General features: G+C 69.3%; 51 protein-coding genes (1 of these 51 running past the window's edge). 32 read left to right on the plus strand and 19 right to left on the minus strand.

The genetic code is table 11. The annotated features are described in order from the left end of the window. Positions 1–37 precede the first annotated feature (37 nt). Complete coding sequence (locus AB0J78_RS25390; RefSeq protein ID WP_363793117.1) at positions 38–1213, minus strand: acyl-CoA dehydrogenase family protein; 1176 nt, start codon at positions 1211–1213, stop codon at positions 38–40. Positions 1214–1626: 413 nt separating this feature from the next. On the opposite strand from AB0J78_RS25390, the gene AB0J78_RS25395 reads away from it, so the two are divergent. The 14 genes from AB0J78_RS25395 (at position 1627) to bla (ending at position 16796) form a co-directional block, all read left to right on the plus strand. Continuing rightward, positions 1627–2721: a zinc-binding dehydrogenase gene (locus AB0J78_RS25395; protein ID WP_363793119.1), complete on the plus strand. Its 1095-nt coding sequence runs from the start codon at positions 1627–1629 to the stop codon at positions 2719–2721. A gap of 7 nt (positions 2722–2728) precedes the next feature. After that, on the plus strand, positions 2729–3613 hold the full coding sequence (locus tag AB0J78_RS25400) for a 3-oxoacyl-ACP reductase (protein ID WP_363793121.1): 885 nt from the start codon (positions 2729–2731) through the stop codon (positions 3611–3613). Between the two features lie 102 nt (positions 3614–3715). Then, positions 3716–4498, plus strand: coding sequence for an ABC transporter permease (locus tag AB0J78_RS25405; RefSeq protein ID WP_363793123.1), 783 nt, complete (start codon positions 3716–3718; stop codon positions 4496–4498). 1 nt (position 4499) lies between these two features. Then, positions 4500–5372 (plus strand): ABC transporter permease, encoded by an 873-nt coding sequence (locus tag AB0J78_RS25410; RefSeq protein ID WP_363793125.1) that lies wholly within the window; start codon positions 4500–4502, stop codon positions 5370–5372. Continuing rightward, complete coding sequence (locus AB0J78_RS25415) at positions 5369–6715, plus strand: MCE family protein (protein WP_363793127.1); 1347 nt, start codon at positions 5369–5371, stop codon at positions 6713–6715. Before AB0J78_RS25410 ends, AB0J78_RS25415 begins: the two co-directional genes overlap by 4 nt. Continuing rightward, on the plus strand, positions 6712–7743 hold the full coding sequence (locus AB0J78_RS25420) for an MCE family protein (RefSeq protein ID WP_363793129.1): 1032 nt from the start codon (positions 6712–6714) through the stop codon (positions 7741–7743). The genes AB0J78_RS25415 and AB0J78_RS25420 overlap by 4 nt, the downstream gene beginning before the upstream one ends. Next, positions 7740–8753 (plus strand): MCE family protein, encoded by a 1014-nt coding sequence (locus AB0J78_RS25425; protein WP_363793131.1) that lies wholly within the window; start codon positions 7740–7742, stop codon positions 8751–8753. The genes AB0J78_RS25420 and AB0J78_RS25425 overlap by 4 nt, the downstream gene beginning before the upstream one ends. Further along, positions 8750–9955, plus strand: a complete 1206-nt coding sequence (locus AB0J78_RS25430) for an MCE family protein (RefSeq protein WP_363793134.1) — start codon at positions 8750–8752, stop codon at positions 9953–9955. Before AB0J78_RS25425 ends, AB0J78_RS25430 begins: the two co-directional genes overlap by 4 nt. Then, positions 9952–11121, plus strand: a complete 1170-nt coding sequence (locus AB0J78_RS25435) for an MCE family protein (RefSeq protein WP_363793136.1) — start codon at positions 9952–9954, stop codon at positions 11119–11121. Before AB0J78_RS25430 ends, AB0J78_RS25435 begins: the two co-directional genes overlap by 4 nt. Further along, positions 11121–12257: an MlaD family protein gene (locus AB0J78_RS25440; RefSeq protein WP_363793138.1), complete on the plus strand. Its 1137-nt coding sequence runs from the start codon at positions 11121–11123 to the stop codon at positions 12255–12257. Before AB0J78_RS25435 ends, AB0J78_RS25440 begins: the two co-directional genes overlap by 1 nt. A 376-nt stretch (positions 12258–12633) precedes the next feature. After that, positions 12634–13785, plus strand: a complete 1152-nt coding sequence (locus tag AB0J78_RS25445; protein WP_363793140.1) for an Ig-like domain-containing protein — start codon at positions 12634–12636, stop codon at positions 13783–13785. 95 nt (positions 13786–13880) lie between these two features. Continuing rightward, positions 13881–14753: a LysR family transcriptional regulator gene (locus AB0J78_RS25450; RefSeq protein WP_363793142.1), complete on the plus strand. Its 873-nt coding sequence runs from the start codon at positions 13881–13883 to the stop codon at positions 14751–14753. Continuing rightward, positions 14750–15640: a serine hydrolase gene (locus AB0J78_RS25455; RefSeq protein WP_363793144.1), complete on the plus strand. Its 891-nt coding sequence runs from the start codon at positions 14750–14752 to the stop codon at positions 15638–15640. The genes AB0J78_RS25450 and AB0J78_RS25455 overlap by 4 nt, the downstream gene beginning before the upstream one ends. A 250-nt stretch (positions 15641–15890) precedes the next feature. Further along, the gene (bla, locus tag AB0J78_RS25460) at positions 15891–16796 is read left to right on the plus strand and encodes a class A beta-lactamase (RefSeq protein WP_363793146.1); all 906 of its coding nucleotides are present in this window, start codon (positions 15891–15893) and stop codon (positions 16794–16796) included. 85 nt (positions 16797–16881) lie between these two features. On the opposite strand, the gene AB0J78_RS25465 is transcribed toward bla, so the two are convergent. Continuing rightward, on the minus strand, positions 16882–17076 hold the full coding sequence (locus AB0J78_RS25465) for a DUF397 domain-containing protein (protein ID WP_363793236.1): 195 nt from the start codon (positions 17074–17076) through the stop codon (positions 16882–16884). A gap of 2 nt (positions 17077–17078) precedes the next feature. Continuing rightward, a complete protein-coding gene (locus tag AB0J78_RS25470) occupies positions 17079–17936 on the minus strand; it encodes a helix-turn-helix transcriptional regulator (RefSeq protein WP_363793148.1) in 858 nt (285 codons plus the stop codon). Positions 17937–18190: 254 nt separating this feature from the next. Here AB0J78_RS25470 and AB0J78_RS25475 point away from each other — a divergent pair, with 254 nt between their 5' ends. Further along, entirely contained in the window at positions 18191–18421 is a 231-nt protein-coding gene (locus AB0J78_RS25475; RefSeq protein WP_363793150.1) for a zinc finger protein, read from the plus strand. Between the two features lie 30 nt (positions 18422–18451). Here the strand turns inward: AB0J78_RS25475 and ligD are convergent, their stop codons facing one another. From ligD to AB0J78_RS25490, 3 genes are all read right to left on the minus strand, one after another. Then, a complete protein-coding gene (ligD, locus tag AB0J78_RS25480) occupies positions 18452–19450 on the minus strand; it encodes a non-homologous end-joining DNA ligase (protein WP_363793152.1) in 999 nt (332 codons plus the stop codon). Between the two features lie 123 nt (positions 19451–19573). After that, a complete protein-coding gene (locus tag AB0J78_RS25485) occupies positions 19574–20251 on the minus strand; it encodes an MBL fold metallo-hydrolase (RefSeq protein WP_363793154.1) in 678 nt (225 codons plus the stop codon). A gap of 48 nt (positions 20252–20299) precedes the next feature. Continuing rightward, positions 20300–21061, minus strand: coding sequence for a maleylpyruvate isomerase family mycothiol-dependent enzyme (locus AB0J78_RS25490; RefSeq protein ID WP_363793156.1), 762 nt, complete (start codon positions 21059–21061; stop codon positions 20300–20302). Between the two features lie 353 nt (positions 21062–21414). Between AB0J78_RS25490 and uvrA the strand changes: the two genes are divergently transcribed. Together uvrA and AB0J78_RS25500 are read left to right on the plus strand one after the other, a co-directional pair. Further along, the gene (gene uvrA / locus AB0J78_RS25495; protein WP_363793158.1) at positions 21415–24267 is read left to right on the plus strand and encodes an excinuclease ABC subunit UvrA; all 2853 of its coding nucleotides are present in this window, start codon (positions 21415–21417) and stop codon (positions 24265–24267) included. 183 nt (positions 24268–24450) lie between these two features. Next, positions 24451–25899: an alanine/glycine:cation symporter family protein gene (locus AB0J78_RS25500; protein ID WP_363793160.1), complete on the plus strand. Its 1449-nt coding sequence runs from the start codon at positions 24451–24453 to the stop codon at positions 25897–25899. A gap of 69 nt (positions 25900–25968) precedes the next feature. On the opposite strand, the gene AB0J78_RS25505 is transcribed toward AB0J78_RS25500, so the two are convergent. The 7 genes from AB0J78_RS25505 to AB0J78_RS25535 all read right to left on the minus strand — a co-directional run bounded on the left by AB0J78_RS25505 (position 25969) and on the right by AB0J78_RS25535 (position 35022). Further along, positions 25969–27435, minus strand: a complete 1467-nt coding sequence (locus AB0J78_RS25505) for a beta-N-acetylhexosaminidase (RefSeq protein ID WP_363793162.1) — start codon at positions 27433–27435, stop codon at positions 25969–25971. Further along, positions 27432–28271, minus strand: a complete 840-nt coding sequence (locus tag AB0J78_RS25510; protein ID WP_363793164.1) for a carbohydrate ABC transporter permease — start codon at positions 28269–28271, stop codon at positions 27432–27434. Before AB0J78_RS25510 ends, AB0J78_RS25505 begins: the two co-directional genes overlap by 4 nt. Further along, positions 28268–29146, minus strand: coding sequence for a sugar ABC transporter permease (locus AB0J78_RS25515; RefSeq protein WP_363793166.1), 879 nt, complete (start codon positions 29144–29146; stop codon positions 28268–28270). The genes AB0J78_RS25510 and AB0J78_RS25515 overlap by 4 nt, the downstream gene beginning before the upstream one ends. After that, positions 29146–30429: an extracellular solute-binding protein gene (locus tag AB0J78_RS25520; protein WP_363793168.1), complete on the minus strand. Its 1284-nt coding sequence runs from the start codon at positions 30427–30429 to the stop codon at positions 29146–29148. The genes AB0J78_RS25515 and AB0J78_RS25520 overlap by 1 nt, the downstream gene beginning before the upstream one ends. A 230-nt stretch (positions 30430–30659) precedes the next feature. Further along, positions 30660–31766, minus strand: a complete 1107-nt coding sequence (locus AB0J78_RS25525) for a lactonase family protein (RefSeq protein WP_363793170.1) — start codon at positions 31764–31766, stop codon at positions 30660–30662. Positions 31767–31973: 207 nt separating this feature from the next. Next, on the minus strand, positions 31974–33377 hold the full coding sequence (locus tag AB0J78_RS25530) for a gluconate:H+ symporter (RefSeq protein WP_363793173.1): 1404 nt from the start codon (positions 33375–33377) through the stop codon (positions 31974–31976). Between the two features lie 58 nt (positions 33378–33435). Then, positions 33436–35022 (minus strand): D-aminoacylase, encoded by a 1587-nt coding sequence (locus tag AB0J78_RS25535; protein WP_363793175.1) that lies wholly within the window; start codon positions 35020–35022, stop codon positions 33436–33438. Positions 35023–35170: 148 nt separating this feature from the next. On the opposite strand from AB0J78_RS25535, the gene AB0J78_RS25540 reads away from it, so the two are divergent. Next, positions 35171–35557 carry a Rid family detoxifying hydrolase gene (locus AB0J78_RS25540; protein WP_363793177.1) on the plus strand — a complete coding sequence of 129 codons (387 nt, stop codon included), beginning with the start codon at positions 35171–35173 and terminating at the stop codon, positions 35555–35557. 46 nt (positions 35558–35603) lie between these two features. Here the strand turns inward: AB0J78_RS25540 and AB0J78_RS25545 are convergent, their stop codons facing one another. Then, the gene (locus tag AB0J78_RS25545) at positions 35604–36914 is read right to left on the minus strand and encodes an amino acid deaminase (RefSeq protein ID WP_363793179.1); all 1311 of its coding nucleotides are present in this window, start codon (positions 36912–36914) and stop codon (positions 35604–35606) included. Between the two features lie 103 nt (positions 36915–37017). Here AB0J78_RS25545 and AB0J78_RS25550 point away from each other — a divergent pair, with 103 nt between their 5' ends. Continuing rightward, a complete protein-coding gene (locus AB0J78_RS25550) occupies positions 37018–37761 on the plus strand; it encodes an IclR family transcriptional regulator (RefSeq protein WP_363793181.1) in 744 nt (247 codons plus the stop codon). Here the strand turns inward: AB0J78_RS25550 and AB0J78_RS25555 are convergent. Then, positions 37755–38084 carry a DUF1844 domain-containing protein gene (locus AB0J78_RS25555; RefSeq protein WP_363793183.1) on the minus strand — a complete coding sequence of 110 codons (330 nt, stop codon included), beginning with the start codon at positions 38082–38084 and terminating at the stop codon, positions 37755–37757. The two genes, AB0J78_RS25550 and AB0J78_RS25555, sit on opposite strands and share 7 nt — an antisense overlap. A 321-nt stretch (positions 38085–38405) precedes the next feature. Between AB0J78_RS25555 and infC the strand changes: the two genes are divergently transcribed. The 6 genes from infC (at position 38406) to pheT (ending at position 44401) form a co-directional block, all read left to right on the plus strand. Beyond that, the gene (gene infC / locus AB0J78_RS25560; RefSeq protein ID WP_132625053.1) at positions 38406–38981 is read left to right on the plus strand and encodes a translation initiation factor IF-3; all 576 of its coding nucleotides are present in this window, start codon (positions 38406–38408) and stop codon (positions 38979–38981) included. Between the two features lie 91 nt (positions 38982–39072). Continuing rightward, complete coding sequence (gene rpmI / locus AB0J78_RS25565) at positions 39073–39267, plus strand: 50S ribosomal protein L35 (protein WP_093415814.1); 195 nt, start codon at positions 39073–39075, stop codon at positions 39265–39267. 115 nt (positions 39268–39382) lie between these two features. Next, a complete protein-coding gene (rplT, locus tag AB0J78_RS25570; protein WP_093415812.1) occupies positions 39383–39751 on the plus strand; it encodes a 50S ribosomal protein L20 in 369 nt (122 codons plus the stop codon). Further along, a complete protein-coding gene (locus AB0J78_RS25575) occupies positions 39751–40590 on the plus strand; it encodes an RNA methyltransferase (protein WP_363793238.1) in 840 nt (279 codons plus the stop codon). The genes rplT and AB0J78_RS25575 overlap by 1 nt, the downstream gene beginning before the upstream one ends. 184 nt (positions 40591–40774) lie before the next feature. Continuing rightward, positions 40775–41836 (plus strand): phenylalanine--tRNA ligase subunit alpha, encoded by a 1062-nt coding sequence (pheS, locus tag AB0J78_RS25580; RefSeq protein WP_363793185.1) that lies wholly within the window; start codon positions 40775–40777, stop codon positions 41834–41836. A gap of 57 nt (positions 41837–41893) precedes the next feature. Beyond that, positions 41894–44401, plus strand: a complete 2508-nt coding sequence (pheT, locus tag AB0J78_RS25585) for a phenylalanine--tRNA ligase subunit beta (RefSeq protein ID WP_363793187.1) — start codon at positions 41894–41896, stop codon at positions 44399–44401. Positions 44402–44463: 62 nt separating this feature from the next. On the opposite strand, the gene AB0J78_RS25590 is transcribed toward pheT, so the two are convergent. The 4 genes from AB0J78_RS25590 to AB0J78_RS25605 all read right to left on the minus strand — a co-directional run bounded on the left by AB0J78_RS25590 (position 44464) and on the right by AB0J78_RS25605 (position 51431). Then, on the minus strand, positions 44464–45315 hold the full coding sequence (locus AB0J78_RS25590) for a hypothetical protein (RefSeq protein ID WP_363793189.1): 852 nt from the start codon (positions 45313–45315) through the stop codon (positions 44464–44466). Continuing rightward, the gene (locus AB0J78_RS25595; RefSeq protein ID WP_363793191.1) at positions 45312–49817 is read right to left on the minus strand and encodes an AAA domain-containing protein; all 4506 of its coding nucleotides are present in this window, start codon (positions 49815–49817) and stop codon (positions 45312–45314) included. The genes AB0J78_RS25590 and AB0J78_RS25595 overlap by 4 nt, the downstream gene beginning before the upstream one ends. Before the next feature lie 146 nt (positions 49818–49963). Then, positions 49964–50560 (minus strand): GNAT family N-acetyltransferase, encoded by a 597-nt coding sequence (locus AB0J78_RS25600; protein ID WP_363793193.1) that lies wholly within the window; start codon positions 50558–50560, stop codon positions 49964–49966. A gap of 181 nt (positions 50561–50741) precedes the next feature. Further along, the gene (locus AB0J78_RS25605; RefSeq protein WP_363793195.1) at positions 50742–51431 is read right to left on the minus strand and encodes a DNA alkylation repair protein; all 690 of its coding nucleotides are present in this window, start codon (positions 51429–51431) and stop codon (positions 50742–50744) included. A 250-nt stretch (positions 51432–51681) separates the two neighbouring features. Here AB0J78_RS25605 and argC point away from each other — a divergent pair, with 250 nt between their 5' ends. The 7 genes from argC to argH form a co-directional block, all read left to right on the plus strand. Then, complete coding sequence (argC, locus tag AB0J78_RS25610) at positions 51682–52710, plus strand: N-acetyl-gamma-glutamyl-phosphate reductase (RefSeq protein WP_363793197.1); 1029 nt, start codon at positions 51682–51684, stop codon at positions 52708–52710. A gap of 28 nt (positions 52711–52738) precedes the next feature. Next, positions 52739–53899 (plus strand): bifunctional glutamate N-acetyltransferase/amino-acid acetyltransferase ArgJ, encoded by a 1161-nt coding sequence (gene argJ / locus AB0J78_RS25615; protein WP_363793199.1) that lies wholly within the window; start codon positions 52739–52741, stop codon positions 53897–53899. Next, a complete protein-coding gene (gene argB / locus AB0J78_RS25620; RefSeq protein WP_363793201.1) occupies positions 53896–54804 on the plus strand; it encodes an acetylglutamate kinase in 909 nt (302 codons plus the stop codon). The genes argJ and argB overlap by 4 nt, the downstream gene beginning before the upstream one ends. Before the next feature lie 71 nt (positions 54805–54875). After that, positions 54876–56063: an acetylornithine transaminase gene (locus tag AB0J78_RS25625; RefSeq protein ID WP_363793203.1), complete on the plus strand. Its 1188-nt coding sequence runs from the start codon at positions 54876–54878 to the stop codon at positions 56061–56063. Further along, a complete protein-coding gene (argF, locus tag AB0J78_RS25630; protein ID WP_363793205.1) occupies positions 56063–56986 on the plus strand; it encodes an ornithine carbamoyltransferase in 924 nt (307 codons plus the stop codon). The genes AB0J78_RS25625 and argF overlap by 1 nt, the downstream gene beginning before the upstream one ends. Beyond that, on the plus strand, positions 56983–57486 hold the full coding sequence (locus AB0J78_RS25635; RefSeq protein WP_132675190.1) for an arginine repressor: 504 nt from the start codon (positions 56983–56985) through the stop codon (positions 57484–57486). The genes argF and AB0J78_RS25635 overlap by 4 nt, the downstream gene beginning before the upstream one ends. A 103-nt stretch (positions 57487–57589) precedes the next feature. Next, a protein-coding gene (gene argH, locus AB0J78_RS25640; protein WP_363793207.1) for an argininosuccinate lyase crosses the window boundary here: on the plus strand, positions 57590–57671 show its beginning. 1340 nt of this gene lie beyond the right edge of the window; only the first 82 of its 1422 coding nucleotides appear in the window; it begins with the start codon at positions 57590–57592; its stop codon lies off the right edge, out of view.

Consider the following 57671-nt stretch of genomic DNA (forward strand, 5'->3'; position numbering starts at 1 on the left):
TTCGATCATGGACAGTTCGGACCAGAACCGCCCCTGGTCAACGCTTCGCTGGAGGGAGGCCGAGGCCGACGGCGGCGATGATGTCGCGCTGCACCTCGTTCGTCCCGCCGCCGAAGGTGAGGATCAGCGCCGAGCGGTGCATCCGCTCGATCCGCCCGGCCAACGCGGCGCCCTTCGAACCCGAGCGCACGTACGCGGCGCTGCCCAGCACCTCCATGAGCAGTCGGTACGCCTCGGTGGCGAACTCGGTGCCGAAAACCTTCGTCGCCGAGGCCGCCGCCGGGGCAGGGTGCTTCTCGGCGGTGGTGGCGATCTTCCAGTTCACCAGCTTCAGGAACTCCGCGCCCGCGTGCACCCGCGCGAGGTGCTGCTGCACCCACTCCTGGTCGATGACCCGCCGCCCGTCGGACAGCCGGGTCTGGGCCGCCCAGTCCCGCACCTCCGACAGCGCCAGCTGCAGCGGGGCGGCGGAGGTGAGCGCGACGCGCTCGTGGTTGAGCTGGTTGGTCACCAGCGGCCAGCCCTCGTTCTCGGTCCCCACCAGCGACGACGTCGGAACCCGCACGTCGGAGTAGTAGGTGGCGCTGGTCGTCGGTCCGGACACGGTGTGCACCGGGGTCCAGGAGAAGCCGGGGGAGGAGGTGGGCACGACGAGCACGCTCAGCCCGCGGTGCTTGCGCGCGTCGGGATCGGTGCGGCAGGCCAGCCAGACGTAGTCGGCGTACTGGATGAGGCTGGTCCACATCTTCTGGCCGTTGATCACGTAGTCCTCGCCGTCGCGCACGGCGGTGGTGCGCAGCGAGGCCAGGTCGGTGCCCGCTTCGGGCTCGGAGTAGCCGATGGCGAAGTGGATCTCACCGCCCGCGATCTTGGGTAGGAAGTGGGCTTTCTGCTCGTCGGTGCCGAACCGCATGACGGTTGGCGCGATGCTGTTGAGCGTCAGGAACGGGACCGGGGCGCCCGCGATGGCCGCCTCGTCGGTGAAGATCAGCTGCTCCAGCATGCTGCGGTTCTGCCCGCCGTACTCCTCGGGCCAGCCCAGTGCCAGCCAGCCGTCGGCCCCCATCTGCCGCACCAGCTGCTTGTAGGCGCCGCCGTCGCCGTAATCGCCCTGCGACAGCTCCTGGCGAAGCTCGGGCGTCATCAGATCGGCGAAGTAGGCGCGCAACTCCTCCCGCAGCTTCTCGTGCTCGGGCGTGTAGGCGATGCGCATGCATCCTCCCGGGGTGGTACGCGCTTGTGAAACACGTTTCTAAAATCATAGACCGACAGTCGCGATCTGGTCGAGACCAGGCGGTCACCGTCTCGCCATCAAAGGTGTAACGTGTTCTAAAAGTAAGGATCGCAATCCGGGGTCGCGTCCGAATGGAGCAGTGACCGGCTCTGCCTTCGCTCGTTGAAGGCCCGAGGGGTGCCGCGCTCGCGATCCCGTGACTCGAACGTGACCGAAAGGTCCCGTTCGCTAGAACGAGTTTTCATTTCTTGGTCCTGACTTCGTGGCTGAATGTCCTGCGGAATACGCACATCTGGACGCGGCACTTGATACTTTGCGAGAACACATTCTAGTGTGTGTTGGCTAACACCTCCCCGCGCCGTGGCGGGGTCGATCCGGTGAGGAGCGTGCCGATGAGGGCAGCCGTGCTGAAGCAGATCGGCGACCCCGAGCTCGACGTGCGCTCGGACGTGGCCACCACCGAGGTGGGCCCCGACGAGGTGCGCGTGCGGGTCCGGGCGTCGGGCATCTGCCACAGCGACCTGTCGGCCATGAGCGGCGGACTGCCCGCGCTCGCCCCCGGGATCATGGGACATGAGGGTGCCGGTGACGTGATCGCCGCAGGTGAGCGGGTTTCGCATCTGCGTGAGGGCGACCGCGTGGTGCTCTCCTTCGTGCCGCCGTGCAGCCGCTGCGCGGTCTGCCTGAACGGACAGCCGCACCTGTGCGAGGTGCACACGGTCAACGCCTTCGTCTCGCCCCGCTTCGAGGTCGGCGGCGAGTCCGCCTTCGGCTTCGCCGGGTGCGGGACCTTCGCCGAAGAGCTCGTGATCCCGGCCGACGCCGCGGTCAAGGTCGACGACGACGTGCCCTACGAGGCCGCCGCGCTGATCGGCTGCGGCGTGCTGACCGGTGTCGGTGCGGTGCTCAACACCGCGCGCGTCGAGCCCGGGTCGACCGTCGTCGTCATCGGCTGCGGGGGCGTGGGGATCTCGGTCATCCAGGGCGCTCGGATCGCGGGTGCCGCGCGCATCGTCGCGGTCGACCCCGCGGTCGCCAAGCACGAGGCGGCGCTGCGCTTCGGCGCCACGCACGCCACCACGCCCGATGGGCTGGCCGAGGTTCGCCAAGAGGCCACCGGTGGACGCGGTTTCGACTACGCCTTCGAGGTCGTGGGCCTGGCCGCGACCATCCGCGCGGCCTACGACGCCGCCCGTCGCGGTGGCACCGCGGTGATCGTCGGGGCGGGAGGCGAGGAGCAGAAGGTCGAGTTCTCCGCCCAGGAGCTGTTCATCAACGAGAAGAACATCGTCCCCTCCTTCTACGGCTCGGCCGACCCGCGCCGGGACACCGGCCGGATGGTCGAGCTGTGGCGAGCGGGATTGCTGGACCTGGAAGGCATGATCAGCCGGCGGCTTCCGCTGGCGGACATCAACGACGGGCTGGCCGCACTGCGCAGCGGGGACAACGCGGTGGTGCGCCAGATCGTCACTTTCGACCCGAGGTGAGGCGCACGTGTCGAGTGTGGACGGAAAGGTAGCGATCGTCACCGGAGCCGGTGCGGGACTGGGACGGGCCGAAGCGCTCGCCCTCGCGCGGGCCGGGGCGAACGTCGTGGTCAACGACGTCACCGACGCGGCGCACGCCGTGGTCTCCGAGATCGAGGAGATCGGCACCAAGGCGGTCGCCGTCGTCGGCGACGTCTCCGACTCCGACGTCTCCGCCGAGATGATGGCCGCCGCGACCGAACGCCTCGGCGGGCTGCACGTGGTGGTCAACAACGCCGGACTGCTGCGCGACCGGATGCTGTTCAAGATGAGCGACCAGGAGTGGGACGACGTGCTGCGAGTGCACCTGCGCGGCCACTTCCTGCTCTCCCGCAACGCGACCGCGCACTGGCGCCAGGAGTACAAGGACACCGGCGCGACCTGCGGCAGCATCATCAACACCGCCTCCGAGGCGTTCCTGCTCGGCTCCGCAGGCCAGCCCAACTACGCCGCGGCCAAGGGCGGCATCGCCGCGCTGACCGTCTCCACCGCGCGCGCGATGTCGCGAATGGGCGTGCGCGCCAACGCGATCTGCCCGCGCGCCCGCACCGCGATGACCGAGCAGACCTTCGGCGACGCCCCCGGCGAGGGCGTGGACCCGATGTCGGTCGAGCACGTCGCCCCGCTGGTGGCCTACCTCGCCGGACCGTCCGCGAAGGACATCAGCGGCCAGGTCTTCGTGGTGCACAGCGGCACCGTCGCCCTGCTCGCACCGCCCACCATCGAGCAGAAGTTCGCCGCGCCCGGCGAGCTCTGGACCCAGCAGGACCTGGAGAACGGCCTCGGCGCCTACTTCGCCGATCGCGATCCCGAGCGCTCGTTCGCCGCCAACGACGTCCTCTCGATTCCATAACGCGGATCGCGCATCGCCACACCGCCGGGCTCAACGGCGGTACGCAGAACGTTTCTCGTCAACGAGGCCGGGAGGAAGCATGGGTATCCAGGAGCGGCGGCCATGAGCGCGCCGGTCGCCGGAGTCTCGACGGCCCTCGGCCACGTGGGCAAGATCGCCACGCTGGCCTGGGACGTCGTGCGCCTCACCCCGCGCCGGCCGTTCGCCGTGCGCGAGTGGATCCAGCAGGCGTGGTTCTTCGCCAGCGTCACGATCCTGCCGACCGCCATGGTGGCCATCCCGTTCGGCGCGGTGATCGCGATGCAGCTGGGGTCGCTGACCCAGCAGATCGGTGCCCAGTCGTTCACCGGCGCGGCCAGCGCGCTGGCGATCCTGCAGCAGGCCAGCCCGCTGATCACCGCACTGCTGGTGGCCGGTGCGGGCGGTTCGGCGGTGTGCGCCGACATCGGCGCCCGGTCCATCCGCGAGGAGATCGCCGCCATGGAGGTGCTGGGGATCTCGCCGATCCACCGGCTGATCGTGCCCAGGGTGCTCGGCGCGGTGCTGGTGTCGCTGCTGCTCAACGGCCTGGTCAGCGTCGTCGGCGTGCTCGGCGGCTACTTCTTCAACGTGATCCTGCAGGGCGGCACGCCAGGTGCCTACCTGGCCAGCTTCAACGCGCTGGCCTCGCTCCCCGACATCTGGGTCAGCGAGATCAAGGCCGCCATCTACGGGTTCGTCGCCGGGGTCGTCGCCGCCTACCGCGGGCTCAACCCCACCGGCGGGCCGAAGGGCGTCGGGGACGCGGTCAACCAGGCCGTGGTCATCACGTTCCTGCTGCTGTTCATGATCAACCTGCTGGTCACGGGCATCTACCTGCAACTCGTGCCGCCGAAGGGCTTGTGAGATGGCAGTCCTGGAAACGACACCCCCGCCGACACCGGCCCCGGCGCGGCGCCGCATCGCCAAAGCCGCCTCCCGGCCCGGTGATGTGCTGGCCAACCTCGGCTGGCAGCTCTCGTTCTACGTGCGCGCCCTGGCGCTGGTACCGGTCACGCTGACCAAGTACCGCAAGGAGACGATGCGGCTGCTCACCGAGGTCGTCTTCGGCAGCGGTGCGCTGGCCATCATCGGCGGCACGCTCGGCGTGATGGTCGGCATGACCATGGCCACCGGTGCGGTCGTCGGCCTCCAGGGCTACTCCTCGCTGAACCAGCTCGGGACCGCCGCGCTCACCGGGTTCATCGCCGCCTACTTCGACACCCGCGAGGTGGCGCCGCTGTCGGCCGGTCTGGCGCTGTCGGCCACCGTCGGCTGCGGGTTCACCGCGCAGCTGGGGGCGATGCGCATCTCCGACGAGATCGACGCGCTGGAAGTCATGGGTGTGCGCAGCGTTCCGTACCTGGTGACCAGCCGGGTGCTGGCCGGTGTCGCCGCCGTCATCCCGCTCTACGTGGTCGGGCTGCTGGGTTCCTACCTGGCGTCGCGGCAGATCACGGTGTGGGTCTACGGGCAGTCGGCGGGCACCTACGACCACTACTTCCACCTGTTCCTACCGCCGGAGGACGTGCTGTGGTCCTTCGGCAAGGTCATGGTCTTCAGCGTCGCGGTGATCCTGACCCACTGCTACTACGGCTACACCGCCAGCGGCGGCCCGGCCGGGGTGGGCGTCGCCGTCGGCCGCGCGGTGCGGACCTCGATCGTGCTCGTGACCGTGCTCGACTTCTTCTGCAGCCTGGCGATCTGGGGATCGACCACGACGGTTCGGATCGCCGGATGATCGAAGTGCGCAGCAGACGCCGCTACCAGGCGATGGGCATCGCGTTCCTGGTCGTCGCCGGGTTGTTCCTGGCGGGCACGATCGGGATGTACAACAAGGCGTTCACCCGGTTCGTCGCGGTGACCGTGCGCGCCGACACCGCAGGCAACCAGATGATGCCGGGTGCCGACGTCAAGGTGCGCGGTGTCGTGGTCGGCGAGGTGCGCGCCATCGACGCGGGCAACGGCCACGCCGACCTGAGGCTGGCGCTGCAACCTGAGAAGGCGGGCATGATCCCGGCCAACGCCTCCGCGCGGCTGCTGCCGAAAACCCTGTTCGGCGAGCGCTACGTGGCACTGGACATCCCGAAGGAAGCGGCGTCGGCGACGTTGAGCGCGGGGGACGTCATCCCGCAGGACCGCAGCGCCTCGGCGATGGAGATCGAGAAGGTGTTCGGCGACCTGATGCCGGTGCTGCAGGCGGTGCAGCCGCAGCAGGTCGCCACCACCCTCAACGCCGTCTCCCAGGCGCTGGAGGGACGCGGGGAACTGCTCGGCGACACGCTGGTGCAGCTCGACCGCTACCTCCAGGATTTCGACCCGTCGCTGCCGAAGCTGGAATCGGTGATCAGCCGGGTCGACGACGTCGCCGAGAACTACGCCGACGCGGCACCCGACCTGATGCAGGCGGTCAACGACCTGACCACCACCAGCCGCACCGTCGTCGAGCAGCGCGGTCAGCTCCAGCAGATGACGGGCGCGCTGACCAGCGCCAGCGGTGAGATGGACCGGTTCCTGTCGGCCAACGGCAACAACTTCATCCGGCTGGCGGGCACCTCGCGGTCCACTTTGGAGCTGCTGGCGAAGTACTCGCCGCAATATCCCTGCATGCTCCAGCAGTTCCAGGCGGGTAGCAAGAACGCCGATCTCACCTTCGGCAAGGGAACCGACACCCCGAACATGGCGCGGATGACCCTGGAGATCACCGGCAGCCGTGGCAAGTACCTGCCCGGTGTGGACGATCCGAAGAACCTGGAGCACCGCGGTCCGCGCTGCTACCCGTTCGTCGAGGCACCGGAGACGTTCCCGCAGTACCCGCCGGGCGGACCGCTCGACGACGGCTCCACCAAGCCGGAGCCGCCGCGGGACCGCGACGCGGTGTTCCCGTGGAAGAAGCCCGGCGGGGCGCCGGCGTCGAGCTCGCCGCAGTCGGCGAGCTCGTCGGTGGCCAACTCCCAGCCCGAGCGCGACCTGCTCGCCGCCCTGATGGCCCCGCGCCTGCAGGTCCAGCCCACGGCCGTGCCGGACTGGACGAGCCTGCTGGTCGGGCCGCTGTTCCGGAACGCGGAGGTGACCGTGCGATGAGGTCGATCACCGCACCGCTGATCAAGCTGATCGCCTTCGTGGCGGTCACGCTGACCCTGACCGGGATCCTGGTGTCCACCATCGCCGCCAACTCCTCCGGCGACGCCCACGAGTACACCGCGCGCTTCGCCGACGCCTCCGGTCTCGGCGAGGGCGACGACGTGCGCATCGCCGGGGTCAAGGTCGGCAGGGTCACCGAGCTCGAAGTCGACGACGCGGACCACGCGCTGGTGCTCTTCGACGTCGACAGCGCCCGGAAGCTGCCGCGCGACGCCCAGGCCACCGTGAAGTTCCGCAACATCGCGGGTCAGCGCTACCTCGCGCTGGACGCGCCGCTGCGCGATCCGGCCGACGTGCTGCGGCCGGGCGGCGAGATCCCGTTGGAGCGCACCCACCCGGCGCTGAACCTCACCGCGCTGTTCAACGGCTTCAAACCGCTGTTCCAGGCGCTCAACCCGGAGGACGTTAACCAGCTCTCCGGCGAACTGGTGAAGGTGCTGCAGGGCGAAGGCGGAACCGTCGACAGCCTGCTGGCGCACACCGCCTCGCTGACCGGGACGCTGGCGAAGAAGGACGAGGTCATCGGTCAGGTCATCGACAACCTCAACGCCGTGCTGGGCAACGTCAACGAACGCGGGCCGCAACTGGCCGAGCTCATCGACGCGCTGCAGCGGCTGACCACCGGGCTCTCCGAGCAGCGCAAGCCGGTCGGCGAAGCCATCGGCGCTCTCGACGAGCTGACCAACACCACCGCCGGGCTCGTCGAACAGGCCAGACCGCCGCTGCAGCAGGACATCGCGGCGCTGCGCGACGTCACCGGGCTGCTCAACAAGGACCTGCCGCTGCTGGACCACACGCTGCAGACCATGCCGGGGCGGCTGGACCGGCTCACCCGCACCGTCAGCTACGGCGGCTGGTTCAACTACTACTCGTGCCAGGTCAGCGGCAACATCCGCATCGACCAGCTCAACATCAACCTCCCGCTCCTGCCCGTGCCGACGACCCAGTTGCCGGAGAGATGCCGATGAAACCACTACGGGCCCGCAACCAGGTCACCGTCGGCCTCGTCACGATCGCGCTGCTGGTGGTCGGGACGTTGACGGCGTTCTCCGCCAAGGACCTGCCGCTGATCGGCTCCGGCAACTCCTACTCGGCCTACTTCGCCGAATCCGCCGGGCTGGAGCCGGGAAACGAGGTGCAGATCGCCGGGGTGAAGGTCGGCGAGGTCGACGACGTGTCGCTGGACGGCAACCGGGTGCTGGTGTCGTTCACAGTGGACGGACGCGAGATCGGTGACCGCACCAGCGCCGACATCCAGATCAAGACGCTGCTCGGCGAGAAGTTCGTCGGCCTGCGACCGGCAGGCGACGAGGAGCTGTCCGAACCGATCCCGGTGCGCAACACCAGTTCTCCGTTCGACATCCCCGACGCCATCGACCAGCTGACGCAGACCACCGGGCAGCTCGACAGCGGCAAGCTCGCCGAGAGCTTCCGGGTCATGTCCGACACCATGCGCGGCGCGCCGCAGCACATGGATCAGGCCGTCAACGGCCTGTCCCAGCTCTCGCAGACCATCGCCTCCCGGGACCAGCAGCTCGCCGACCTGATGCACAACGCCAGCAACGTCTCCGGGATCGTCGCCGACCGCGACCAACAGGTCAGCAAGCTCGTCTCCGACGGCAACCTGCTGCTGTCGGAGGTGCAGGCCCGCAAGCAGGCGATCAGCGGACTGCTGGTGGGCACCGAGAACCTCTCGCGGCAGCTGCGCGGCCTGGTCGCCGACAACCAGGAGCAGATGAAGCCCGCCCTCGACCAGCTCGACCAGCTCACCGCGATGCTCAAGCGCAACCAGGACAACCTGAACAGGGCCGTCGGCGCGCTCCAGCCCTACGTGCGCGGCTTCAACAACACCATCAGCAACGGCCGCTGGTTCGAGGGCTACTTCTGCGGCCTGCTGCCGCCGCCGATCCACGCCGGCCCGATCCAGACCAACACCCCCGAGTGCGAGCTCCCGGTTCCCGAGGGAGGCGGCCGATGAGCAGGCTCACCCGCACGATCGCCGTGCTCTGCGCGCTGGCCCTGGTCACCGCCGGCGCGCTGTGGTGGACGCTGTCGGCAAGCGGCACCACCATCACCGCCTACTTCGACAAGGCCGTCGGCCTCTACGCCGGTTCCAGCGTGCGGGTGCTCGGCGTCAAGGTCGGCCAGATCGACACCGTGACGCCCGAAGGGCCGGTGGTGCGGGTCGACATGCACGTCGACGACGGGGTGAACATCCCCGCCGACGCCAACGCCGTGGTCGTCGCGCCCAGCCTGGTCAGCGACCGCTACGTGCAGCTCACCCCCGCGTACACGCAGGGCGAGGTGATGGCCTCCGGTGCGGTCCTCGACCGCAAGCGCACCGCGACCCCCGCCGAACTCGACGAGCTCTACAAGAGCGTCAACGCCCTGTCCACCGCGCTCGGCCCGGACGGGGCCAACCGCGAAGGCGCGCTCAACGACGTCCTCAACACCACAGCGGCCACGGTGGACGGGAACGGCCAGGACCTCAACACCACCATCAAACGGCTCGGCGAGCTCTCCACGACCCTGTCGGAGAACCAGGACGACCTGTTCGCCACGGTGGACAACCTCAACCAGTTCACCGGCACGCTCGCCCAGAGCGACAAGCAGATCCGCGAGCTCTACGGCCGGATGGCCGACACCACCGGCTACCTCGCCTCCGAGCGCGAGCAGCTGGGCACCTCACTGCACTCGCTGGCGATCGCGCTCGACGACGTCCAGCGCTTCGTCCACGACAACCGCGACCACATGTCCTCCAACGTCCGCAACCTCACCGGCGTCACCCAGGCGCTGGTCGACCAGCGGGAAGCGCTGGCCGAGGTGCTGGACCTGATGCCGCTGGCCACCACCAACTTCATCAACGCCTACGACTCGGCGTCCGGCAGCGTGGCCTCCCGATGGAACCCGCAGGAGCTCGCGCAGCCGCCGATCCTGCTGGTGTGCAGGCTGATCGCCAACGTCACGCCGCTTCCCGAGCCCGTTCCGCAGTCGCTGCGCGACACCTGCGAGAAGCTCAACCCCGTCGTCGAGGGCCTGGCGCCGCTGCCGTCGGTCGCCGACGTGCTCGGCAAGATCCAGACCGGCGCGGGCGACGTCCCGGACCAGCTCGGCAAGGGCGAGAACCCGGTGCCGCTGCCGCTGGTGGACGCGATGAAGCGAGGGGCGGGGACGCCATGACGGCCAGACGGTGCGCGCTGCTGGCAGGCTCCCTGTCGCTGCTGCTGGTGTCCGGTTGCGGCCCAGCCGGTTTCACCGGTCTCTACAACACGCCGCTGCCCGGTGGCGCCGAGCTCGGCGACCGCCCCTACTCGGTGACCGCGCACTTCCACGACGTGCTGGACCTGGTGCCGCAGGCCAGCGTGAAGGTCAACGACGTGGCGGTCGGGCGCATCGACCGCATCGACCTCAGCGCCGACAACACGACCGCGATGGTGACCTTGCGGGTCAACGGCGACGTGCGGTTGCCCGCCAACGCCTACGCGCGGCTGCGCCAGTCGAGCCTGCTGGGGGAGAAGTTCGTCGAACTCGCACCACCGCCCGACCGCGCCACCGGCGAGCTCGCCGACGGCGCGGTGATCCCGCTGGACCGCACCAACCGCAACCCGCAGATCGAAGAGGTGCTCGGCGCGGTGTCGCTGCTGCTCAACGGCGGCGGGATCGAGCAGTTGCAGACCATCGTGCAGGAGCTCAACAAGGCGTTCACCGGCAACGAGGAGGAGATCCGCTCGCTGCTGGGCAACGTCAACGACGTGGTCACCCGGCTCGACGGTCAGCGCGGCGAGATCACCAAGGCCCTCGACGGTCTCAACCGGCTCTCGGCGAACCTGCGCGAGCAGACCGGCAACATCAACACCGCCCTCGACGGGCTCTCCCCGGGCCTGCGCGAGATCGAGGCCCAGCGGGGTCAGCTGGTCGGGATGCTGCAGTCGCTGGACAAGCTCTCCGGCACGGCCACCGGGACCATCGAGGCCAGCCGCGAGGACCTGGTGGCCGACCTGCACGCGCTCGCCCCGACGCTGCAGCAGCTCGCCAAGACCGGCACCGACCTGCCCAAGGCGATGGCGTTCCTGTCGACCTACCCGTTCCCGGAGTACGCGATGGTTCCGCTCAAGGGCGACTTCGTGAACACCGACGTGCTCATCGACCTGGACCTGTCCGCGCTCTACGAGAACTTCGCGCGGTCCTCCGGGCCGCCCATCCCGATCCCGGGCCTCACCGATTCCGGCCAGTCCGGTGCCAACATCCCGCTGCCGCCCGGCGCGCCGGCGCTGCCGCCGCTGCCGATCCCCGGAACGCAGCCGGACGGCGGGTTGCTGCCGGGACCGTCCGGAGGAGGTTCCTGATGATGGCGCGCAAGGTGAAGGTGCAGCTGGCGCTGTTCCTGGTCATCGCGGTGGTCGGCGTGGGTTTCGTCGGCGGTCGCTACGCCGGGCTGGACCGGCTGTTCGGCTCCAACGGCTACCCGGTGTCGGTGCAGCTGCCCGAATCCGGCGGGCTGTTCACCAACTCCGAGGTCAGTTACCGCGGCGTGGCCGTCGGCCGGGTCACCGCGCTGCGGCTGACCCACGAGGGCGTGGCCGCCGACCTGCACATCAACGACGGCGCACCGCAGATCCCCGCCGACGCCCGCGCCGTGGTCGCCAATCGCTCGGCGGTCGGGGAGCAGTACATCGACCTGCAGCCGCAGCACCGCGGCGGGCCCTTCCTGGATGAGGGGTCGGTCATCCCCATCGAGCGCACCTCCATCCCACCCGCGCCCGAGTCGTTGCTGGTCAACGTCGACCGGCTGGTTGCGGGAGTGCCGACCGACAAGCTGCGGACGGTGGTCACCGAGGTCGGGACCGCCTTCGACGGAACCGGCTCCCACCTCCAGAAGCTGCTCGACACCACCAGCTCGTTCACCACCGCCGCGCAGCAGAACCTGCCGCAGACCACGGGATTGCTGGACAACAGCGACGTCGTCCTGCGCACCCAGCAGGAGCAGGCGCAGAACCTCACCGAGTTCAGCACCGGGCTGCGGCAGATCTCCGGGCAGCTCAAGCAGTCCGACCCCGATCTGCGCAAGACCATCCAGGAGGCGCCGGGCGCGGCCACCGAGGTGCAGGAGCTCACGCGCTCGATCGGGACCGACTTCGGCATCGTGGCCGCCAACCTGCTCACCACCACGCAGCTGACCAGCGTGCGCGGTCCCGCGCTGGAGCAGACGCTGGTCGCGCTGCCGATGATCTCGGCGTTCACCCACACGCTCTCGCCGGACGGAACCGGGCACCTCGGTCTGGTGCTCAACATGTTCAACCCGCCGGCGTGCACCGCGGGGTACGAGGGCACGCCGCGCAAGCACGGGTCCGACACCACCGACGGCCCGACCAACTACGACCTCGCGTGCACCGAGCCCAAGGGCAGCCCCACCGGGGTGCGCGGCTCGCAGCACGCGATCCGCTACCCGGTCCCGGCGCCCGTCTCGCCGCCCGGCCCCTGAGCACCGGCGGGCCCGGACCGGCCGTGATCGAAGCCCGTTCAACCCGGTCATACCGGGCAAAACAGACCGGAGGTCTCACCCCAATGCGTGCCACCGGTTCTGACGACGAAATATGATGTCCACCGATCGGATTACCTGATCTTGGTGTGTCATGCTTGCGATCGACTGCGGGTAGCCGATATAGAATCGCCGCTGCGCTCAATCCACTCGATGGAGCGTTCATCGGCGCCGAATGACCCTGCGCTGGTCAACAACGCCGCTCGACGAACCGTGAATCGCCCACTCCGCGCTGCTTGATCGTGTTGAGAACCCCGCTCGCCGCACGGACAGTTACTGATTACCAACAAGACGGTGCAGGGTTCTTGGGGAGGCCGGTATGCGGGGGGCAGTTGCGTGCCAACTAGTCATCGCGAGCCTGGTCGCGTGCGCGCTGACGGCGTGCGGGCCGGACGTTTCCGAGGCGTCGGTGACGACCTCGGTTCCAGACAGGACGACATCGCTGTCACCGAGTGAACCGCTGGAGCTCAACGCGCAGCGCGGCGTGCTGACCTCGGTCAACGTGACGGCCAACGGCGCACCGGTTCCGGGCAAGATCGACCGCAGCGGTCACAAGTGGACGATCGACTCGCCGCTGGCCTTCGGCACCACCTACCAGGTGCACGCCGTCGCCCACGACCAGGAAGGCGTGCCGTCGATCCCGCTGAACTCGACGTTCACCACCGCCACCCCCACCGACATCGTCAACGTCGAGCGCACCCGGCCCACCGACGGAGACACCGTCGGCATCGCGATGCCGGTCTCGATCTACTTCGACAAGCCCGTCAAGGACCGCGCCGCCGTCGAACGCCGCCTGAAGGTCGAGACCTCGGTGCCCACCGAGGGTTCGTTCAACTGGTACTCCGACAACCAGGTCAACTGGCGGCCCAAGGACTACTGGAAGGCGGGCACCCAGGTGAAGGTGCGCGCCGACCTCTACGGCATCGACACCGGCGCCGGCGTGATGGGCGACAAGAACTTCGAATCGAACTTCACCGTCGGCCGCGACCAGCGCTCCGTCGGCGACGTCAACGCCCACACCTTCACCGTCTACCAGGACGGCCAGGAGATCAGGAAGATGGACGCCTCCTACGGCCGGTCGGCGTACCCGACCCAGCACGGCATCCACGTCGCCACCGAGCGGCACGACTCCGTGCGGATGAACTCCTGGAGCTGGGGCGGTCCCGCCCAGGGAAGCGCGGGCGCCTACGACGAGGTGCTGCCCAACGCGGTCCGGATCTCCAACAACGGCGAGTACGTGCACACCAACACGGCGAGCACGGGCGCGCAGGGGTCGAGCAACGTCACCCACGGCTGCGTCAACCTCTCCAGCACCGACGGCAGGTGGTTCCTGGAGTTCACGCAGATCGGAGACCCGGTGGAGATCGTCGGGTCGACCAAACCGCTCACCCCGGCCGACGGCGACATCTGGGACTGGACCGTCCCGTGGGAGGAGTACGTCAAGGGCAGCGCCCTGTACCACTCACCCTGAGTCCTCCTGCCGCTGCGGTCCGTTCCGCGGGGAGAAGGCGGGGCAAGGGCCCGGAGCGCGCATCGCGTTCCGGGCCCTGTGCTTGGATCGGTGGTGTGGACCTCCTGCGTCATCTCCGGTTCTTCGTCGCGGTCGCCGAGGAAGGCCACTTCGGGCACGCGGCCGACCGCCTCGGCATGACCCAGCCGCCGCTGTCCCAGGGCGTGCAGCGGCTGGAGAACCGGCTCGGCGTCACCCTGCTGACCAGGGGATCTCGGGGCGTGCGGTTGACCACCGCCGGGGCCGACCTGCTGCCCAGGGCGCGGACGCTGCTCGCCGGGGCCGACGAGTTCGCCGAAGCGGCCCGCAGACAGCGGGAGAACAGGGGAGCGGTGCGCATCGGCGTCATCGCCGCCCTCGGAGATCGCCAGGTCGCCGGTCTCGCCGCCGCCCTGCGCGGCGCGGCGCCGGAGCCGTCGGCGCGCACCGTCATCGTCAGCACCGCCCCGACCATCGACCTGGTCGACGCCGTGGCCGGCGGCCGGTTGGACTGCGCGGTCGTGCACCACCCGGCGCTGCTCGGCGACCTGCGGACCTCCTCGGTGGTCAAGATCCCGCGCCGACTGCTGGTGCCCGCCGACCACCCGGCGGCCGAGAAGCCCTCGATCCGCGCGCTGCGCGGGCTGCTCTGCGCCACCGCTCCGCGCGCCCACGGCACCGCGGCCTTCGACCTGCTCGTGGACACCCTCCGGGAGCGCGGCCTCGACCCCGAGTTCCTGCCCGCGCCCGGTGATCGCGACGCGCTCAGCGCCGTCGCCGCCGGGCGCGCGTTCGCGCTCAGCACCGACCCCGAGGTGCGCGCACCCGGCGTGGCCGTCGTCGCCGCAGGGGACGAGCTCGCGTTGCGGGTCCGGGTGGTCTGGCCCGACCCGGCCCCGCAGCCCGACGTGTGCGAGGCGCTCGAAGTCGCGCTCCGGGAACTGGCGTGAACGCCGAGCAGCACATCCGGGACGTGCTCGCCGACGCGGGCGCGCAGGGCTGGGTGCACGCGGTCCGGCTCGGCGGGGGTGGTCACGAACTCGGCTTCGGCGCCGACGAGCTCGTGGTCACCGCCTCGGTCTACAAGCTCCCGCTGCTGGTCGCGCTGGCCCGCGCCTTCGACGCGGGAACCCTCGACCCGCGCGAAGCCATCCGGCTCGACCCCGGTTCCTGCACGCCCGGCCCGACCGGGGTGTCGACCTTCCAGGACCCGGTGCGGATGTCCTGGCGCGACCTCGCGGCGTCGATGATCGCGGTGTCCGACAACGCCGCCGCGGACGTCATCCTGGGTGCCATCGGTCTCGACGCCCTGGCCGCCGCGCTCGCCGACCTCGGCCTGGAACGCACCCGGGTCGTCGGCGGCACCGCCGACGCGCACGCCGCGCTGACCCGCGAGATGGGCGCCACCAGCGCATCCGAGGCGTTCGCCCTGCTGGCCGACAACGACGAGGCGCGCACCCTCCGCGCCTACGACCCGTCCTACGCCAGCGCCACCACACCCCGCGAGATGACCCGGCTGATGGAGTTGATCTGGGCCGACGCGGTCGCCTCGCCGCAGCAGTGCGCGTTCGTCCGCAGGCTGCTCGGCCAGCAGGCGTGGATGCACCGGGTCCGGGCGGGATTCCCGTTCCAGGGGGTTCGGGTCTCGGGGAAGACGGGCACGATCGGTGCCGTCCGCAACGAGGTCTCGGTGGTGGAGTTCGACGGCGAGGCGCCGGTGGCGGTGGCGGTCTTCACGCTCGCGGCGCGCGCGGACCCTTCGCTCCCGCGGGTGGACGCCGCGATCGCCGAGTGCGCTCGGATCGCGGTGACGGACCTGCGCTCCGGTCGTCTCTAGCCCGGCCGGTCTTCTGCGCGACCGCGGGTGGTCGAGGTCCCCTTCGTCCGGTCGATTCGGACTCGGACCTGCGCTGAGCAGGCATCCGGGAGTGGGCGTCGGAAGAATTTTTCGGGAGTTCTCCCGGCTTCGGCGACGGCTCGTGCTGGGGCGATATCGATGCGCTATCGGGAGTCGGTCCGGTTCTTATTGGCGCTATCGGCGGTCGGCTGCTTGATTGGGGGCATCGGCACTTCTGGAGGGAAATCAATTGCAGCACAATGACATCCGCGTGGGTCGCCGGTCGGTGCTGGCGGCGTTGCTGGCCGCGCCGGTGGCCGCTTGCGCGCCGAGCACCCCGTCCGCCGCGCCGGTCGCGACCGCTCCCCGGCCCGACCCGGTGTGGGCCGAGCTGGAACGTCGCTACGACGCGCGCCTGGGGTTGTTCGCGCGCAACGTCGCCACCGGGCGGACCGTCGCGCACCGCGCCGACGAGCGCGTCGCGCTGTGCTCGACCTTCAAGGTCTACGCGTCGGCGGCCCTGCTGCGCGCCCACGGGCTCGCCGGCGGCTACTTCGACCGCGTCATCCGCTACGACGCCGGCCAGCTCGTGAAGAACTCGCCGATCACCGAGACCCGGGTGGACACCGGCATGACGGTCGGCGAGCTGTGCGCGGCGGCGGTGCAGCACTCCGACAACACCGCCGCCAACCTGATGCTGCGCGAACTCGGTGGCCCGCAGGCCATCACGGAGTTCGCGCGCGCCATCGGCGATCCGATGACGCGCCTGGACCGCTGGGAGATCGAGCTCAACACCGCCATCCCCGGCGACGAGCGCGACACCTCCACGCCCAGGGCGCTGGGCGACGGTCTGCAGCGCCTGCTGCTCGGCGATGCGCTCGGCCCGGCGGAACGCGACCGGCTCACCGGCTGGATGCTCGGGAGCGCCACCGGCGCCGCCCGGATCCGCGCCGGGGTTCCGGCCGGCTGGCGCACGGCGGACAAGACCGGTGGCGGCAGCGCCTACGGAGTGGCCAACGACATCGCCGTGACCTGGACCGACACCGGAACGCCGATCGTCATCTCGCTGCTCACCGGTCGTCCCCGCGAGCACGACACCGCGAACAACGCGCTGCTGGCCGACGCCGCTCGCCTGGTGGCCGAGCGGCTGGTCTGACCGCGCGCATGAATCGGGAGCGCTCCGCCCCCGGCGGAACGCTCCCCGGTTTTCGTCCCCCCAGAGGGCGAATCGAGGCGGCGGTCTATCTGTCGAAGCGACCCGTTTTGATCGCTCTGACGAAATAGCGCCACTGAGCGGAATTGGCGGTTAAGAGGCCCCCGGCGCGGTCCTTGGTGTCGCGCACGGCGGCCCCGCCGAACACGCGGCCGACCTCGACGCAATTGGTCTCCTGGCTGCTTCGGCTGGACTTGCGCCAACCGACCGGCGACTGCAGCAACGTCACGGTGTTGTCTCCTCCCGGTGGATGATCTCGTCGACGAGGCGAACCGAGTCGTCGCTGCTCATCGCGAATTGCCCCAGGTCCCTCCCGGCCTTGACGAAAGCCGTCACGTCGCCGGGATCGCGCAGGAACGCGCTGGACCTGTGGTGTTCGAGGTGCACGACGGGAGAGGCCTTGGCGAACTCGAGGAGCACGAAGGGTCCGGCGTGCGCAGGGGTCCATCCCGCGGACAGCGGGATGATCCGGATGTCGATGTTGTCGCGGGCGCTCATGTCGCGGACGTGCCGCAGCTGGTCGATCAGCACGGCCCGGCCGCCTATGGGCTGGTGCAGCACCGATTCGAGCAGGAAAGCCGTGTACCGCACGGGTTCTTGGTGGCGGGTGATGACCTCGCGCCGGCCGAGCCGGACCGCCACGCGGGTGGAGACCTCGTGCTCCGGGATGCCGGTGCCCATGATCGCGCGCGCGTAGTCGGTGGTCTGCAGCAGACCGGGGATGAGGATCGGGGAGACGTCGGTGATCGCTGTGGCGATCCGTTCGAACTCCAGCAGCGCGGTGAGCTGATCGGCCTCACCGACTGACCCGACCGACACCGAGTTGGGTGGTTCCGCCTGCGCCTCGCGGGTGAGCCGCAGCAGCCGATCGCGAGCCGGGCTCGACAGGCCCAGCACCGCGCACACGGCGGACACGGATTCGGTCGACGGCACTCGTTCACCGCGCTCCCAGCGGACCACGACGGAGTGCGAAACGTCGAGACGTCCGGCTAATTGGCGCAGCCCGAGACCGGAACGCGATCTCGCGTCCCGGATTTCCGCACCGAGAACGTATGCCCGCGGTGCCGGAGTGGTCTCGCTCATGCACCACAGCTTATTTCAGGTGCGGAATCGCACGGCACCCTGGGTCGTCGTCTGCGTGACTACTTGATTACGCACCGACGTGTGCGCTGAATGGCGTCATCCGTTCGGGGAATTGCCGCAGTGGTCCCGAGACCATGAGCATTGGTCTCGTCTTGATCGAGGTCGCTTCGGGACCCGGATGGGTTTCGTCGCGATTTTCGTTCCGCGACGCGGAAACGCCGACCGGGGCAGACAAGAGGGGGATGTGCGCAGCGATGTATCCGTTTCACTGGGTGCCGGCGGACGGAAGACGGCACGCGAGCCTGGACAAGCGGCCGTGGGGCAACGCCTACCCGAGCGGCATGCTCGTCAGCACCTTGTGCAGCCAGGAGGTCGTGGCCGACGCGACCAAGGAGGCGTGGCTCTGGCAGACCTGCGGTGACTGCCATTCCGAGGCCCGCCGGGTGGCTGCGGCGGTCCGCGAGGTCCCGCGCATGTCGGTCTAGCGAAATCTGCTGCAAGGGAACGGTTCTCGGTCAGTCGTGCTTGGCTCGGCTCGGTGCCACCCGGGGTGGCTCGTTCGGCTGCTTCGGGTACACCGGCGGCCAGGGCGCGTCCTGCGCTCCGGCGGCGATGTCCCGGTCGTAGCGTTCCAGCAGCGGTTCGATCGACTGCGGCCGGGTGTCGGCCCACGGGTCACCGCGCTCGGCGAGCCGGCCGGGCACCGTGGCGATGGTCAGCTGGTCCGGGTCGACGCCGTCCAGCTCGTCCCACGCGATCGGTGTGGACACCTGCCCGCCCACTCGAGGCCGGGCGCACCAGGCGCCGAAAACCGTTTTGTGCGGGGCATTCTGGTTGAAGTCGACGAAGACGCGCCGGCCCCGCTCCTCCTTCCACCACTTGGCGGTGATCAGATCGGGGTGGCGGCGTTCGAGCTCGCGCGCCAGCGCCACGGCCGCGGCCCGGACCCGGTAGCTGTCCCACTCGGGACGCAGCGGCACGTAGAGGTGCAGGCCGCGGGAGCCGGAGGTCTTCAGCCGCACGTCGATGCCGTCCTCGCGGAGGAAGTCGCGGGTGAGCGCCGCGGTCTCGCACACCTCGGTGAAGCCGACTCCGGGCGAGGGGTCGAGATCGATGCGCAGCTCGTCGATGATCTCCGGCTGCCCGGCCTGGTAGGGCCACACGTGGAAGCCCAGGCAGCCCATGTTGACCGCCCAGACGACGTGCGCGAGGTCGGCGGCCACGAGGGCGTCGCTGGTCGTGCCGTTGGGAGTCTCGACCACGGTCGTGCGCAGCCACTCCGGTGCCGAGGCGGGCACCCGCTTCTGGAAGAACGACTTGCCGCTGGCCCCGTCCGGATGACGCTCCATCAGCAGCGGGCGACCGCCCAGGGTGCTCAGGAGCGGGCCGGCCACCGCCCGGTAGTAGTCCACGAGGTCCAGCTTGGTCTCACCGCGGGTCTTGAAGAACACCTTGTCCGGATGTGACACCGACACCTCGGTGCCCCCGATGTCCAGCTTCACGGCCTCGCTCACGACGACCTCCGGTGCTCGCGCTCCCGGGAGCCAGAGTAGGCGGGGGCTCCGACGACCGCAGCGACATCGGTGCGCAGGCCGGTCTCGGGGGAAGTCCCCGCCGGGAACTTCCCCCGCTGCCGATCACCAGCCGCGTTCGCGCCACTCGGCGAGCTTGGGGCGCTCGGCGCCGAGGGTGGAGTCGTCGCCGTGGCCCGGGTAGAACCAGGTGTCGTCCGGCAGTTCGCCGAAGACCCGGGTCTCCACGTCGTCGACCAGCGACTTGAAGTCCTCCGGCGAGGTCGTGCGGCCGACCCCGCCCGGGAACAGCGAGTCGCCGGTGAACAGGTGCGGGTGGCCCGCCGGGTCCCGGTAGACCAGGGCGATCGAGCCCGGGGTGTGCCCGCGCAGGTGGATCACCGACAGCTCCGAGTCGCCGACCGCGATGGTGTCGCCGTGCTCGACCAGGTGGTCCGGCGGCACCGGCAGCTCGTCGGCGTCGGCGGGGTGCGCCACGGTGAAGCAGCCGGTCGCCCCGGCCACCGCGCCCAGCGCCTGCCAGTGGTCGCCGTGCTGGTGGGTGGTGACGATGGTGCGCAGCCGGGGGCGGCGCTCGTCGTGACCGAGCAGGTCGCTCAGCCGTTCGGGGTCGTTGGCCGCGTCCACCAGCAACGCGTCCCCGGTGCTCTTGCACACCAGCAGGTAGGCGTTGTTGTCCATCGGGCCGACCGAGATCTTGGTGATGGTCAGCGCGTCCAGGTCCCGGCGCGCGGCCGCGCCGCCGGGCTCCACGTGTCCGGTGTACTCAGCTTGAAGCTCCACGCCCGTGAGCCTAACGCCCGCGACCCGGCACCGGCCGGAAGATCGGGCTCACATCCAGTCGGGCAGTTCGGGTGCGTCGCCGCGCAGCTCACCGGGGCCCGTGCGACCGAGCAGCCAGCCCAGCATCGGACCGGGTTCGCCGGAGACGGCCGCCGGTCGCGACGTGGTGCCGCGCAGGTCCCAGCGGCGGTGGTGATGGCCGAAGTCGACATCCAGCGTCAGCGCGGGCACGTCCGGCCGCCCGCCGAAGAGCTGCACCACGTCCTCCAGCACGAGCTCGGCGTCCGCGAGGGGGATGTCGGCGAAGTCCACGTCGTGGTCGAGGTCGGCCAGGTGCACCCAGACCTCCAGCAGCCGCAGCCGGAGGACGTGCAGCGCGGGGATGACGTCGCCCCCGGAGAGGGTGACCTCGGCGGTCCAGTCGGAGTCGGGCAGGTCCCGAGCGGCCACGAAGAACCGGTCGCTGGAGGCGACCAGGTCCTCCATCAGCAGCTGGTGGCTGCGCGAGGAGCCTTCCTCGATGGCCTGGTCGCGGTCGTCGCGGCTGGCGTACATCGGGTGCTCGATGCCGGTCCGAGCCCACAGCAGGAGGTTGCAGCAGGCATCGGCGTTGCGGGCCAGGTGGGTGAGCACGTGCGATCGGCTCCAGCCAGGCAGCAGGCTGGGTTGTCGGACCGAGATCTCGTCGAGCCCGGACGCGGAGCGCAGCAGGACCTCGGTGGCGTGCCGGACGGCGGCTCGCCGGTTCGCGACCTCGTCTGCCAGGGCGGCAGCGGACCATCGGCCGGTACCGAGAACGATGTCAGCCATGGCTCTACCTCACGTGGGGGAGAGGGGAGGGTCGAATTTGCGGAAAACGTGAAGTCTTGAGCGTAAAGGTGCAGGACACGTCGGGGACAGTGCCCCATGCGGGCGACTTTGCGTATCGTCGTGAGGGGGCAGCCACCGCCGGATCACGCAACATCTCACACGTTGGGGTGACGGCCGGGGAAGGTGCTCGGCACCGGACGCCGTCGGTCCGAGACTGTCGGTGGCGCCGAATAGCATGGACGTCGCAACGTCGCGACCCGATGCCGCGCCGGCGGTCCCGCTGCCTGAAGCAGGCGGCCGCTCGCAGTCGGCGCGCGCTCGCGCAACACCAGAACTTTTTCGAAGGGATCACCGTGGCTGACCGCCTCGTCGTTCGCGGCGCCCGTGAGCACAACCTGCGCGGGATCGACCTCGACCTGCCCCGGGACAGCCTGATCGTGTTCACCGGGCTTTCCGGCTCGGGCAAGTCGAGCTTGGCCTTCGACACCATCTTCGCGGAGGGGCAGCGCCGCTACGTGGAGTCGCTGTCCGCCTACGCCCGGCAGTTCCTCGGTCAGATGGACAAGCCCGACGTGGACTTCATCGAGGGCCTGTCCCCGGCGGTGTCGATCGACCAGAAGTCCACCAGCCGCAACCCGCGGTCCACGGTGGGCACCATCACCGAGGTCTACGACTACCTGCGGCTGCTCTACGCCCGCGCGGGCAAGGCGCACTGCCCGACCTGCGGCGAGGCGATCAGCAAGCAGACCCCGCAGCAGATCGTCGACCAGGTCCTGGAGATGCCCGAGCGGGCCAAGTTCCAGGTGCTGGCGCCGGTCGTGCGCGGACGCAAGGGCGAGTACGTCGACCTCTTCGAGCAGCTGCGCTCCTCCGGCTACGCCCGCGCCCGCGTGGACGGCGTCGTGCACCCGCTCGACGAGCCGCCGAAGCTCAAGAAGCAGGAGAAGCACGACATCGCGGTCGTCATCGACCGGCTCACCGTCAAGCCCAGCGCCAAGCAGCGGCTCACCGACTCGGTCGAGACCGCGCTGCGGCTCGCCGACGGGCTGGTGCTGGTCGAGTTCATCGACCTCGACGAGTCCGACCCCGCCCGCGAGCGCAAGTTCTCCGAGAACCTGGCCTGCCCGAACGGGCACGCGCTGGGCGTCGACGAGCTCGAACCTCGATCGTTCTCCTTCAACTCGCCCTACGGCGCCTGCGCCGAGTGCGCGGGCCTGGGCATCCGCAAGGAGGTCGACCCCGAGCTGGTCGTGCCCGACGAAGACCTCTCGCTGGGCGACGGCGCGATCGCGCCGTGGGCGGGCGGGCACACCGCCGAGTACTTCTCCCGGTTGCTGACCTCCCTGTCGGAGGCCATCGGGTTCCGGATGGACACCCCGTGGCGGCAGCTGCCCACCAAGGTCAAGAAGGCGGTGCTGCACGGCACCGACGACCAGGTGCACGTGCGCTACCGCAACCGCTACGGACGCACCCGCTCCTACTACGCCAGCTACGAGGGCGTCATCCCGTTCCTGGAGCGGCGGCTGGAGCAGACCGAGTCGGACTACGCGCGCGAGAAGTACGAGGGCTACATGCGCGACGTGCCGTGCCCGGCCTGCGACGGCACCCGCCTCAAGCCCGAGATCCTGGCCGTGACCATGGAGAACGAGGACGATGAGCTCTCCATCGCCGACGTCAGCGCGCTGAGCGTGGCCGATTGCGCGGAGTTCCTCAACGCGCTGGTCCTGGGGCCGCGCGAGCAGATGATCGCCGGTGCCGTGCTCAAGGAGATCCAGGCCCGGCTGGGCTTCCTGCTCGACGTCGGCCTGGACTACCTGTCGCTGGACCGCGCGGCGGGCACTCTCTCCGGCGGCGAGGCGCAGCGCATCCGGCTGGCCACGCAGATCGGTTCCGGTCTGGTCGGCGTGCTCTACGTGCTCGACGAGCCCTCGATCGGGCTGCACCAGCGCGACAACCACCGCCTGCTGGAGACGCTGAGCCGGCTGCGCGACCTCGGCAACACGCTCATCGTCGTCGAGCACGACGAGGACACCGTGCGCACCGCCGACTGGGTGGTCGACATCGGTCCCGGTGCCGGTGAACACGGCGGCAAGGTCGTGCACAGCGGTCCCTACAAGGAGCTGCTGAAGAACAAGGAGTCGCTGACCGGCGCGTACCTGGCCCGGCGCAAGGAGATCCCGGTGCCGACCGAGCGCCGGGTCCCGGACCGCAAGCGGCAGCTGACCGTGGTCGGCGCGCGCGAGCACAACCTGCGCAAGATCGACGTGTCCTTCCCGCTGGGTCTGCTGACCGCGGTCACCGGCGTGTCCGGTTCGGGGAAGTCGACCCTGGTCAACGACATCCTCGCGTCGGTGCTGGCGAACAAGCTCAACGGTGCGCGCCAGGTTCCCGGCAGGCACACCCGGGTCAAGGGCCTGGAGCACGTCGACAAGCTGGTGCAGGTCGACCAGTCGCCGATCGGTCGCACGCCGCGGTCCAACGCGGCCACCTACACCGGCGTGTTCGACCACATCCGCAAGCTGTTCGCGGCCACCACCGAGGCGAAGGTGCGCGGCTACCAGCCGGGCCGGTTCTCGTTCAACATCAAGGGCGGCCGGTGCGAGTCGTGCGCGGGCGACGGCACGCTGAAGATCGAGATGAACTTCCTGCCCGACGTCTACGTCCCGTGCGAGGTGTGCAAGGGCGCCCGGTACAACCGGGAGACCCTGGAGGTGCACTACAAGGGCAAGACGATCGCCGAGGTCCTCGACATGCCGATCGAGCAGGCCGCCGAGTTCTTCGAGCCGATCAACGCCATCCACCGGCACCTCAAGACGCTGGTCGACGTCGGACTGGGCTACGTGCGGCTGGGGCAGCCGGCCCCGACGCTGTCGGGCGGTGAGGCGCAGCGCGTCAAGCTCGCGAGCGAGCTGCAGAAGCGCTCCACCGGCAAGACGGTCTACATCCTCGACGAGCCGACCACGGGTCTGCACTTCGAGGACATCCGCAAGCTGCTCGGCGTGATCAACGGCCTGGTCGACAAGGGCAACACGGTGATCGTGATCGAGCACAACCTCGACGTCGTCAAGACCGCCGACTGGATCCTGGACATGGGCCCCGAGGGCGGCAACGGCGGCGGTCTGCTGCTGGCCGAGGGCATGCCCGAGGACATCGCGGAGATCGAGGACAGCCACACCGGGCGGTTCCTCGCCGAAGTGCTGGGCTGAACGCCAACCGGGCACCCACCGAGGAGCCCGAGCGCAGGTTGTTTGTAACCTTTCCGCCAATGCGCGGGTCGCCACCACATGGCGGCCCGCGCTTGGACTGCCCGCGGTGAACGTCATCGGGCGCCGCACCCCTGGCGTCGGATGACGCGGAGTTCCCGCGCCACAAGCGGAAAGGGAGTGCCCGTGGACGCGCTCAACGACGCGATCGTCGCGCTGAACGACACGTTCTGGCTTTACATCATCATCCCCGTGCTCGCGGTGCTGAGCCTGTACTTCACCGTTCGCTCGAAAGCCGTGCAGATCCGGATGATCCCGGAGATGATCCGCGCGATGGGCGGCAAGGCCGAGATCGCCGAAGACGGCGGGAAGGCGATCTCGTCGTTCCAGGCGTTCGCGATCTCCGCCGCCGCCCGCATCGGAACCGGCAACATCGCCGGTGTGGCCACGGCCATCGCGCTGGGCGGCCCGGGTGCGGTGTTCTGGATGTGGACGATGGGTCTGGTCGTGGGCGCGGCCAGCTTCGTGGAATCCACCTTGGCGCAGCTCTACAAGGTGCGGGACAAGTCCGGTTTCCGCGGCGGTCCGGCCTACTACATGCTGCACGGCCTGCGGGCGCGCTGGATGGGCGTGCTCTTCGCCGTGGTCATCACGGTGACGTTCGGCTTCGTGTTCACCGCCGTGCAGGCCAACACGATCGTCGACGCCGTCGTCACCTCGGCCGAGGCCACCGGGATGAGCTCGAACGGCTGGATGCAGCCGGTCCTGGGCGTGGCGCTGGTCGCGCTGACCGCGCTGATCATCTTCGGCGGCGTGCGCCGGATCGCGCAGACCGCCGAGCTGCTGGTGCCGTTCATGGCCGGCCTCTACATGCTGCTCGGCCTGATCATCGTGGTGCTCAACATCGACGCGCTGCCGGGCGTCATCGCGCAGATCTTCTCGCACGCCTTCGGTTTCGAGGCGATCGCGGGCGGCGGCATCGGTGCTGCGATCGTGCAGGGCGTGCGGCGCGGCATGTTCTCCAACGAGGCCGGTCTGGGTTCGGCCCCGAACGCCGGCGCCACCGCCTCGGTGAGCCACCCGGTCAAGCAGGGCCTGGTGCAGACCCTCGGCGTCTACGTGGACACGTTGCTGGTGTGCTCGACCACGGCGTTCATCGTGCTGCTGTCCAACCCGACCTTCGGTGACGAGGACCGCGGCGCTTCGATGACCCAGACGGCGCTGCAGGCCAACCTCGGCGACTGGTCGCTGCACCTGATGACGCTGATCATCCTGCTGGTCGCGTTCACCTCCGTGCTGGGCAACTACTACTACGGCGAGTCCAACGTGGGCTTCCTGACCCGCAGCCAGGCGATGCGGACCGGCTACAAGTGGTGCGTGCTGGTCGTGGTGTTCCTGGGCGCGATCGGGTCCTCGGACCTGATCTGGAACCTCGCCGACACCACGATGGGCGTCATGGCCCTGGTCAACCTCGCCGCCATCGCTCCGCTGAGCGCGGTCGCGCTGAAGCTCCTGCGCGACTACAACGATCAGCGCGAGCAGGGCCTCGACCCGGCCTTCACCCGGGACCGGCTGCCGGAGCTGACCGGCGTCGAGTGCTGGGAACCCAAGGAACCGGCCAAGGCCGAAGCCTAGAGGAGAACCGGCGGGTGGGGTTCGGATCGGTCCGGGCCCCACCCACGTCGTTCCCGGCGCGAGCACCGCTCAGCGAGGCCTGCCCTCGACACCCGGGCGCAGCTGCCAGGGATAGGGGCCGTCGAGGGGCCGGTACTCGACGCCGAAGGCGTCCAGGCGCGGCAGGTGGTGGTGGGCCAGGCGGTGGTGGAACTCCGCCGGATCCCGCTCGCTGCTCCAGGCGACCTCGGCGAACGCGCACAGCCGGGGGAACGCCGAGTAGTCGATGCGGGCGGGGGAGTCGAGCTGCTCGGTCCACACCTGCGCCTGCAGGCCGAGGACGCGCTCGGTCGGCGGCTCGTAGGCGTAGACGTTCTCCAGGGTGTTGAGGAACCCGACCGGGATCGGCTCGTCGGGCTCATCGGACTGCCGGTGGTCCAGGTAGAAGTGCGTTTCCGGGCACAGCAGCACGTCGTTGCCCGCTTCGGCGGCGCGGGCGACCGCCTGCGCGTCCTGCCAGCTCAGCACGATGGTCTCCGTCGGGAGCGAGACCAGGTGCATGGCGTCGTCCCATGCCGATGTGCGGCGGCCGTGGTTGTGCACGTGCTCCATCAACCGCCGCAGCAGCGCGCCGTGCGCGGGCGTCGCACCCGGGACCTCGTCGCCGCCGAGGCAGATCACCGGCGACGGGAAGATCGACATCACGTGGTCCAGCACGTCGCGGAAGAAGTCCACCGTGGCCCGCCGGGGAGCCAGGATCCGGTCGCTGACGCCCCACGAGTCCCACACGCCCACGGGCCCACCGGCTCCCAGGTCGGGGTAGGCGGCGATGGCGGCTTGGCTGTGCCCGGGGACGTCGATCTCGGGCACCACCGTGATGTGGTGCTCGGCGGCGTAGGAGACGATCTCCAGCAGGTCCTCGGTGGTGTAGTAGCCGCCGTGCGGCTGCCGGTCGAACTCCGGGACCTCGCCGCGGCCGATCATGGAACGCTCGCGCCACGAACCGATGCGGGTCAGCTCCGGGTGCTGGGGGACCTCGATGCGCCAGCCCTGGTCGTCGGTGAGGTGCAGGTGCAGGACGTTGAGCTTGTGCATCGCCAGCAGATCGACGAACCGCAGGACCTCCCGCTTGGCCACGAAGTGCCGGGCGACGTCGAGGTGGCAGCCGCGCCACCCGAACCGGGGGTGGTCCTCGATCATCCCGCACGGCAACGAGATCGGCTCGTCGTGGATGGGGGCGCGGCGGAACGCGTCCGGCGGGAGCAGCTGCCGCAGCGTCTGCGCCGCGTGGTGCGCGGCGGCGGTGTGCTGCGCGGTCACCAGGGCCTGGTCGGGGTTGATCTCCACGCGGTGGCCGTTGATGTGGGGATCGATGCGGAACTCGATGGTGGGCTTGGCGGCCAGCGGCAGCGGAAGTCCCGTCGCGGCACCGACGTGCCTGCGGAACCACCGCGCCACGCTCGGTTCACCGCCGACGCTGGTGCGGATGTCCAGCGGCAGCCGACCGGTGGCGTACTCGACGCGCCGCGGGCGCGGCAGCAACGAGTGGAAGCTCATCCCTTCACCGCGCCGGAGAGTCCCGACACCAGGTTCCGCTGGACGAGCACGAAGAAGATCAGAACCGGAATGGTCATCAGCGTGGAGCCTGCCATGATCGCGCCCCAGTCGTTTCCCTGCGGGCTGAAGAATACCAGGATCGCCATCGGCAGCGTCTGGTTCTCCGTCGCCGAGATGATGAAGGTCTTGGCGAACAGGAAGTCGTTCCACGCGTGGATGAACGACAACACGCTGGTGGCAACGAGTCCCGGAGCCACGAGCGGGAACAGCACCTGCCAGACGAACCGGGTGCGGTTCGCGCCGTCGAGGGTGGCGGCCTCCTCCAGCTCGACCGGGACGGCGGCGACGAACCCGCGCAGCATCCAGATCGCCAGGGGCAGGCTGAACGCCAGGTGCACCAGCACGAGCGATCCCAGGTGGTTGATCCCGAAAGCCGGTGCGGCCGAACCGACCTGGCGCATCAGGAAGAACAGCGGGATGGTCAGGGCCTCCACCGGGACCATCTGAGCCACCAGCAGCATGAGCAGCAGCACGGCACGGCCCTTGATCCGGTACCGGGTCAGCGCCACCGCCGCCAGGAACGACATCAGCAGCGACAGCAGCACCACCGCACCCGCGACGAGGAGGCTGTTGAGGAAGTAGCCGCCCAGCCCGTCGACGGTGAGGACCCGGCGGAACCCGTCCAGGGTCGGCGCGGTGGTCCAGGGTCGCGGATCGGAGGACTGGAGCTCGGATTCCGGCTTGAACGCCGAGAGCACCATCCAGTAGAGCGGAAACGCCACCAGCACCGCGATCACGACCGCGGCGGTGTTGGCGACGGCGCGGGAACGTCTCATGCCAGCACCCCGTTCCCGCGCTGCGCCCGCAGGTGGAGCAGCGTGATCACCAGCAGCAGCGCGGTCATCACCACGCCGATCGCCGAACCCAGGCCGTAGTTCGAGGCCGCGAACGCCTCTTGGTAGGCGTAGACGTTGAGCACCATGTTCTGCCCGGCGACGCCGCCGCCGTTGGTCATCACGTAGATCTGCGTGAACACCTTGAAATCCCAGATGATCGACTGGATGGTGGCGATGACCAGCACCGGGCGCAGCATCGGCAGCAGCACGCTGCGCGTGGTCCGCCACGTCGAAGCGCCGTCCAGCGCGGCGGCCTCCACCACCTCGCCCGGAATCCCGATGAGGCCGGCGTAGGTGGTGACCAGAACGAACGGGAAGGAGCACCAGATCACCTCGGCGGCCACCAGGCCGAAGGCGAGGTACTTGTCGTAGGTCCACGACATGCCTTCGGCGCCGCTGATGCCGATGCCGGTCAGCGCCTCGTTGACCAGCCCGAAGTCCTGGTCGAACAGGAACAGCCACACCGTCGACCCGGCCACCGCGGGCGTGGCCCAGGCTCCGATGGCCGCCAGGAACAGCAGGATCCGGGGCAGCGGGGAGACCTTGGTGGCCAGCACCGCCAGGCCGATGCCGACCACCAGGCTTCCCAGCACGCAGATCGCGGCGAAAACGCAGGTCTGCAGCAGGATCGTCCAGAACCGGGCATCGCCGAGCAGCGCCAGGTAGTTGCCCGCGCCCAGGAACTCCAGCGGCGCACCACCGGAAGCCTGCGCCTGGCCGTACTCGTACAGCGAGATCTGCACCAGCTGGTACAGCGGGTAGCCCATCATGCCGATGAGCAGCAGCGCCGCCGGTGCGAGGTAGAGCAGCGCCATCATCGGCCTTCGAAGGCCGCGTTCATCTGCGCCGCCGCCTGCGCCGATGCCTCGGCGACAGGGGTACCGCGCACGATCTGCTGCACCATCGTGGGAAGCACGCCCTGCGCGTCGATCTTCGACCACGCCTCGGTCGCGGGCACGAAGTGCGTTCCGCCGCGCAGCGTCATCACGAACGGAGCCGCCGCCGGATCGTGCTCGGCCACCTCGCCCTGGACGTCGATGAACGTGGGCAGGTTTCCCATCGCGCCGTACATCTTGCGCTGGTACTCCTTGCCCGCGAGCAGCTGGACGAACTCGCGCGCCAGGGTCGCTCGCTGCGAGGACTTGAGCACCGACAACAGGTTCCCGCCCGCGAAGGCCGGGGCGGTGGAGCCGATCGCATCGCCCGGCAGCGGCACGACGCCGTACTTGCCCGCCACACCCGCGTCGACGGCCTTGCGGTTGAAGTCGCCGCCGATGGTCATCGCGGCCTTGCCGGAGGCGAACGCCTGCACGCTCTGGCTGCCGGTCATGTCGGAGCACTGCTCGGGCGGGCACGCGCCGCTGGTGATCATCTCGGCGTAGGTCTCGATGCCGCGCTGCGCTTCGGGACTGTCGATGGTGGACACCCAGCGCTGGCCCTCCTGGCGAGCCAGGTCGCCGCCCGCCGCCCAGATGAACGGCATCAGCGCGTAGTGGTACTTGCCGCCGGTGGAGATGCCGTAGAGGTCAGGACGTTCGGAGTGGATGCGCTGCGCGGTGGCCAGCAGCTCGGCGGTGGTGCGCGGTGGCTGCAGGCCCAGCTCGTCGAACACGTCGGTGCGGTAGTACAGCGCGCGCACCCCGGTGTACCAGGGCACGCCGAAGACCTTGCCCTCGACTCGCGCGGTGTCCAGCGCGGAGGGGGACAGGTCGGCGGATTCCGGCCACTGCGGCAGCTTCTCGGTCACATCGGCCAGCCCGCCGGCGGCGACGTAGCCCGCGAGGTCGGTGTTGCCAACCTCGGCGACGTCGGGTGCGCTGGCGGGATCGTTGAACGCGCCGGTGAAGCGCTCGGACCTCGTCTCCACCGCGATGTACTGCACGTCGACCTCGACGCCGGGGTGCTCGCGCTCGAACCGCGCCACCGCTTCGTCCACGGTGTCCTGCTTGGGCGCGCGGTTGGCCTCGTCGAACAGCCATACCCGCAGCGTTCCGGTGCGCTCGTCGGCCTCGGGCCCGGCCTGCTGCACCTGCGGTGGCCCGCAGGCCGTGAGCAACGCAGCGACGGCGGCGACGATGACGGCTTTTCCTGCGCGCATGGCTGGTCTCCGATGTGCTGAACGATTTCAACGGAAATCAGGAACCGGATTTCAGTGGAACTCGGTACCTCGATTTCCATTGAAATCGGTGCTGTTCTCTTGTGAGCCCTGGTGGCGGGGAGGGTGAAGCCTCGCCGGAGCGAAGCCGTCGCCGAACCTTGGCCGGGGCGATCGTCGTGGGACTGCCGAATTCGACGGGAAGAGCGGGTCAACTGTCCGTTGTGGACGAATCAGCCGTGGAAGGTGATGACCGCGGCCGAGGGGCACGCGTAGCTGTCCGGGGTGGGGGTCAGCGCACCGGTCTCGGTGTCGCGCGCCAGGCGGGTGATCGTGCCCGCGCGCTGGTTGGCCACGAACAGCGAGGTCTCCTCGGGGTCCAGGGCGAAGTGCCGGGGCCAGTTGCCGCCGGTGGGCGTGACGGCCTTGAACACCAGCGACCCGTTCTCCACGCCGAAGGTGGCGATGGTGTCGTCACCGCGGTTGGAGGCGTAGACGAACTGGCCGTCCCGGGAGACCGCGATCTCGGCGGGGAAGTTCTCGCCGTTCGCCTCGGGAGCGCGGCTGCTGATGACCTGCCCGGCCGTGAGGGCGCCGGCCTTCGGGTCCCAGGCGAGCACGGTGATCGTGGAGTTCAGCTCCGCCAGCAGGTAGGCGGTGGTGCCCTTGAACACCAGGTGCCGTGGGCCGGTGCCCGCGGGCAGCGGGAGCTGCTGGTGCTGGGTGAGCTTCCCTGCGTCGAAGGCGTGGACGAACACCGAGTCGGCGCCGAGGTCGACGGTCACGACCCACTTCCCGCTGGGGTCGACCACGACCTGGTGCGCGTGCGGCTCGGCCCCGGGGTGCTTCACCAGGGCGGTGTTCTCGCCGATGCTGCCGTCGGGGTTGCGCCGGTGCACCGCCACCGTGCCGTCCCCGTAGTGGGCGGTGAGCACGAACTCCCCGCTCGGGTGCACCGACAGGTGGGTGGGAGAGCTCCCACCGCTGGGCGCGGTGTTGATCACCTTGGGTTCGTGGGTGCTGACGTCGATCGCGGTGATCGAGCCCTGCTCCCGCTCGTTGGTCACGTACAGGAACTTGTGGTCGGGGGACCAGGCGAAGAAGGAGGCGTCGGCGATCCCGTCGAGGGTTCCGGAGGGGGCGAGCACCCCGTTCATGTCGCGCATCGCGATGTCCACGCCTCGGCCGGCGGGCTGCGAGCTGGTGTAGCTGCCGATGAAGGTCATCAGGCCCTCGTGCGCCTGGTGCACCTGGTGCGGCGCGGCCGCGCCCTGCCTGCCGGCGGCGGTGGCGCAGCCGACGGTCGCTCCGGCAATGCCCAGAGCTCCGACCGCGCTCAAGAAACCACGACGCGAAAACGAGCTGTCACCCACGACGTTCTCCCAGCTAGACGACACGGCAGAAGCGAAGTCTGTCGCAGTGACCACAGGTGGACTAGACCAAAATGGCCTAACCGGACCGCCGCCATAGGCGCTAAGCCCCGAAACGGTTCACCATCCGTGGCGATGTCGCGAAATCGCCTCGCGGGGGCCGAGAACGTGGTGCTCTCACGCGACCAGGAGCGAGATCCCGGCCGCCATGCCGAAGGCCACCAGCGACAGCAGGGTCTCCAGGACGGTCCAGGTCTTGAGCATGTCGCTCACGGGAATCCCGAAGTACCTCGAGATGATCCAGAACCCGCCGTCGTTGACGTGCGAGGCGATGATCGACCCGGCGGCGATCGCCACCGCGATCAGCGCGAGCTGGGCCTGCGACAGACCGGCCGAACCGACCAGCGGGGCCACGATCCCACCGGTGGTCACGATCGCCACGGTTGCCGAACCCTGCGCGATCCGCAGCCCGCTGCTGATCACGTAGGCCGACACGATCATCGGCAACCCCACGCCCTGCAACGACCCGGCCAAGGCGTCCCCGACACCCGTTTCGGCGAGCACCTTGCCGAAGAAGCCGCCCGCGCCGACGACCAGCAGCAGCATGCCCAGCGGCCGCAGCGCCCCGCTGGTCAGCTCGGACAGGTCCCGCCCGGTCATCCCGCGCCGGGTCCCCAGCAACCAGAACGACAGCAGGACGGCGATCGTCAACGCCACGGTCGGGTTCCCGAGGAACGTCAGGACCGACAGCGCGCCGCTGCCCTCGGGCAACGTGATGCTGCCGAAGGTGGCGCCGAGGATCAGCACCATCGGTAAGCCGATGATCAGCGCGACCACGCCGAGCGACGGATCGCGCTGGCCCTCGCGCTTGGCGGCGAGCTCGTCGGCGGCGGCGAGCATGTCGGCGGGCACCGGAAGGACGATCCGCTTGCCGATCCACACCGGGTAGAGCAGACCGGCGACCACGAACGCCGGGAGCCCGCAGGCCAGTCCCATCAGGATGATCCACCCCAGGTCCACGCCCAGCAGCCCCGCGGCCACCACGGGACCGGGGTGCGGCGGCAGGAACGCGTGGGTCATCGACAGCCCGGCCACCAGCGGCAGGCAGTACAGCAGGATCGAGCGCTTGCCCTGCCGCGCGACCACGTAGACCAGCGGTGCGAGCACGAAGATGCCGATGTCGAAGAACACCGGAATCCCGAAGATCAGCCCGGACAACCCCATTGCCAGCGGAGCCCGGTTCTCCCCGAAGGCCCCGAGGAGCTTGCGGGTCAGCAGCTGAGCGCCACCCGATGCCTCCAGCACGGAGCCGAGGATGGTGCCGAGTCCGATGATGGCGGTGATGTGCCCGAGGATGCTGGCGAAACCGCCTTCGAGCAGCGAATCGCTGCTCTTCTGCGCGGTCCCGACGATGTCCTCCACGGGCAGCCCGGCGGCCAGCGCGATGAGCAGCCCGGTGACCAGCAGCGCGATGAACGGCTCGATCCGGAAGCGGATGATCATGACCAGCAGCACCGCGATCCCGACCGCGCACAACGTGAGCAGCCCGGACGTCTCGTGCTGCAACCAGTTCAAGAACACGGGGCCTCCTGGGCGCTCTTCAGGGACTGCTCTGCTCGGCGCGAGCCGCGTGCGGCTGCTAGCGGTTCTTGCGCAGCGCGCGCCCGGGCAGGGCGTCGGTGCGGGCGCCGTCGTCGATCACCGGAACGCCGTTGACCAGCACGTGCGGGATGCCGACGGCCTGCTGCCGGGGCTCGTCGAAGGTCGCGGTGTCGCGGACGGTGTCGGGGTCGAACAGCACCAGGTCGGCGACGTGGCCTTCCCGGACGCGTCCTCGGTCGGTGAGCCCGAGCCGATTGGCGGGACGCGAGGTCATGTTCCGCACGCACTCCTCCAGCCCCAGCACGCCGAGTTCGCGCACGTAGTGGCCGAGGTAGCGGGGGAAGGTGCCCCACGCGCGCGGGTGCGGGCGCGCGCCGACCAGCAGCCCGTCGCTGCCCGCGGTGTGCGTGCGGTGGCGCATGATCGCTCGCACGTTGTCCTCGTGCCCGACGTGCATCAGGCAGGACGCGCCCAGCCGCTCGCTGGTGAGCACGTCGAAGTAGAGCTCGGTCGGCTGCGCCCCGGCGGCCAGCGCCGATTCCGCGACGCTGCGGCCCACGAGGTGAGCGTTGCCCGGTTCGCGGACGCCGTTGATCTCGATGGTCTCCCACTCGACCGGAACGCCGTGGCAGCCGTCGGAGCCCTCCACCTCCAGGACCTGGCGAATCCGCTGCCGCTGCACGGGATCCCGCAACCGCTCCAGGGTCGCGCTGACGCCGCCGGCCATCGCCCAGCTCGGCAGCAGCGCGTGCAACGAGGTGCTGCCCGGCAGGTACGGGTAGGTGTCGAGGGTGATGTCGCAGCCGTCGTCGAGCGCCGCGTCGAGCATCGCCAGCAGTTCGCCGGCCCTTCCGGCGTTGACGCCGAAGTTCATCGTCGCGTGCGCCAGGTGCAGCGGGCATCCCGAGGACCGGCTGACCTCGATCATCTCCTCGTAGGCCGCGAGCGCACCGGCGCCGTAGCTGCGGTGGTGCGGGCTGTAGTAGCCGCCGAAGGAGGCCACGACCTCGCACAACGCAGCCAGTTCCGCCGTGTCGGCGTACATCCCGGGCGTGTAGGTCAGCCCGGACGACATGCCGAAAGCGCCCTCGGCAAGGGATTCGGCGAGGACCTCGCGCATCCGGTTCAGCTCGTCCTCGGTGACCGGCCGGTCGTCGTAGCCCGCGCACAGCAGGCGCAGCGTGCCCTGCGGGACGAGGTAGGCGGCGTTGGTCGCGATGCCGGTGTCGAGCCGGTCGAGGTACTCGGCGACGCTGCGCCAGTTCCAGTCGAAACCCGGCGGATCGTCGTTCCAGCCCGCCAGCTGCGCGCGCAGGGTCCCCAGCGCGTCGTCGTCGACCGGGGCGTAGGACAGCCCGTCCTGGCCGATGACCTCCAGCGTCACGCCCTGGGAGACCTTCGCGGTGTGGTCCGGTTCGGCGAGCAGCCGCAGGTCCGAATGCGCGTGCATGTCCACGAATCCGGGTGCCAGCACGAGCCCGTCGGCGTCGATGCGCCGACGTCCGCTCAGCGTTCCCGCGTCGGCGATCTCGGCGATGCGTCCTTCGTCGACTCCGACGTCGGCGAGGAACCCCGGGCCGCCGTCGCCGTCGACGACTCGCGCGCCGCGATAGACGATGTCCATGGTGGAGTCGTTCCTCCGGTCACACGCCGGGCAATTGGTCTGCACCGGGTGGTCGAATGGTAAGTACCATTCCCCTGTGAAAGCAATGAAGATCGGCTCCGGCCGAAATTCCGCTTCACGACGCCGAAATCCGTGGAAGGACACCGACATGAGCAGGACCGTGGTGAGCACCGACGCCGCACCGAAGCCGCCGGCGAACATCCCGCTGTCGCAGGGCGTGCGCAAGGGCAACATCCTGCAGGTCTCCGGGCAGACCGCGGTCGACCCGGCGACCGGCAAGGTCGTCGAGGGCGGTGTCGCCGAGCAGACCGAGCAGTGCCTGCGCAACGTCATCGCGATCATCGAGGCCGAGGGCGGATCTCTGCAGGACGTGCTGATGCTGCGCGTCTACCTCACCGACACCGCGCAGTTCGCCGAGATGAACGAGGTCTACGCCCGCGTCGTCGGCGAGCCCTTCCCGGCTCGCACGACCGTCTACGTCGGCCTCCCGGCCGGCCTGCTGTGCGAGATCGACGCCCTCGCAGTCCTGGACTGACCTGGGGCGGGTGGCGGTCCGGCCGGGACCGCCACCCGCTGACGGGTCAGAAGTAGGTGCGCACCAGGTCGGTGACCTGCTCGCCGTCGACCACCGGGATCAGCGTCCACTTGTCGAAGACCGTGCAGGGGTGGGACAGGCCGAAGCCGATCCAGTCGCCCACGCGCACCTCGGCCCCGGCGAGCCTGAGGAACGCGTGCTGATCCGCCAGACCCGACACGTGGCAGGAACCGTCGGCGAGCTCGCGGGTCTCGCCGTCCGAACCCCGGATCACCTGCGGTTCCGGGAGCCCTTGGTCGAACGAGACGTCGCGGCGCCCCATCGTCAGCAGCGCCAGGTCGGCTTCCGGCTGCGACACCACCTGCGCCCAGATCCGCATCGCCGGTCGGAACGGTGACTCGGCACCGGCCAGCCGGTGCCGGCGGCCGAACGGCGAGCGCACCCGGTAGAAGCCGTCGTCGTGCAGCAGGTATCCGCCGCTGCGCAGCACCGGCACCACGGGCAGCCCCTCCGGCCACGGGAGGGTCAGCGCCTCGGCGACCTGGTCGAAGTAGGCGCTCCCGCCCGCGCTGACGATGACCTCGTCCAGCCCGTCGAAGTAGCCGGCCTCGGCGAATTCCACCACCAGGGAGCGGAATTCGTTCAGGTAATCGTCGATGGCCGACAGCGAGGACTCCTCGACGTCGTGCGCCACCTCGCCCTCGTACCCCGACACGCCGACAAGGCGCAGCCGGTGCTCGGCGGCCACCGCCGCGGCGACCGCTCGCGCCTGCGACACCGTGCGGGCACCGGTCCGGCCGCCTGGGACACCGAACTCCACCAGCACGTCCACCGGCCGCGTCCCGCCGTGCGCGGCGAGCGCGGAGGCCATCCGCTCGACCCCGCGCAGCGAATCCGCGTAGCAGCAGAACGAGAAGTCCGGGTCGGCGTCGAGCTCGGCGGACAGCCAGGCCAGCCCCTGCGGGTCGACGAGCTCGTTGGCGAGCAGGATCCGCTGGACGCCGAACGCCCGGTACACGCGCAGCTGACCGATGTTGGCCGCGGTGATGCCCCACGCGCCGTGCTCCAGCTGCCGCTCGAAGAGCCGGGGCGCCATCGTGGTCTTGCCGTGCGGAGCGATCCGCAGGCCGTGCTCGTCGCACCACGCGGCCATGGTGCGCAGGTTGTGCTCCATCGCGGCGTTGTCGAGGGTCAGCAGCGGCCCGGTGAAACCGGCTTCCCACAGCGTCGGCCGCTCGGCGAGGAACTCCCCGGCGGTCTTGCCGGACGCGTTCGGCGGCATGCCCTTGAACCGCCAGTCGATGGTCTCGTCGCGCAACGCGCGGATCGCTTCGGTGTTGATCCCTGCTGCGGGCACTGCCGGCCTCCTATTGCGCATGTTGCAACGAATGTTGCGCGAAGAACGACTTCGGTGTGTAGCATTGCCCGCTTCGTCGAGTCAACGATGATCGGAGACGCCGGTGAGCCAGAGCCTGGAACGCGGACTCGCCGCGCTGACCGCACTGGCCGAGGGACCGCAAACGCTCGACGGTCTCGCCCAGCGGCTCGGCGTGCACAAGACGACCGCGATGCGCCTGCTGCGCACGCTGGAGACCGGCCGCTTCGTCCGACGCGAAGACGTCCACCGCTACCGGCTGGGCAGCGCCGTGTTCGCGCTCGCCCACCAGGCGCTGGACGACCTGGACGCGCGCGACGTCGCCCGGCCGTTCCTCGACGCGCTGGGGGAGCGCACCGGGCACACGATCCACCTGGCGACCCTCGACGAGGATCAGGTCGTCTACGTCGACAAGGTCGACAGCGTCCACCCGGTCCGGATGTACTCCCGCATCGGCCGACGCGCCCCGCTGCACTGCACGGCGGTGGGCAAGGTCCTGGTCGCCGACCTCTCGCAGCAGCGCCGCGAACGCCTGGCGCAGCGGATCGCCTACCCGAAGCTCACCGCGAACACGATCGACTCGGCCGAGCGCTACCTGGCGGAGCTGGAGCGCGTCCGCGCGCAGGGGTACTCGGTGGACCGCAGCGAGCACGAGGAGTTCACCCACTGCATCGCGGCGCCGGTGCGCAACCACCGAGGGGATGCCGTGGCGGCGATGTCGATCTCGGTGCCGAAGGTCCTGCTCTCCTGGGAGGACCTGCTCGGCTGGCTCCCGGATCTCCGCCGCACGGCGGCGGAGATCTCCCGGGAGCTGGGCAACCGTCAGTAGACGGGGCCGGTGTACTTCTCGCCCGGCCCCTGACCGGGGGCGTCCGGGTGGGTGGAGTACTCGCGGAAGGCGCGCTGGAGGGACTGCAGCCCCTCGCGCAGCGGACCGGCGTGCGGTCCGAGGTACTCGACCGAGGCGGTGATCAGGCCGGCCAGTCCGGTGATCAGCCTGCGGGCCTCGTCCAGATCGCGCACCGGTGTGGCGTCCGGGTCGTCGTCAGCGAGCCCGAGCTTCTCCGCGGCGGCGGACATGAGCATCACCGCAGCGCGGCTGATGACCTCGACGCTGGGAACATCGGAGAGCTCGCGTACGTTGAGCTCCATATCCGCGTCGTGTGCCGGTTCACCGGCACCGGTCGTGTCATTCGAGGGAGTGGTTGGCTGCGGTTCGCTCACGCCTGCTACCCTGACACGCACGACCAGCCCCCGCCGCGGCGGGGGCGGCAAAGTGGAGCCCCGCTCCCACCCGAGCAGCCGCTGAGGCCGCCGGGTTCCGGTCCTGTCGATGTCCCGTGTGGCGTCGGTGGTGCGAACGGTATCGGCTGATACCGGTTCGATCGGTTTGGAGTCAGGGTCCCGCGGTATCCGCACGAGCGGAAGCCGGCGGGACCTTTGCATTCCGGGGTGAGCTCTACACGCCGTGGTGTGCAGTACACACAGCCATCGAACCGAGGAGGCCCCATCAGCTCCGAGACGCGCATCAATGACCGCATCCGGGTTCCGGAAGTCCGACTCGTCGGACCCAACGGTGAGCAGGTCGGGATCGTCCGCATCGAGGACGCCCTGCGCCTGGCCCAGGAAGCGGATCTGGACCTTGTCGAGGTCGCCCCGCAGGCGCGCCCGCCGGTCTGCAAGCTCATGGACTACGGCAAGTTCAAGTACGAGAGCGCGCAGAAGGCTCGCGAATCGCGTCGCAACCAGCAGCAGACCGTCATCAAGGAGCAGAAGCTCCGGCCGAAGATCGACCCGCACGACTACGAGACGAAGAAGGGCCACGTGTCCCGCTTCCTCGGTCAGGGTCACAAGGTCAAGGTGACGATCATGTTCCGCGGTCGCGAGCAGTCGCGGCCCGAGTTGGGCTTCCGCCTGTTGCAGCGACTGGCCGATGATGTTTCCGAGCTCGGGTTCATCGAAGCGACCCCGAAGCAGGACGGTCGGAACATGATCATGGTTCTGGCGCCGCACAAGACCAACAAGACCAAGCCCAAGGCCAACGCGTAGTCGTACGCCGCCGCCAGGGCTCGTGATGTGAGGCCGGGTCGGGACGCTGGCCGCGCCCCCACCCGGCTCCAGTACGAAACGAGGACGGAAGATGCCGAAGAACAAGACCCACAAGGGCACCTCGAAGCGCTTCAAGGTGACTGGTTCGGGCAAGCTGCGGCGCGAGCAGGCCGGTCGCCGGCACATCCTGGAGAAGAAGTCCAGCCGTGTCACCCGTCGCCTCGAAGGCACCGAAGCCGTCGCCAAGGCCGACGTCAAGCGCATCAACAAGCTGCTGGGTCGCTGACGCCGACTTCCCCGCTGCACCCGTGAGGGAGCAGTAGTCCGGCATCGCAAGCCATCCAGCCACCCGCATTGGGCGGTCAATCCGCCGCCCCTGATGAGATAACAGGACGGACCCCGTGGCACGCGTCAAGCGGGCGGTCAACGCCCAGAAGAAGCGCCGCACAGTTCTCGAGTCGGCCCGTGGTTACCGCGGTCAGCGCTCCCGGCTGTACCGCAAGGCCAAGGAGCAGATGCTCCACTCGATGACCTACTCCTACCGGGACCGCCGCGCCCGCAAGGGCGAGTTCCGGAAGCTGTGGATCACCCGCATCAACGCCGCGACCCGGCAGCACGGCCTGAGCTACAACAAGTTCGTGCAGGGCCTGAAGGCCGCTGAGGTCGAGGTCGACCGCAAGATCCTGGCGGAGCTCGCCGTCAACGACCCGCAGGCCTTCGAGGCGCTGGTCGACGTGGCGCGCAAGAACCTGCCGGAGAGTGCGGCCTGATCGCCGAAAGCACTTCCGATTCGCGACCCGGGACCCCGCTCACCGAGCGATCGTCCCGGGTCGCGGTCGCTCGTAAGCTCACCCGCCGCGCAGGCCGCGAGAAGGCCGGCGCGTTCCTCGCCGAGGGAGCGCAGGCCGTGGGCGAGGCGCTGACCGCGCACGCCGACGACCGGCTGCGGGTGCGAGAGCTGTTCGTCACCGAGCAACCGCGACACCCCGAGCTCGCCGAGCGCGCGGTGCTGGCGGGCGTGCCGGTGCGCGAGGTGACCGACAAGGCCGCCGCGTCGCTGTCGGAGACGGTCACCCCGCAGGGCGTCGTGGCGGTCTGCGACCTGCCGCGCACCGATCCGGTCACCGCCCTGGCGCAGCGGCCGAAGCTGGTCGCGGTGCTGGTCGGCATCGCCGACCCGGGCAACGCCGGAACCGTGGTGCGCGTGTCCGACGCGGCCGGGGCCGGTGCGGTGCTGTTCGCCGGTGACACCGTCGATGCCTACAACGGCAAGGCGGTGCGCGCCTCGACGGGCAGCCTGTTCCACCTGCCGATCGCTCGCGATCGCGACGTCAGCGCGGTGCTGGCGGCATGCCGGGACGCCGGGCTGCGGCTGGTCGGCGCCGACGGCTACGCCGCCGGTGACCTCGACACCGCCGACCGCGCGGGGGAGCTCGCCGAGCCGACCGCGTGGGTCTTCGGCAGCGAGGCCCACGGCCTGTCCGACGAGGTCAAGGCCCAGCTGGACACGACGCTGCGGGTGCCGCTCTACGGTCAGGCCGAAAGCCTGAACCTGGCCACGGCCGCCGCCGTCTGCCTCTACGCTTCGGCGCGTGCGCAGCACCGCTGAGCTCGGGCGGGACGGATCACCGCGAAACGCCGTGGACGCCGTCGCATAGAATCGCCCATGTCAGCTTGCGGCTTCGCACCGAAGAGTCGTATGCAACCTCAGCAGGTTCGCAAGCCCAGCCACCTGGCAGAACAGGGACCTGGGCGATGATGCCTGTGGGATCAACGGGAGTCACGCACTAACGATGTCTGGAGCCAACGACTCGTACGACCCGAAAGAGGTCGCCGCGCTGTCGCCGGAGACGCTGGACGCCGCGGTCGACGAGGCCAAGAAGGCCTTCGTCGCCGCCGCCGATCTGGACGAGCTGGCGTCGGTCAAGCCCGCTCACCTCGGTGACCGCTCGCCGCTGCTGACCGCGCGCCGCGAGATCGGAGCGCTGCCGCCCAAGGCGCGTTCCGAGGCGGGCAAGCGCGTCAACCAGGCCCGCGAGGCCATCCAGGGCGCCTTCGACGAGCGCCGGGCCGTGCTGCAGGTCGAGCGCGACGAGCGAGTGCTCCGCGAGGAGTCCGTCGACGTGACGCTGCCGTGGGACCGCGTGCACACCGGCGCCCGGCACCCGATCACGCAGCTCGCCGAGCAGATCGAGGACACCTTCGTGGCCATGGGCTGGGAGGTCGCCGAAGGCCCCGAGCTGGAGGCCGAGTGGTTCAACTTCGACGCGTTGAACTTCGGCAAGGACCACCCGGCGCGGACCATGCAGGACACCTTCTACGTCGCGCCGGAGGACTCCGGCCTGGTGCTGCGCACGCACACCTCGCCGTCGCAGGTCCGGGCGCTGCTCAACCGCGAGCTGCCGGTGTACGTGGTCTGCCCCGGGCGCACCTTCCGCACCGACGAGCTCGACGCCACCCACACCCCGGTGTTCCACCAGGTCGAGGGCTTGGCGGTGGACAAGGGCCTGACCATGGCGCACCTCAAGGGCACCCTGGACGCCTTCGCGCGCTCGATGTTCGGCCCCGAGTCCACGACCCGGTTGCGGCCGTCGTACTTCCCGTTCACCGAGCCGTCGGCCGAGATGGACATCTGGTTCCCGGAGAAGAAGGGCGGCGCCGGCTGGGTCGAGTGGGGTGGCTGCGGCATGGTCAACCCCAACGTGCTGCGCGCCAGCGGTGTCGACCCCGAGGTCTACACCGGCTTCGCGTTCGGCATGGGGATCGAGCGGACCCTGATGTTCCGCAACGGCATCCCGGACATGCGCGACATGGTCGAAGGCGACGTCCGCTTCACCGAGCCGTTCGGCATCTAGCCACCCATCACGACGTCCCCGACATCACTTACCTGAACGAGAGAAGGGCCTGACCAAGTGCGGATTCCGGTTTCCTGGCTGGCCGAGCACCTTGAGCTGCCCGAGGAGACGACCGCGGAGACGCTGGCAGAGGCGTTCATCCGGATCGGGTTGGAGGTCGAGGAGGTCGAGCACCTGACGCAGGTGCGCGGCCCGCTCGTGGCCGGCCGAGTCGCCGAGATCGAAGAACTCACCGAGTTCAAGAAGCCGATCCGGTACTGCAAGGTCGAGATCGGTGCCTCCGAAGACGGTGCTCCGGAGGAGGGCGAGCAGAAGCTGCAGAACATCATCTGCGGTGCCCGCAACTTCTCCGAGGGCGACCTGGTCGTCGTCGCGCTGCCCGGCACGGTGCTGCCCGGCGGCTTCGAGATCAGCTCCCGCAAGACCTACGGCAAGATCAGCGAGGGCATGATCTGCTCCGCCAAGGAGCTGGGCCTCGGCGAGGACCACGACGGCATCCTGGTGCTGCCGCCCGGTTCGGCCGACCCCGGTGACGACGCGGTGCAGCTGGTCGGTCTCGACGACTCGATCATCGAGCTGGCCATCACGCCCGACCGCGGCTACTGCTTCTCGGTGCGCGGGCTGGCCCGCGAGCTGTCCAACGCGCTGGACGTGCCGTTCGGCGACCCGGGCACCCGCCCGGTCCCGGAGGACGACAAGCCCTCGCGCGGCGTCGAGCTGCGGGACGCGCAGGCGTGCTCGCGGTTCGTGCTGCGCCGGGTCACCGGCGTGGACCCGACGGCGCCGAGCCCGTGGTGGATGCGCCGCCGCCTCGCGCTGGCCGGCATCCGCTCGATCTCGCTGTCGGTGGACGTCACCAACTACGTGATGCTGGAGCTCGGTCAGCCGCTGCACGCCTTCGACACCACGAAGGTGACCGGTGACCTGGTGGTCCGCCACGCCGAGAGCGGCGAGAAGCTGACCACTCTGGACGGTCAGGTCCGCGCCCTCGACGCCGACGACATCGTGATCGCCGACGACTCCGGCGTGGTGTCGCTGGCCGGTGTCATGGGCGGCGAGAGCACCGAGATCGGTGACGGCACGCACGACGTGCTGATCGAGGCGGCGAACTGGGACCCGGCGAACATCGCCCGCACCATCCGCCGCCACAAGCTGCCGAGCGAGGCGGGCAAGCGCTTCGAGCGCACGGTGGACCCGGCGGTGGCGCCGGTGGCCGTCGAGCTCGCCGCGCAGCTGCTGGTCCGCTACGGCGACGGCACCATCGCGCCGGGCCGCACCGACGTGGGCGAGCCGAAGGCCCCGGCGGCGGTGACGATGCCGCTGGCGCTGCCGGACAAGGTCGCCGGGGTCTCCTACGAGCGCGGCGTGACCGCGCGGCGGTTGACCCAGATCGGCTGCAAGATCGACCTGAGCACCTCCGACGAGGGCGTCGGTCTGATCACCGCGACCCCGCCGTCCTGGCGACCGGACCTGACGCAGCCGTTCGACCTGGTCGAGGAGGTGCTGCGGCTGGAGGGCTACCACACGATCCCGTCGGTGCTGCCCTCCGCGCCGCCCGGTCGCGGCCTGTCGGCGGCGCAGCGCCGCAAGCGCGCGGTGTCGCGAGCCCTGGCCGGTGCCGGTTACGTCGAGGTGCTGCCCTTCCCGTTCACCGGCTACGAGATGCTCGACGCCTTCGGTCTCGCCGAGGACGACGAGCGCCGCCGCACGGTGAGCGTGCTCAACGCGCTGGAGAGCGACAAGTCGCAGCTGACCACGACGCTGCTGACGGGCCTGCTGGACACCCTGCAGCGCAACGTCTCCCGTGGTCACCGCGACGTCGCGCTGTTCCACATCGGACAGATCAGCCAGCCGTCGGCGGACCAGCCCGCGGTGCCGGCGGTCGGTGTCGAGGGACGTCCCACCGACGAGCAGCTCGCCGGGCTGCTGGCTGCCCTGCCCGCGCAGCCCACGCGGGTCGCAACGGTCCTGGCCGGTCAGCGCGAGCAGGCCGGCTGGTGGGGCAAGGGCCGTGCCGCCGACTGGGCGGACGCGATCCAGGCGGCTCGCGTGGTGGCTTCGGCCGCCGGTGTCGAGCTGGCGGTCCGCAACGCCGAGCACGCCCCGTGGCACCCGGGCCGCTGCGCCGAGCTGCTGGTCGGCGAGACGGTCGTGGGCCACGCCGGTGAGCTGCACCCGAAGGTCGTCGAGGCGCTGGGCCTGCCCAAGCGCACCAGCGCGATGGAGCTCGACCTCGACGCGCTGCCGCTGGTCGAGCGCCGCGCGGCCCCGGACATCTCGGCCTACCCGCCGGTGCTGATGGACGTGGCGCTGGTCGTCGACTCGTCGACCGCGGCCTCCGACGTGGTCGAGGCGGTCCGCGCCGGCGGCGGCGAGCTGCTGGAGGACGTCCGCCTCTTCGACGTCTACGCGGGCGAGCAGCTCGGCGAGGGCAAGAAGTCGCTGGCCCTGGCCCTGCGGTTCCGAGCCCCCGACCGCACCCTCAAGCAGGAGGAAGCCACCGAGGCCCGGGACGCAGCGGTCAAGTCCGCAGCAGACCGCCTCGGCGCCACCCTCCGCGCCTGAGACACGACTAATGACAGCGATCCCCGGATTCCATTCCGGGGGCCGCTGTCATTCCCTGCTTCTCAGCTCTTGGTGAGATCGCGTGGGTCGTTCCTCACCAAGGTGAGCAGGTCGTTGAGAACGGCAACTACGACGTTCCACGCGATGCGGACGGTGTCATCCTTAGGCGAGTAAGACTGAGTCCACTGCTTTTTGGGATGCACGAGATTACGATGGTTGCGAAGCACGTGGGCGTAGTCGGAGAGATCCGTTGCGAACCAGCCCTTGCTCTGGGCCAGGTTGATCAGTGTCTCCAGGTTGTCTACGGGTTTCTTACCCGTACCGTCGTGCCTGCTGATCGCGACGTCATACAGCACGCCCTCGAGCACGCTGCCTAGCATGATAATCGCAGCCGTTGGAGCTCCGGACGTCCAGCAGATGTGTGCCTCGCCCAGCCGGGCTTGAAGCTGTTCCCCGAGCTCATCGACGCTCACGATCTCGGCGAGATTCCCAGTCAGCGCCAGCGGTGTCTCGCTGAGCGGGCGCGAGAAGCTTGCTGTGGCTTCAACGAGTTCTGGCGTGTTCCCGGAGTGTTTGACCTGGTATCCCTCCACAGCGAGGAGCTCATTGAGCTCGGAGACTACCGCGTTCCATACCTCCGGCGCGCCGAGGTATTCACGAGGGTCGGCCAGGCGCAGGATCACGGCGCGTATCGAGCCTGGATGGTGCCGATGGTTCTCGAACTGTTCGAGCACGTAATCCTTCCGGTAGCCCTCATATTCGCCGACATCGGAAAGACCCGCTGATTTAAAGAACTTCTCGAGCTCACGTCCAGTCCGGTAGTGGGGTGCGCTGTCGTCGCCGTAGATCAACCAAGCGATCTCCTCCAGAACGTTGTCGTCCAGGAACGGCTCGGCCTCGTGCTGTTTCGTCAAGGGGTCTCCTCGTCTTCATCGTTGTCCAGGTCGACGGGCTTCCACTCACCGGCGCCGTCTTCGCGGTGGCCTGGTTCGATGCCCTTGACACGCAAGGCGCCCCAGACCCGTTCGAGCTCACGTTCCGGATCAGCGACGTACTCACTCTCACGCACCCGGATGGTCGTCCACTTCATGCGCTTGAGCTCACGATCACGTCGGGCGTCGTTGTCCTGCTGCTCGACTGAGGAGTGCCAGTAGGTGCCGTCGCATTCGACGGCAAGACGGCCGTTATCGCCCACCACGACGAGGTCCAACCGCCGCGAACCCACCGGGTACTGCGGGACGACGTGATAGCCCCGTTGCTTGAGAGCCAGGAACACGCGCTGCTCGAAGAGGGAGTCGAAGGATTTGTGGGGTTGGTTCGGGAGGACCTCGTCGAGCGTCGGCGACTTCCCGAAGGCCGATGGCGGGTTGAGCATGTAGGAGAGGAGCGAGAGACGAAGATCGTTGAGTTTGAACTGTTCTGGCCGCAACGAGGTGAACAGCCACATCTGATCGCGGGCCCGACTCGCGGCTACGTTGAAAGCCTGACGGTACGACTCGGCACCGATCCGGTTCGGTGGTTCCGCCACCACGAAGGACAGCATCACGACGTCACGCTCGTCCCCCTGGAAGTTCGGTGCGGTTCCGACGCGGATAGTGCGCTCGTGCCGTTCTTCCGGGCTGAATTCGTCGTGGATCAGCTTCTCCAGGTACTGGATGTGAGCAGTGGCGTTTCGGAGCACGACGACGCCGAAGGACTTGCCGTGGTAGGCGGGATCGTCGACGCACTTGCGCAGCGTGGTGACGATCTCCTGGGCTTCGGTCTCGTTCTTGATTCGCGTTTCCCGTCCCGAGGTCACGGCGTTGTCGACGTGGGTGACCTTGAGAGCCGGCAGCGCATCCTGTTCGCGCTCACGGAGGGCGATGAGGCCGGACTGCCCGGATCCGTCGTCGTAGAACTGATCGGACGGCCACTTGATGATCTCCGGAACGCAGCGGAAATGTTCTCGGAGCCGGATGAGCGCGTTCTTCCCCGAGCGAGCGGAAAGCACCTCGTAAAGGTGGGACTTGGGGGTGTAGATCCGTCGGATGTCCTCCGGGATGTCCGCGAGATGCTCGTCCAGCTGGGCGAAGGCCGTGTCGAGCCGACCCATTGCGCCCGAGCCGGGAGTGCACTGCTTGTCGTCACCCACGACGATCACACGTGGAGCCATCCAGAGCAGGTAAAGGTGCTCGATACCGACCTGGCTCGCCTCGTCGACGATGACGACGTCGAACCTGTCGCGTTGCGGCGAGATATTCTCCAGCAGGTTGGGCAGTGGGACGACCCACGCGGGGACGGCGTCCTGCGCTTTTGACATCGCGACTCGTGCGGCTCGTCGGAACTCCCGGACCTTCGATCCGGTCCCTGCCCCGATGTTGGAGATGTGCGCTCGGTATGCGTTGAGAGCCCGGACGTGGTCCTCGCTCATCTTGGTGAGGCACTTGTGCATCGCCTCGGTCGCCGCTAGTTCTTCGGTGACGTGGTTCAGGCGGTCCTCGGTTCTGTCGAACTCGTCGGTGAGCCGGCGTTCCTCGTCAGCATCACGCCGTTGCCGGACGAATTGATCGGCCTTGGACCATGCCCAGGCAGCCCGGACGTCACGTTCGTGCCACCGGGGATCCGCAGGGTTCTTCGACCACATGTCCGCGAGCTCTGGGTGTACGGCGCGCAAGGTCCGGAGCAACTTCTCGCAGCGAATTTCGTCGTCGCGTTCAGTTCGGGCGGTTTCGAGCTCGGTGAGCAGATGCGCGTAGCGTTCTGGATCACGGTCGCCGATCGAGATCAGCAAGCTCGCCAGTTCCGGGCACGCGAGCGGTTGCTTGGCCCATTCGTCGACACGGCGGTAGAGAGCGTCCACTCGTTTCCGTGCGGCTTCCAGCTTCAACTGGCGCTTGGCAGCGGGAACCGAGCGCAACACATTCAAGAAGGTCGGCAGGTCGGGCATCGTGAGGTCGATGCGGTTGTCGCGCAACGTCTCGGCGGTCAGGTCGAAGATCTTCCCGAGTTCGTCGACTCCGTGGAGCACGTCGAAGTGGTCCGCGAGCGCGGAGAGCACCACGGTGACCTGACCCGCTTCGATCACAACTCCAACGTCGGACCACTTGTCCGCGAGTTGCATCACGGCGATCTCGGCCTCGATGCGGTCGAGGACAGCCGACAGTTGTTCGGTGGTGCTCGGCACAGCACCGTCCACCTTCACGGTGTCCAGCAGGTCTTGAGCGGCCTTCTGGGCTTTGCTCCGGGCGAAACGACGCAGTGTGCCGCCGGCCCTGAAGTGTTCGAGCAAGAGCTTCCCGTCGCGGAGCCAGCCGCGTGCTTGACCAAGATTGGCTTGAGTGATCTCCGGCTTGTCGATGACGTAACCGGTTCCTTGGCTGCGCAGGCGCGACTGCAGCTGCTCGGGCTCGGACCGCACCTCGTGCAGGTGGGACCACAATCCCCCGTGACGACCGGCGAGCCGGTCTCGCACCGCCTTGTTCGCCCAGTCGGGTTCGAAGCGGTCCTCATCGGGGAGATATCCGCACTGGCGCAGGGTGTTCTCGGCGTCCCGCAGCAACCGTTCCAGGAATTCCAGCGCGGGCTCAGGGAGCGCGACGAGTGCCTTGCTCGGTCCGTTCGCCGCTTCTTCCGCCGCTTGCCGGGCGACCTCCTCGTCGCGAACGTGGCCGGCCAATTCGCTCGGCGAGGGGAGATCAGCGGGGCCTGGGATCTCCTGGTTGAGACGTTGTGCGCGGTTCTCGGTCCGCGCGGCGAGCAGGTTCCGGAGCGTGACTAGGTCGTCCGCGCTGAGCGGAGGTACGTCCTGGGCCGACGACGGGACGTCCGGCATCCACTGGTGCTTGTCGCGGTTAACGAGGGATTCTCCGACGATTTCGGCCAAGGTCCCCCGATACTGGTCCGGCGAGTAGTTGGGGGCGACCGGTGGGAAATCGGCTTGTTCGGTCTGCCGGAGATCGGCGATCTTGTTGTTGAGCGCGACGGCTTCTTTCCGGAGCCGATCACGCTCCTGCTGCAGTACTGCGGATCTCTTGGCCAGGCTCTTGACGTCGGTCGAGGCCACTGCCTGCGACAACGCCTCCAAGCCCCGCTCGAATTCGATAGCTGCGTCCTTGCTGCCTCCGGTGAGCAGGACGCACAGCTTCCGGACCTCGTCCGGGATCTTTTCCCGCAACACCCGAAGCGCCTGGTCCTTCTGGCTCGTGACGAGGACCCGCTGGCCCTGGGCCAACAGCGCTGAGACCAGGTTTGCGATGGTGTGGGTCTTCCCAGTGCCCGGCGGGCCCTGCACCACTACTCCGGTTTCGGTGCGAAGCAGTTCGAGAACACGGGACTGCTCAGCGTTGGCGGCCAAGGGGAACAGCGGGTCGGCCCCCAGCACGTCGCCGTGGTCAGCACCTTGTGCGGTCAGCCAACCGTTGCGCTCCGCTGGTTCGGTGTCGAGGACGAGTTGCGACAGGCCCACCGGGACGGGAGCTCCGGGACGCCGCAGCTGTTCCCCGATGTGCTGGTAGGCATCCGCGACCAGAGCCTGCGTGCGGGGCTGCAGAAGCAGTGCGGGGGCTGGTGAGAACGTCAGCTGCTCGGGAACAGCCGAACCGTCGCCAACGCGCGCCTCGGATTCGGCGATGGGGCAGTCGAGAGCCGTTGCCGCCCACTTGCGGAGCGCTTGAATCGAAGCCCCAGCGGTAATCGGGTCGTCCCCTTCGAGAATCTCCTTCTTGGTGTCTCGTGCGCGGTCAGGTCTGTACTCGGACATCCGGTCGAACAACTCGCGGTCCTCGAGGCGTCGTTTACCGGGTACACGCGAGACCGAGATCGCGCCCGATTTGTCCAAGGTCGGAACAGCTTGCTCTACGAGCACGTGACGGAAGAGGTTTTGTCCGTTTTTCGTGCGCATTCCGTAGAGTCCGACGGCGATCACGAACTCGAACTCATCGTCTTGCTGTTCGAGTTTCCGGGCCGCCGTTTCCAGCTGCTCGTACAGAGTGCGGCGACGCCGTCTGACGTGCTCCTCTTCGGCCCATGCGCGCCATCGCGCGAGCCAGACGTCGTAGTTGCGCCGGAGCTGTGGCCCATCCGCCCTGGCGTCCGCGTCGAACGGTGAGCCGTCCTCGTTGCGCAGCTTCGGCTCCGGGCCAGTGGGCTCACCGGCTTCCTGCATGTCGATCAATGCATGCAGTTCAACGGGAATCGTGGGGACCGGCTTGCTGGGGGACGAGTGGACCTTGAGAAGCGTCTCGTCCGACGTGCGCGAAGCCGTGATACCGGGCGGAAGCTCATCGAGCCAGATTAGGGTTTCGGGTGCTTTCGCGTGAGATGAGGAAATGTCGTACAGCGGGTTGCGCCTCGCGGATTTCATCAGTTCTGCGAGGTAATCGACCAAGCTGGTGCTCTTCTGCAAAGCTTCGGAGGCTCGTCCGCCAGCAGACGCCATGAAGTCTCCTCGTGGATAGGCAACACAATAGAATGCAGACCTCGAGGGGGATGATCAAGACCGCGGCGCGGAAAAGGGGCGGATTCGCTCAATGTCGCCCGTTCGGACGATCTATGTCGCCGATGTTTTGGCGGGGCTCGTCGGTGTCAGTTGCTGCGGGGGAGGTGCTTGGTGGTGAAGGCCTCGGCGGTGAGGCCCATGATGACCAGGTGGAGCATGCCGTCGGAGAGGGAGTCCGGTTCGCTGGTGCGGCCTTCTTCGCGGAAGCCGAGCTTGCTGTGCAGCGCGAGCGAGGCGACGTTCTCCTGGTAGATGCCGACCTGGCACTTGCGGAACCTGCGGCGGCCGAACATGACCGCGAGCAGCGTGATGATCGCGTCGTCGGCGTAGCCGTGGCGCCGGTGCATCGGGCCGATGCCGACGCCGTAGCTGAACACGCCCGGTTCGTCGGCCTGGCTGGTGCACATCGAGCCGACGAGCACCTGGTCCCGGCGCGTTTCGATGGCGAGCTGGAAGTCGTCCGGCGAATCGGGGTGGTACGCGCGGTGCGCGGCCCAGTGCCGGTAGCCGTCGGTCTGCACGTACGGAGCGCGCGTGGGGTCCTGGTCGAAACCGGCCAGGATTCGTCTGTCGGCAGCGGCGACGCGTCGTAACAGCACCTGCCGCCCGACCCAGGACGACGTCGTGATCGGCGCCGGGCCGTGGCGGGCCCCCAGGTTCGGGTGCGGCGGGATCATCGTCATCGAACTCGATGATGCCCTCCCGGACCGACCGAATCCACAGGGGGGTCCACGTCGTGTGACCTTCTGCGAGCGCTGTGAAACTTCGATGACCCGGGAGTTACTCGGTGTCAACGCGCGAGCTGGAAACGTCGCCGTTAAGGGTGATTCCGAGGTGTTGGCGGGTGCGGATGATCGCGATCGGTCAGCGGTCGATGTTGCGGAGTGCTTCGCGTCGGGAGAGCGGCGAGAGGTCGTGGTTCTCGACGAACTCCTGGACCCAGCCGGGGTCGGTCTTGGCGTGCTCCCGCAACGCCCAGCCGATGGCCTTGCGGAGGAAGAAGTCCGGATCGTCGAGGTTCGCCTCGATGCTCCGCCGCAGCAGCTCGACGTCGGTGCGGTCCTTGGCGCGGAGCTGGGCGATGATCGACGTGCGGCGGCGCCAGCGGTCTTCGTCGGTGGACCAGCGCAGCAGCAGCGGGCGCACGACGTCCGGGTGGCTCAGCAGCAGCGGTCCGATCCGGCGGCTCGCCGTTTCGTCGACGAAATCCCACCAGGCTCCGGTGACCACCATCTCCTCGTAGAGCCCGAGCAACTCGGGATCTTGAAAACCCCGCTGCGCCCGGTGTCCCGTCACCGACAACGCGACGTACCGCTCCTCCCGGAAGCTCGCCTTCCGCCAGAGCTCCCGCGCGGAATCGATGAGGTCCTCCTGCTTCGCGAAGCGGAACCGCTCGCACAGCGCATCGACGATCCGCACGCGTGCGGGCTTGCGCACCCCGATGAACGGCATCTCCGACTTCATGTACCGCTGCATCGCGGGCGCGTCCTCCGCCACGGCGTGCTCGCGGAGCAGCCGCAACGCCGCCTCCCGGTACCCCGCGACCTCACCCACCCCGCCGATCCTGCCACCGGCCCCCGACGCCGCACCCCCGTGACCGGATTTCAGTGGAAGTCAGACTCCCGATTTCCACTGAAGTCAGACCTCCGATTTCAGTGGAAGTCCGGTCAACCCGGGTGGTCGGTGGCCGGGGGTCTGGGCTCGGTGCAGCGTCAGAGGTCGGGTGGGGACGTGACGTGGGAAACTGAGGTCGGCCCCGGAAAGCTGTTTGATTGATTTTGCATAGCAGTGCATAATCATCCGTATGACGGTGAGGGTTGCTGTAGCGGGTGCCAGTGGCTACGCGGGCGGAGAACTGCTCCGCCTTCTCCTGGCGCACCCCGAGGTCGAGATCGGCGCGCTGACGGCGGGAGGCAACGCGGGCAGCAAGCTCGGTCAGCACCACCCCAACCTGCTGCCCCTGGCCGACCGCGAGCTCACCGAGACCACCGCCGAGCAGCTGCGCGGCCACGACGTCGTGTTCCTCGCGCTGCCCCACGGCCACTCCGCGGCCATCGCCGCCGAGCTCGGCGAGGACGTCGTGGTCGTCGACTGCGGAGCCGACCACCGCCTCAACGACGCCGAGGACTGGACCCGCTGGTACGGCGGCGACCACCCCGGCACCTGGCCCTACGGCGTGCCCGAGCTCCCCGGTGCGCGCGACCGGCTGCGCGGCAGCAAGCGCGTCGCCGTCGCCGGCTGCTTCCCGACCGTCTCGTCGCTGGCGATCGTGCCCGCGCTGGCTGCGGGCATCGTCGAGCCCGACGTCGTGGTCACCGCGATCACGGGCACCTCCGGTGCGGGTCGCGCTCTCAAGCCGCACCTGCTCTCGGCCGAGGTCATGGGCTCGGCCAGCGTCTACGGCGTCGGCGGTGCCCACCGGCACACCCCCGAGTTGATCCAGAACCTCAGCGCCGCGGCGGGGGAGAAGGCCAAGGTCTCCTTCACGCCCGTGCTGGCCCCGATGGCGCGCGGCATCCTCGCCACCTGCTCGGCACCGCTGCGCGGCGGCGTCGATCCCGCAGCCGCCCGCAAGGTCTACCTCGACGCCTACGGCGACGAGCCGTTCGTCCACGTCCTGCCTGAAGGAGCCTGGCCGCAGACCTCGGCGACGCTCGGCGCCAACACCGTGCACCTGCAGGTCACCGTCGATCCCGACGCCGGTCGGTTGATCGTGGTCGGTGCCGAGGACAACCTCACCAAGGGCACCGCGGGCGGCGCCGTGCAGTGCATGAACCTCGCCCTCGGCCTGCCCGAGACCACCGGACTGCCCACCGCCGGCCTCGCGCCGTGAGTCCCGCCACCAGAACCGAGGAGAAGACATGAGCGTGACCGGTCCCGCCGGTTTCCGGGCGGCCGGGGTCGCCGCAGGCATCAAGGCAGCGGGGGCGCGCGATCTCGCACTCGTGGTCAACGACGGTCCGCAGCAGTCGGCGGCCGGCGTGTTCACCACGAACAAGGTCAAAGCCGCGCCGGTGCTGTGGTCGCAGCAGGTGCTGCAGGAGCGCAAGCTGCGCGCGATCGTGCTCAACTCCGGTTGCGCCAACGCCTGCACCGGACCGGGCGGTTTCCAGGACACCCACGCCACCGCGGAGAAGGTCGCCGACGTCCTCGGCGCCGGAGCGATCGAGGTCGCGGTCTGCTCGACCGGCCTGATCGGTGAGCGGCTGCCGATGGACGCGCTGCTGCCCGGCGTCGACACCGCCGCCAAGGCGCTCGACGCAGGTGAGCAGTCCGGCCTGGACGCCGCGACCGCCGTGCTGACCACCGACAGCAAGGCCAAGCAGGCTCACCACGCGCACGAGAACGGCTGGTCGATCGGCGGATTCGCCAAGGGCGCGGGCATGCTCGCGCCGAACATGGCCACCATGCTCAGCGTCATCACCACCGACGTGATGATCAGCGGCGCCCACCTCGACGAAGCGCTGCGAGCGGCGACCCGGGTCACCTTCGACCGGCTCGACGTCGACGGCGGCACCTCCACCAACGACACCGTGCTGGTGATGGCCTCCGGCGCCTCGGGCGTCGAAGCCTCCCAGGAGGAGTTCACCGCGCTGCTCACCGCCGTCTGCCAGGACCTGGTGCGCCAGCTGCAGGACGACGCCGAAGGCGCCACCAAGACCATCGACATCACCGTGCGCGGTGCCGTCAGCGAAGCGGACGCGGTGACCATCGGCCGGATCGTCGCCGAGGACAACCTGGTCAAGACCGCGATGTTCGGATCCGACCCGAACTGGGGCCGCATCGCCATGGCGCTAGGCCGCGCGCAGGCCGAGATCGACGTGGACAAGGTCGAGATCGCCACCAACGGGGTCACGCTCTACGCCCACGGCGCGACCGCCCGCGACCGCAGCGAGGCCGACCTGTCCGGGCGGCAGATCGAGATCGTCATCGACCTGCACCTCGGCGAGCACGCCGCCACGATCCTGTCCACCGACCTCTCCCACGACTACGTCGAAGAGAACAGCGCGTACTCCTCATGACCAGTGACACCAGCGATCGGCTGGCCACCGCGGCCGAGAAGGCCAGCGTCCTCGTCGAAGCGCTCCCGTGGCTGCAGCGCTTCAACGGCGCCACGGTGGTGATCAAGTACGGCGGCAACGCCATGATCGACGACGAGCTCAAGGCCGCGTTCGCGCAGGACATGGTGTTCCTGCGGCTCGCGGGCCTGCGTCCCGTCGTGGTGCACGGCGGCGGTCCGCAGATCACCTCGATGCTCGACCGGCTCGGCATGGAGGGCGAGTTCCGCGGCGGGTTGCGCGTGACCTCGCCGGAGACGATGGACGTCGTCCGGATGGTGCTGTTCGGGCAGGTCGGGCGAGAGCTCGTCGGCCTGATCAACCAGCACGGCCCCTACGCGGTCGGCATGTCCGGCGAGGACGCGCGGCTGTTCACCGCCGCCCGCCGCACCGCCACCGTCGACGGCGAAGCGGTCGACGTCGGGCTGGTCGGTGACGTCGTCGACGTCAACCCCGACGCCGTGCTTGACCTGATCAACGCAGGACGCATCCCGGTGGTGTCCACCGTGGCCCCCGACGCCGACGGCGTGGTGCACAACGTCAACGCCGACACCGCCGCCGGTGCGCTGGCGGTCGCGCTAGGGGCTGAGAAGCTCGTGGTGCTCACCGACGTCGAAGGTCTATACACCAACTGGCCGGACAAGTCGTCGCTGGTCAGCAGGCTCGACGTGGACCAGCTCGCGGAGCTGCTGCCGGACCTGGCCTCCGGGATGGTCCCGAAGATGGAAGCCTGCCTGCGCGCCGTGCGCGGGGGAGTGCCGCGCGCTCACGTCATCGACGGGCGGCTGGCGCATTCCGTCCTGCTCGAAGTCTTCACCAGTGCCGGAGTGGGAACCATGGTGTTCCCCGTCGAATCGGAGGACGCATGAGTGACGATTCCGCTTCCCACGCTCATGCCGGCCGACCGGGTGCGGGTGCCCCGCAAGAACACGGAGGACGCATGACCACCAACGCGACCGGGATGCAGCGCTGGCAGGCGTCCATGATGGACAACTACGGCACCCCGAAGCTGACCTTCGTCAGCGGTTCCGGTGCCGAGCTGACCGACGCCGACGGCAAGACCTACCTGGACTTCGTCAGCGGGATCGCCGTCAACGCCCTCGGCCACGCCCACCCCGCGATCGTCCAGGCGGTGTCCGAGCAGGTCGCCAAGCTGGGGCACGTCTCCAACCTCTACGTGCACGAGCTCGGTCTGACGCTGGCCGAGCGGCTGCTGGAGCTCGCCGGGGTGGCGGGCCAGGGGCGCGTGCTGTTCTGCAACTCCGGCGCGGAGGCCAACGAGACGGCGTTCAAGATCGCCCGGCTCACCGGACGTCCCAAGATCGTCGCCACCCAGGGCGGCTTCCACGGCCGCACCATGGGCGCGCTCGCGCTGACCGGACAGCCCGGCAAGCAGGAGCCGTTCGCGCCGATGCCCGCCGGTGTCGTGCACGTGCCCTACGGCGACGTCGCCGCTCTGGAGTCCGAAGTGGACGACAACACGGCCGCGGTGTTCCTGGAACCGATCCAGGGTGAGAACGGCGTCGTCGTCCCGCCCGAGGGATACCTGCGCGCCGCCCGCGAGATCGCTTCCCGCAACGGTGCGCTGCTGGTCCTCGACGAGGTGCAGACCGGCATCGGCCGCACCGGCTCGTGGTTCGCCTTCCAGCGCGAGGGCGTCACGCCCGATGTGATCACCCTGGCCAAGGGCCTCGGCGGCGGTCTGCCGATCGGCGCCTGCATCGGCGTCGGAAGCGCCGCCGACCTGCTGCACCCCGGTCAACACGGCACCACCTTCGGCGGTAACCCGATCGTGTGTGCGGCGGCTCTGGCAGTGCTCGACACCATCGCCTCCGAGGGGCTGCTCGACCACGTCGAACAGGTCGGCAAGGACCTCGTCAGCGGTGTGCACGCGCTCGGCCACCCGCTGGTTCGCGAGGTCCGCGGGACCGGTCTGCTGGTCGCCATCGGGCTCACCGAACCCGTCGCCGCCAAGGTCGCGGCCGCCGCCCAGGAACGCGGATACCTGGTCAACCCCATCCAGCCGGACGCCATCCGGCTGTGCCCGCCACTGGTGGTGCGCGGTGAGCAGGTGCAGCGACTGCTCGCCGACCTTCCCGAACTGCTCAACGCTGCCAAGGAGAACTGATGTCCCGGCACTTCCTCCGCGACGACGACCTCACGCCCGACGAGCAGGCCGAGGTGCTCGACCTCGCCGACGAGCTCAAGGCCGATCCGCTCGGCTCCGACGTGCTCAAGGGCAAGTCGATCGCGGTGCTCTTCGAGAAGAACTCCACCCGGACCCGCCTCTCCTTCGAGGTCGGCATTCACCAGCTCGGCGGGCAGCCGATCGTGGTGGACGGGCGGATGATGCAGCTCGGTCGCGAGGAGACCATCGAGGACACCTCGCGCGTGCTGTCCCGCTACGTCGACGCCGTCGTGTGGCGGACCTTCGCCCAGGCGCGCATCGACGCCATGGCCTCGGTCTCGCGCGGACCGGTGATCAACGCGCTCACCGACGAGTTCCACCCCTGCCAGGTCCTCGCCGACCTGCAGACCATCCGCGAACGCCACGGCAAGCTCGCCGGTCTGACTCTGACCTACCTCGGCGACGGCGCCAACAACATGGCGCACTCGCTGCTGGTCGGCGGCGTCACCGCGGGCATGCACGTGCGGATCGGCGCCCCCGAGGGCTTCCGCCCCGCCGAGTGGGTGCTGGAAGCGGCTCGCAAGCGCGCGGCGGAGACCGGCGGTTCCGTCGAGCTGCACAACACCCCGCAGGGATCCGTCGAAGGCGCCGACGTGCTGGTCACCGACGCGTGGACGTCGATGGGGCAGGAGAACGACGGCAAGGACCGGGTGAGCCCGTTCCGCCCGTACCAGGTCAACGCCGAACTGCTGGCCGCCACGGGCAAGTCCGACACGAGCGTGCTGCACTGCCTGCCCGCGCACCGCGGCCTGGAGATCACCGACGACGTGCTCGACGGACCCGCCAGCGCGGTGTTCGACGAGGCCGAGAACCGGCTGCACGCCCAGAAGGCCCTGCTGTCCTGGCTGGTGCGACGATCGTGAGCACGACCCGGGTCGCGCGGCAGGCGCGCATCGTCGAACTCGTGTCCTCGATGGACATCCGCAGCCAGACCGAACTGGCCAAGCTGCTCGGCGACGCCGGCATCGAGGTCACCCAGGCCACGCTGTCCAGGGACCTCGACGAGCTCGGCGCCGTCAAGCTGCGCGGCCCGGACGGCGGGGCGGCGGTCTACGTCATCCCGGAGGACGGCAGCCCGGTCCGAGGCGTCCAGGGCGGCACCTCGCGGCTGAGCCGCCTGCTCGGCGAGCTGCTGGCCGGTGCCGACGGCGCGGGCAACCTCACCGTCCTGCGGACACCGCCGGGCGCTGCCCAGTTCCTGGCCAGCGCCATCGATCGCGCTGCGCTCACCGAGGTCGTGGGCTCGATAGCGGGTGACGACACGGTCATGATCGTCGCCCGCGAGCCGTTGACCGGGCACGAGCTCGCCGAGCGCTTCACCGCGATGGCAGCGGGCGGCCTCCACGTCGAGGATGAGGCGTAGGGCAGTCTGGTCCGAGCTGTCCGGACATCAGGGACATCGAACGCGGGCGGTTCGACAGGAGAACTGCCCGGAAGCCAACCGAGAGAGCACCGAGGAACCGAACGTGACGCAGCAAGGCAGTGAGCCCACCAAGCTCTGGGGCGGCCGGTTCGCCTCCGGCCCGGCCGAGGCGATGGCCGCGCTGA

This window comes from Saccharopolyspora sp. NPDC049426 (genome assembly GCF_040676935.1).
In the GTDB taxonomy this organism is placed as follows: Bacteria; Actinomycetota; Actinomycetes; order Mycobacteriales; family Pseudonocardiaceae; genus Saccharopolyspora.

Bases quoted from the DNA above. Each gene is read 5' to 3' on its own strand.
- pheS (WP_363793185.1), top strand. From the start codon at position 40,775: ATGTCTGGAGCCAACGACTCGTACGACCCGAAAGAGGTCGCCGCGCTG.
- AB0J78_RS25405 (WP_363793123.1), top strand. From the start codon at position 3,716: ATGAGCGCGCCGGTCGCCGGAGTCTCGACGGCCCTCGGCCACGTGGGC.
- AB0J78_RS25410 (WP_363793125.1), top strand. From the start codon at position 4,500: ATGGCAGTCCTGGAAACGACACCCCCGCCGACACCGGCCCCGGCGCGG.
- AB0J78_RS25475 (WP_363793150.1), top strand. From the start codon at position 18,191: ATGTATCCGTTTCACTGGGTGCCGGCGGACGGAAGACGGCACGCGAGC.
- AB0J78_RS25515 (WP_363793166.1), bottom strand. From the start codon at position 29,146: ATGGCGCTGCTCTACCTCGCACCGGCGGCGCTGCTGCTCATCGGCATG.
- AB0J78_RS25420 (WP_363793129.1), top strand. From the start codon at position 6,712: ATGAGGTCGATCACCGCACCGCTGATCAAGCTGATCGCCTTCGTGGCG.
- argC (WP_363793197.1), top strand. From the start codon at position 51,682: ATGACGGTGAGGGTTGCTGTAGCGGGTGCCAGTGGCTACGCGGGCGGA.
- AB0J78_RS25390 (WP_363793117.1), bottom strand. From the start codon at position 1,213: ATGCGCATCGCCTACACGCCCGAGCACGAGAAGCTGCGGGAGGAGTTG.
- argJ (WP_363793199.1), top strand. From the start codon at position 52,739: ATGAGCGTGACCGGTCCCGCCGGTTTCCGGGCGGCCGGGGTCGCCGCA.
- AB0J78_RS25425 (WP_363793131.1), top strand. From the start codon at position 7,740: ATGAAACCACTACGGGCCCGCAACCAGGTCACCGTCGGCCTCGTCACG.
- AB0J78_RS25415 (WP_363793127.1), top strand. From the start codon at position 5,369: ATGATCGAAGTGCGCAGCAGACGCCGCTACCAGGCGATGGGCATCGCG.
- AB0J78_RS25430 (WP_363793134.1), top strand. From the start codon at position 8,750: ATGAGCAGGCTCACCCGCACGATCGCCGTGCTCTGCGCGCTGGCCCTG.
- AB0J78_RS25600 (WP_363793193.1), bottom strand. From the start codon at position 50,560: ATGACGATGATCCCGCCGCACCCGAACCTGGGGGCCCGCCACGGCCCG.
- AB0J78_RS25440 (WP_363793138.1), top strand. From the start codon at position 11,121: ATGATGGCGCGCAAGGTGAAGGTGCAGCTGGCGCTGTTCCTGGTCATC.
- AB0J78_RS25490 (WP_363793156.1), bottom strand. From the start codon at position 21,061: ATGGCTGACATCGTTCTCGGTACCGGCCGATGGTCCGCTGCCGCCCTG.
- AB0J78_RS25540 (WP_363793177.1), top strand. From the start codon at position 35,171: ATGAGCAGGACCGTGGTGAGCACCGACGCCGCACCGAAGCCGCCGGCG.
- rpmI (WP_093415814.1), top strand. From the start codon at position 39,073: ATGCCGAAGAACAAGACCCACAAGGGCACCTCGAAGCGCTTCAAGGTG.
- AB0J78_RS25555 (WP_363793183.1), bottom strand. From the start codon at position 38,084: ATGGAGCTCAACGTACGCGAGCTCTCCGATGTTCCCAGCGTCGAGGTC.
- AB0J78_RS25520 (WP_363793168.1), bottom strand. From the start codon at position 30,429: ATGCGCGCAGGAAAAGCCGTCATCGTCGCCGCCGTCGCTGCGTTGCTC.
- AB0J78_RS25435 (WP_363793136.1), top strand. From the start codon at position 9,952: ATGACGGCCAGACGGTGCGCGCTGCTGGCAGGCTCCCTGTCGCTGCTG.
- AB0J78_RS25625 (WP_363793203.1), top strand. From the start codon at position 54,876: ATGACCACCAACGCGACCGGGATGCAGCGCTGGCAGGCGTCCATGATG.
- AB0J78_RS25505 (WP_363793162.1), bottom strand. From the start codon at position 27,435: ATGAGCTTCCACTCGTTGCTGCCGCGCCCGCGGCGCGTCGAGTACGCC.
- argB (WP_363793201.1), top strand. From the start codon at position 53,896: ATGACCAGTGACACCAGCGATCGGCTGGCCACCGCGGCCGAGAAGGCC.
- AB0J78_RS25395 (WP_363793119.1), top strand. From the start codon at position 1,627: ATGAGGGCAGCCGTGCTGAAGCAGATCGGCGACCCCGAGCTCGACGTG.
- AB0J78_RS25535 (WP_363793175.1), bottom strand. From the start codon at position 35,022: ATGGACATCGTCTATCGCGGCGCGCGAGTCGTCGACGGCGACGGCGGC.
- argF (WP_363793205.1), top strand. From the start codon at position 56,063: ATGTCCCGGCACTTCCTCCGCGACGACGACCTCACGCCCGACGAGCAG.
- AB0J78_RS25445 (WP_363793140.1), top strand. From the start codon at position 12,634: ATGCGGGGGGCAGTTGCGTGCCAACTAGTCATCGCGAGCCTGGTCGCG.
- AB0J78_RS25510 (WP_363793164.1), bottom strand. From the start codon at position 28,271: ATGAGACGTTCCCGCGCCGTCGCCAACACCGCCGCGGTCGTGATCGCG.
- AB0J78_RS25470 (WP_363793148.1), bottom strand. From the start codon at position 17,936: ATGAGCGAGACCACTCCGGCACCGCGGGCATACGTTCTCGGTGCGGAA.
- AB0J78_RS25595 (WP_363793191.1), bottom strand. From the start codon at position 49,817: ATGGCGTCTGCTGGCGGACGAGCCTCCGAAGCTTTGCAGAAGAGCACC.